This window comes from Streptomyces sp. PA03-1a, from assembly GCF_033792805.1.
Lineage (GTDB): Bacteria > Actinomycetota > Actinomycetes > Streptomycetales > Streptomycetaceae > Actinacidiphila.
This window is the reverse complement of the sequence record NZ_JARAVO010000033.1, coordinates 1-51706: the sequence shown is the minus strand read 5'-3', so window position 1 is coordinate 51706 and position 51706 is coordinate 1. Positions and strand designations below refer to the sequence as shown.

Below are 51706 nucleotides of genomic sequence, written 5' to 3'. Positions count from 1 at the left end.
CCCCACGGGGCCACAGCGCAGCAGTCCGGCACCCGCCGCCACCCGTGCCCGCGGGGTGCCGGGCACGGGTGGCGGCGGGTGCCGGACTGCTGCGCTGTGGCCCCGTGGGGAGCTGTGCCGTCGGGCTGGTCCCGGGCCCCGGGGCGGTTGAGCTGGTGGTGCTGCGCCTGCGGGGCCGCTGCGCGGCGGTGTTCGGCGCGGCGGTGGTGGCCCTTCGCGGAGGGAGACGCCTGGCTCGGCTGGGCCCGCGGGTGGAATCGGGCCGGGCCGGTCGTGCGACGCCCGTGGGGCGCCGGTCAGCTCGCGTAGGCGGTCGGCGGCACGCCCACGGTCGCAGTGAAGTCCCGCACCAGATGGGCCTGGTCGCTGTAGCCGAGCTCCGCGGCGAGGGCGGCCCAGTCGACGGACGCCTCGGACTCGGCGCGCTCCAGGGCCTCGTGGATGCGGTAGCGGAGGATGACCCACTTCGGGCTGACGCCGACGTACGCCGCGAACAGCCGCTGCAGCGAGCGGGCCGTCATGCCCTCGGCGCGGGCGAAGTCCTCGACCCGCAGGATGGACCGGTCGTGGCGGATGCGGTCGGCCAGCGCCGTCGCGAGGGCCGCCTGCGGGTCGGGGGCAGGGGAGAGGGACAGCAGGAAGGCGTCGAGGGCGGCCACGCGGGCGTCCTCGTCCTGCGGGCCGAGCACCGCGCCCGGCGCGGCCTCGTGGCCGGGCAGCGCCTCGTCCAGGAGGACGCGCCGGCCCGTCCAGTGCGACACCGGCACCGTGGGTGCGAACGGCCGGAAGCCGCCGGGCCGGAACTGGATGCCGCAGACGCGTCCGGTGGCCTCCAGCTTCTGCGTGAACAGCTCGAGCCCGATGCCCGCGACCTCGCCGAAGTCGGGGGTGGTGCCGTGGCGCTGGAAGACGATGTTGACCGAGGGATGCGGCACGACGTGCGAGGCGTACGGCTCGGCGAGGTCCCAGTCGATCAGCCAGTAGTGCTCCAGGTACGGCCGCAGTGCGGGCGCGGGCGCCCGGCGCCGGAAGCGGACGCGGGCGAAGAGTTCCGGGGCGTCGACGATGCCCCGGGTGTCGTGGCGCGGGCTGTCCGGACCTGCCATACCGGCGATCCTACGGGGCGCCCCTGTCGCATTTCTTCAAGCCGCCGGGGCCCGCCCCGCCCTAGCGTCGGCCCCATGACGACGAGGACCGGTGAACTGCTCGCCGCGGCCCGCGACCGGGCCCTGCCCCTGGTGCGTGCGCTGCCCGACGAGGCCCTGGACGCGCCCACGCCGTGCGCCGAGTACGACGTGCGGAGCCTGCTCAACCACCTCTTCCACGTGGTCGTGGGCTTCCAGGCCCTCGCGGCCCGTGGGGAGGCCGACTTCTCGGTCACCCCGGACCGTCTCTGCGCTTACGGCGAGGGCTGGCGGGCGCGCTTCGAGAAGGAGACGGAGTTGCTGGTCGAGGCCTGGGCGGCGCCGGGCGCCGACGAGGGCGTGGCCGGGTCGATGAACCTGCCGGCGCGCACCGTCGGTGCCATGGCCCTGCTCGACCTGACGGTGCACCCCTGGGACCTCGCCCGTGCCACCGGGCTGCCGTTCACGCCGCACGACGAGGGGCTGCGGGCGCTGGAGGAACTGGTGGCCGCGATGGGGCCGACCGCCCGGAAAATGGGGGTCTTCGGCGAGCCCGCGCCGGTGCCCGCCGGGGCCTCCGCCTTCGAGGCACTGCTGGCGGGGACGGGCCGCGATCCGCGCTGGAGCCGCCCGGCGGCATAGCGCCGCGCAGTGCGGCGTAGCGCGGAACACTTTTGCAACTGGTTGCATAATCGCCCTCGGGTGGTCTACAAAAGTCGCGAAGACACCGCGCGCCGCCGCCCGAGGAGACCCCGCGATGAGCCCGTACCCGCACCTGCTGAGCCCGCTCGACCTCGGCTTCACCACCCTGCCGAACCGGGTGCTCATGGGCTCGATGCACATCGGGCTTGAGGAGGCCGAGCGCGGCTTCGAGCGGATGGCCGCGTTCTACGCCGCCCGGGCCCGCGGCGGCGTCGGCCTCATCGTGACCGGCGGCATCGCCCCCAACGACCGGGGCCGTCCCTATCCGGGCGGGGCCCGGATGACCACCGAGGCCGAGGCGGCGCAGCACGCCGTCGTCACCGACGCCGTGCACCGCGCGGGCGGCCGCATCGCGATGCAGATCCTGCACTTCGGCCGGTACGCGTACCACCCCGACCTGGTCGCCCCGAGCGCACTGCAGGCACCGATCAGCCCCTACGTCCCGCACGCCCTCACCGACGAGGAGGTCGAGGAGACCGTCGAGGACTTCGTGCGGGCGGCCGCGCTCGCGCAACGGGCGGGGTACGACGGCGTCGAGATCATGGGCTCCGAGGGCTACCTGATCAACGAGTTCATCGCCTCCGCCACCAACCACCGCGACGACCGCTGGGGCGGCTCCTACGAGAACCGGACCCGCTTCCCGCTGGAGATCGTCCGCCGCACCCGTGAGCGGGTCGGACCCGACTTCATCATCGTCTACCGGTTGTCCATGCTGGACCTGGTGCCCGGCGGGTCCACCCTGGAGGAGGTCGTCTCCCTCGCCAAGGAGATCGAGGCGGCCGGCGCGACGATCATCAACACCGGCATCGGCTGGCACGAGGCCCGCATCCCCACCATCGCCACCTCCGTCCCGCGCGGCGCGTACACCTGGGTGACGAAGAAGCTGATGGGCGCGGTATCGGTGCCGCTGGTCACCAGCAACCGCATCAACACCCCCGAGGTGGCGGAGCGGTTGCTCGCCGAGGGCGCCGCCGACATGGTGTCGATGGCCCGCCCGATGCTCGCCGACCCGGACTTCGTCGCGAAGGCCCGCGAGGACCGCGCGGACGCCATCAACACGTGCATCGGCTGCAACCAGGCGTGCCTGGACCACACCTTCAGCGGCAAGCTCACCTCCTGCCTGGTCAACCCCCGGGCCTGCCACGAGACCGAACTCGTCCTCCTCCCCACCCGCCTGCGCAAGAACGTCGCCGTCGTCGGCGCCGGGCCCGCCGGGCTCGCCTGCGCCGTCGCGGCGGCCGAACGCGGCCACGCCGTCACCCTCTTCGACGCCGCCGACCGGATCGGCGGACAGCTCAACATCGCCCGCAAGGTGCCGGGCAAGGAGGAGTTCGACGAGACGCTGCGGTACTTCCGCACCCGGCTCGCCGAGGAGGACGTGCAGCTGCGTCTGGGCACCCACGTCACGGCGGAGTCCCTGGCGGACCAGGGCTTCGACGAGATCGTCCTGGCCACCGGCGTCACCCCGCGCACCCCGGAGATCCCCGGCGTCGACCACCCGAGCGTGCTGAGCTACCTCGACGTGCTGCGCGACGGCGCCCCGGTCGGCGAGCGGGTCGCCGTCGTCGGCGCGGGCGGCATCGGCTTCGACGTCTCGGAGTTCCTCACCGACGGCGGCGAGGGCGCGAGCCGGGACCCGGAGACGTACTTCCGCCAGTGGGGGGTCGACACCGACTACCGCGCGCCCGGCGGGCTGCGCGCGCCCGAGCGGCCGCGGCCGCCGCGCACCGTGCACCTGCTGCAGCGCAAGACCACCAAGGTCGGCGCGGGGCTGGGCAAGACCACCGGCTGGATCCACCGCACCGAGCTCAAGCACCGCGGCGTCACCATGGTCGCGGGCGCCGTCTACGAGCGCATCGACGACGAGGGCCTGCACATCACCGTCGACGGCGAGCGGCGGACCGTGCCGGTCGACACCGTCGTCCTGTGCGCCGGTCAGGAGCCGCGCCGCGACCTGTACGAGGCGCTGCGCGCGGCCGGGCACTCCGTGCACCTCATCGGCGGCGCCGACGTCGCGGCCGAGCTGGACGCCAAGCGCGCCATCCGCCAGGGCACCGAAGTGGCCGCGGCGCTGTGACCCCGGCCCGTCCGTAGGATGCGGGCATGTCGCTGCCGCACGCCATCCTGACCGCCCTGCTGGAGAAGCCGTCCTCGGGCCTTGAGCTGGCACGCCGCTTCGACCGCTCGATCCGCTACTTCTGGTCCGCGACGCACCAGCAGATCTACCGCGAACTGGGCCGGCTGGAGGAGGCGGGGCTGATCCGGGCCCTGCCCGCGGCGCAGCCCGCCCGCGGCCAGCGCAAGGAGTACGAAGTGCTGCCCGCGGGCCGCGCCGAACTCACCGCCTGGGTGGCGGCCACCGAGGACCCCAAACCCATCCGCGACCCGCTGCTGCTGCGGCTGCGCGCCGCGGCGGTGGTCGGGACCGACGGGCTCGCGGCCGAGTTGCGGCGCCATCTCGAGCTGCACGAGCGGCAGTTGGCGGAGTACGCCGAGATCGAGCGGCGCGACTTCCCGCCGGGGCGCGGCGCCGACGAGGACCGGCTGCGGCACCTGGTGCTGCGTGCGGGCATCGACCTGGAGACCTTCTGGTCGCGGTGGCTCGGCGAGGCGGTCGCCGAGGTCGAGCGGATGGGGCGGCCCTGATCTGCCGCCGGGTTCAGTGGTCGGCGATGTCGTTGGCCGCGACGTGGCCGAAGGTCATCGCGGGGCCGATGGTCGAGCCCGCCCCGGCGCAACTGTGCCCCGCGACGGCCGCGCTGACGTTGCCCGCGGCGTAAAGGCCCGCGATCGCCGTCCCGTCGGGAAGCAGCACAGGGGCGCGGGCGCCGGTGCGCATGCCGCCCTTGTTTCGGCAGCAGCGCGGAGTCGGTGCAGTGGTGGTCGTGGGCGCTGTCCCCCCCCGGAAGTGAAGACGCACGCGTCCGTCACCGTGTGCGGCGCACGGCCAGCAGTGCCGCGTCGTCGCCGAGGCCGCCGCCGCTCCAGGAGCGCAGATCGGCCAGCACCCGGTCGAGGAGGTCGTCCGGGTCCTGTTCCGTCATCTCCCGCACGCGGTCGGCGAGCGGGTAGAAGCGGCCCCGTCGGTCGCGGGCCTCGACCACACCGTCGGTGAAGAACAGCAGCAGGTCGCCGCGGTGGAAGGGGACCGTCCGCGGCCGGTAGCGGTCGCCGGTCAGGGCGAGGAGCCCGAGCGGCGGCGCCGCGGGCTCCGGCGTCAGCTCGGTCACCGCGCCGGCGCGCCGCAGCAGCGGCGCGGGATGGCCGCAGTTGACGAGCACGGCGGCGTCGCCGTCCTCCGGGACGGTCAGCAGCACGGCGGTGACGAAGTCCTCGCTACCGCCGCTGCGGGAGAGCGCGCCGTCCAGCCGGGCGGCCACCGCCTCCAGGTCCGGTTCGGAGCGGGCGGCCTCCCGGAAGACGCCGAGGACGTCGGCGGCGGTCTCCACAGCGGTCAGTCCCTTGCCGCGCACGTCGCCGAGCAGCACCCGCACCCCGTGGTCGGTCGGCACCACCTCGTACAGGTCCCCGCCGATACGGGCCTCCGCCTCCGCCGCCACGTACCGCACCGCGACGCGCAGCCGTCCGATCCGGGGCGGCGCGGGACGCAGCAGGGCGCTCTGCGCCGCCTCGGCGACCCCGCGGACCCGGGCCAGCTCCCGCTCCCGCCCGGTGATCAGGACGACGGCGCCGGTGCTGGTGAAGGTCACCGCGAGCACGGTGATCGCGGAGGCCACGTGGACCAGCGCCGGGACCCCGTGGTTCGCCGCCGCGAGCACGAAGACCAGGCCGATCGCGAGCGCCCCGGCCGCCAGCGGCCCGCGGGCGCGGCGGGAGTGCGCACCGGCGAGCACCGGAAGGGCCGCCAGCACGGGGGCCAGGGTGGTCTGCGGGCCGCTGGTCAGGTCCAGGACCACGCACGCGGCGATCAGCAGGTAGGCCATGACCAGGAAGCACAGCGCCCCGCGGGACAGTGCGAGCGGGGCTGCCGCGGTGTGCTGGTGCGGGCCTCGGGCCATCGGTGCCGGCCCTCCTGTCGCCGTGCGGGACCCCCTGCCTCCATCTTCGCCGCACCGGGCGGGGAGCGGCGGGAATGGACGCGACGGCCCCCGTGTTGAGGAGCACGTCCGAAGAAAATGAAAACCATTATGGAAGCCGAGGGCACCGCATGGCACGCAGCGAGCAGCGCCCGGTGGTCACGCTCCGGTCGAGCGCCGGCACCGGCACGACCTACGTGACCCGCAAGAACCGGCGCAACGACCCGGACCGCATGGTCCTGAGCAAGTACGACCCGGCCGTCGGCCGTCACGTGCCGTTCCGCGAGGAGCGCTGACACCGGCGAGGCCGACCGTCCCCCGTCCCTTCCCCAGACTGGAGCACACCGTGCAGCACACGATCCACCCCGTCTACCGTCCGGTCGTCTTCCGCGACCGCGCCGCGGACCACGCCTTCCTCACCCGCTCCACGATGACCAGCGAGAAGACCGTCGTCTGGGAGGACGGGAACACCTACCCGGTGGTCGACGTGGAGATCTCCTCCGCGAGCCACCCGTTCTACACCGGCAACGCCCGCGTCCTGGACACCGCCGGACGCGTCGAGCGGTTCGAGCGCCGGTACGGGGCCGGCGCCCGCCGGAGCTGACGACCGACGACGGCCGCGGCGCTCAGGTCTTGCGGAACGTGTAGGCGTCCTGGGCCGCCGCGGCCACGGCGTCCAGGTCGGCGCCCGCCGACGCGGTGACCACCGCGGCCACCGCGCCCTCGGCGAACGGCGCGTCGACCAGCCGGGTGCCGGGCGGCAGTTCGTCCTCGTCGGCGAGCAGCGTCTTCACCGTCAGGACCGCGCTGCCCAGGTCGGCGAGGACGGCGACGCCGTCGCCCTGGTCGACAGCGTGCGCGGCGGCGGCGATCTTCGCGGCGTCCGTGCCGAGTCCGCCGTCCGGCGCGCCGCCGGCGGCGGCCACCGGCACCCGGGCCCCGCCGCCGCTCAGGCCGGTCGCCATACGGGCGACCGACTCGGCGACCTCGGCGCTGTGCGACACCAGCACCACTGCGACCGTCATGACGCACCGCCCCGCGCGGTGCCGGCCAGGGCGCCCAGCAAGAGGGCCGAGGAGGTCGCCCCGGGATCCTGGTGGCCGATGCTGCGCTCCCCGAGGTAGCTCGCCCGCCCCTTGCGGGCCTGCAGCGGCACGGTCGCCAGCGCGCCCTCGTCCGCGGCGATCGCGGCCGCCGACAGCGCCTCCGCGAGCCCCGCACCCTTGTCGAGGGCGAACGACAGTGACTCCACGGCCGGCACCAGTGCGTCCAGCATCGTCTTGTCCCCCTGCGCCGCGCCGCCCAGCTGCGCCACGCCGTCGACCCCCTCCCGCAGCGCCTGTGCGAACTCCTCCGGCGCCACCTGGTGGGCGTCGCCCAGGGCCTTGCCCGCCTTGCGCAGCAGCGTCCCGTACAACGGCCCCGAGGCCCCGCCGACCGTACTGATCAGTTGCCGCCCGACCAGCACCAGGACACCGCCCGGGGTGTCCGGCGGCTCCTTCTCCACCGCGGTGCGCGCCGCGATGAAACCGCGCCGCATGTTCGCGCCGTGGTCGGCGTCGCCGATGGGGGAGTCCAGCTCCGTCAGCCGGTCCGCCTCGCGCTCGATCACCGAGGCCGCGGCGGTGAGCCAACGGCGGAGGAAAGCCGTGTCGATCACCTGGCCCGCTCCGGTGGACGATGCCTCGCTCATCTCTCCCGCTCTCCTTCTGCTCGCTCAGGCGCCCCAGCGCAGGCCCGGCGTGCTCACCGGCGCGTCCCACAGGCGCAGCAGCTCCTCGTCCACCTGGCACAGCGACACCGACGCGCCCGCCATGTCCAGCGACGTCACGTAGTTGCCGACCAGTGTGCGGGCCACCGTCACGCCGCGCGCCCCGAGCACGCGGTGCACCTCGGCGTTGAACCCGTACAGCTCCAGCAGCGGCGTCCCGCCCATGCCGTTCACCAGCAGCAGCACCGGACCGGTCGGGCGGAAGTCGTCCAGGACGGCGTCGACGGCGAACTCGGCGATCTCGCCCGAGGTCATCATCGCCCGCCGCTCCCGGCCAGGCTCGCCGTGGATGCCGATGCCCAGCTCCAGTTCGCCCGCCGGGAGGTCGAAGGTGGGCGCGCCCTTGGCGGGCGTGCTGACCGCGGTCAGTGCCACGCCGAAGCTCCGCGAGAGCTCGTTGACGCGCCGCGCGACCGCCTCGACGCGCTCCAGCGGCGCCCCCTCCTCGGCCAGCGCGCCCGCGATCTTCTCCACGAAGAGCGTGGCGCCGGTGCCGCGCCGTCCCGCCGTGTAGAGGCTGTCGGTCACCGCGACGTCGTCGTTGACCAGGACCTTGGCGACCACGATCCCCTCGTCCTCGGCCAGCTCGGCGGCCATGTCGAAGTTGAGCACGTCACCGGTGTAGTTCTTCACGATGAACAGCACCCCGGCCCCGCTGTCCACCGCCGCGGCGGCCCGGACCATCTGGTCCGGGACGGGGGAGGTGAACACCTCGCCCGGGCAGGCCGCGTCGAGCATCCCGCGTCCCACGAACCCGCCGTGCAGCGGTTCGTGCCCCGACCCGCCACCGGAGACCAGCCCGACCTTCCCCGCGACCGGCGCGTCCCGGCGCACGACCAACCGGTTCTCCACGTCCACGGTCAGCTCGGGATGCGCGGCCGCGAACCCCCGCAGCGCGTCGGCCACGACGGTCTCCGGGACATTGATCAGCATCTTCATCGAACGGCTCCGTCCAAAGGCTGGGTCTGGAGGTGCTGCGCTGTGACATCAGCCTACGGATCAGCCGCGCGCCGTGGGCAGTCCTGATGACGCACGAGTCTCGTGTGCACCGTGCACGAGGCTTCAGCCGCGCTGGTCCCCGCCCCCGGCCGGTCCGGAGCACCGGCGGACGAGCTGCGCCTCGGCGTCGTCGAGGTAGGACGCCAGCAGCAGTTCCGCCTTCGCGGGGTCGGCCGCCTCCAGGGCGGCGAGGATCTCCCGGTTGCCGCCCAGGTAGGGGGCGTGGAACTCGCGCGGGTCGTCCATCGCGTGGAAGGCCAGGCGCAGTTCGGCGAGCACGCCCGTCATGAGCCCGGTCAGCCGGGCGCTGCCCGCGAGGTCGACCAGCGCCTGGTGGAAGTGGATGTCGGCCGTGCCGAGCAGGCCCCACCGCTCCCCGGCCGCGGCCCGCTCGCCCTCCGTCACGGCCTCCGCCGCCCCGGTCAGGTCGTACGGCGGGGCCACGAGGCCGCGGATCACGGAGCACTCGACCAGGCGCCGCACCCGGTAGACGTCGACGACGTCCCGCACGGTCAGCACCCGGACGAAGACCCCGCGGTTGAGCTCGTGCACCAGCAGTCTCTCGTGCGTCAGCAGCCGGAAGGCCTCGCGGAGGGTGTTGCGGGAGACGCCCAGCGCCCCGGCGACGACGTCCTCGGCGAGCTTGGCGCCCGGCGGCAGGTGGCCCTCGGAGATCCGGCTGCGCAGCACGGCGGCGACGCGGTCGGCGGTGCTGGAGCGTGCCAGCAGCGCGCGGTCGCCCACGAGGACCGCCGGATCCACCTCGGCTGCCATCGTCCCCGCCCCTCTCCGCTCCGCCGCGGGCCCGCGGCGCGGGCCCAGTCAATCCGAGAGCGGGGGACAAGACAACAGGACTCTTGTGGGATTGTTCAACAAGAATCTACGGTGATCGAGCGCCGGGTACCCGTTCGCCACCGGCCCGCCGGAGACCGCAGCTCGCGTCGCCCGACCGGACGCGACCCTTCCCGAGGAGCTCGCCGCACCGATGACAGACCTCGTGATCGACCTCAACGCGGACCTGGGGGAGGGCTACGGGCGGTGGGTCCTCACCGACGACGACGCCCTGCTCTCCGTCGTGACCAGCGCCAACGTCGCCTGCGGCTTCCACGCCGGGGACCCCGGCATCATGCGCCGGGTGTGCGACACCGCGGCCGGGCGCGGGGTGCGCATCGGCGCCCAGGTCTCCTACCGCGACCTGGCGGGGTTCGGCCGGCGGGCGATGGAGGTGCCCGCCGACGAACTGGCCGACGAGATCACCTACCAGATCGGCGCGCTGGAGGTCTTCGCCCGCGCCGCCGGGGCCCAGGTGGCGTACGTGAAACCGCACGGGGCCCTCTACAACAGGGTCGTCGTCGACGACGAGCAGGCCGCCGCCGTCGCCGCGGGCACCCGGCGGGCCGACCCGGCCCTGCCGGTGCTCTGCCTGCCCGGCTCGGCCATGGAGCGCGCGGCCCGGCAGGCCGGGCTGGACGTGGTGGGGGAGGCCTTCGCCGACCGCGCCTACACCGCCGCCGGCACACTCGTCCCGCGCGGCACCTCGGGCGCGCTCCTCGCCGACCCCCACGACGTCACCCGGCAGGCGGTCGCCCTCGCCCGCGACGGCGTCACCACCGCCCTGACCGGCGAGCGGGTGACCGTACGGGCGCGGTCGCTGTGCCTGCACGGCGACTCCCCGGACGCGGTGGCCACGGCCCTGCGGGTGCGGGCCGCGCTCGAGGACGCGGGCGTGCGGCTGGAGGCGTTCGCGTGAGGGTCCTCACGGTCGGGGAGGACGCGCTCCTGATCGACCTCGCCACCGCCGAGGAGGCGCAGTCCTGGCACGCCGAGCTCCTGCGCCGCCGCGGCGATGGCAGCCTCGGGCCGGTGCGCGAGATCGTCCCCGGCGAGCGGACCGTGCTGCTGTACGGGGTGCCGGACACCGCCGCGCTCCGCGCCGAGCTGCGCGGCTGGACCGTCGCGGCCCGGGCCGCCGGGAGCGGGCCGCTCGTGGAGATCCCCGTGCGCTACGACGGGCCCGACCTGGCGGTCGTGGCCGAGCGGTGGGGCGTTGCGGAGGAGGACGTGGCCGGGCTGCACACCGGTGCCGAACACCGCGTCGCCTTCTGCGGGTTCGCCCCGGGCTTCGCCTACATGACCGGCCTCGGCGCACGGTACGGCGTGCCGCGCCGGGCCGAGCCGCGCACCTCGGTGCCCGCCGGCTCGGTGGCCGTCGCGGGCCCCTACACCGGCATCTACCCGAGGAGTTCGCCGGGCGGCTGGCAGCTGATCGGCACCACCTCCGTGCGCCTGTGGGACCTGGAACGCGAACCGGCCGCGCTGCTCGCGCCCGGCACGCGGGTGCGCTTCGTCCCCGTGCCCGCCGGGGCCGGCGCGTGAGCGGGGGCGAGCTGCGGGTCGTCAGGGCCGGCGCGCTGACCACCGTCCAGGACCTCGGGCGGTACGGCCACGCGGCCCTCGGCGTCGCCCGCTCCGGGGCCCTGGACCGTCCGGCGCACCGGCTCGCCAACCGACTGGTGGGCAACGCCGACGGCGCCGCGACCCTGGAGACCACGCTGACCGGGGTGACCGTGCGGGTCACCCGCCCCGCCGTCGTCGCGGTCACCGGAGCCCCGGCACCGGTCCTGCTCGACGGCCGTCCCGCCCCCTGGGGCACCCCCGTGCGGCTGCCGGCCGGGGCGGTGCTCGAGGTCGGGCCCGCCACGCGGGGCGTGCGCAGCTACCTCGCGGTCGGGGGCGGAGTGGCCGTGCCCGCGGTGCTCGGCAGCCGCTCCACCGACCTGCTGTCCGGGCTCGGGCCCGCCCCGCTCGGGGACGGTGACGTCCTGCCGCTGGGCCCGGGGGCCGGGCTGCCCGTCCACGCCGACCTGGCCCCGCACGCCGGTCCGCCGCGGGAGCTCGTGCTGCCGCTGCGGCTCGGTCCGCGCGACGACTGGTTCACGGCCGCGGCCGTACGGACCCTCGCGGCCGGCCGCTTCCGGGTGTCGGACCGCAGCAACCGCATCGGGCTGCGCACCACGGGGCCGGTGCTGGAGCGCGCCGTCCACCGGGAGCTGCCCAGCGAGGGCATGGTCGTGGGCGCGGTCCAAGTGCCGCCCGACGGCAGGCCGGTGGTCTTCCTCGCCGACTCGCCCACCACCGGCGGCTACCCGGTCGTCGGCGTCGTCCCCGAGCGCGGCCTGGCCGCGGCCGCGCAGGCCGTCCCGGGGCTGCCGGTGCGCTTCGTGCCCCGACGCTGAGGCCGGTCACGGCCCTTCCGGATTTCTGCAACGCGTTCTACTCTTGCGCCGTCGTCGCTCAGGGACGCGACCGGACCTCTGGAGGGGCCGTGCACCTGGACCACACCCCGGAGCAGCAGCGGCTGCGCGCCGAACTCAGGTCGTACTTCGCCGGACTGGTGCCCGACAACGCCTACGCCCGCCACTTCGACCGGGCCGCGGCCAAGCGCTTCTACCGCGACACCGTCCGCCGGCTCGGCGGCGACGGCTGGCTGGGCGTCGGCTGGCCCGAGGAGTACGGCGGCCGCGGCATGACCCCCATGGAGCAGTTCATCTTCTTCGACGAGGCCGCCCAGGCGGGCGTCCCGCTGCCGCTGATGGCGCTCAACACCGTCGGCCCCACGATCATGCAGTTCGGCACCGAGGAGCAGAAGGCCCACTTCCTGCCGCGCATCCTCGCCGGCGAGATCGACTTCGCCATCGGCTACTCGGAACCGGACGCCGGCACCGACCTGGCCGCGCTGCGCACCCGCGCCGTACGGGACGGCGACACGTATGTCGTCAACGGGCAGAAGATCTGGACCACCAACGGCGACACCGCCGACTGGATCTGGCTCGCCGTGCGCACCGACCCCGGCGCCCCGCCCCACAAGGGCATCTCGATCCTCCTGGTGCCGACCACGGATCCCGGCTACTCCTGCACGATCATCAACACCCTCGCCTCCCACGACACCACCGCCAGCTACTACGAGGACGTCCGCGTCCCCGTGGCCCGCCGCGTCGGCGAGGAGAACCAGGGCTGGCGGCTGATCACCACCCAGCTCAACCACGAGCGCGTCACCCTCGCCGCCCACGGCACGATGGCGATCCGCGCCTTCCACGACGTACGCCGCTGGGCCGCCGGCACCAAACTGGCCGACGGCCGCCGCGTCATCGACCTCGCCTGGGTCCGCGGCCGCCTCGCCCGCACCCACGCCCGCCTGGACGCCATGAAGCTGCTCAACTGGCAGATGGTCGACGCCCTCCAGCGCGGCACCCTCACCCCGCACGACGCCTCCGCCGTCAAGGTCTACGGCTCCGAGGCCCGTCGCGACGCGTACGCCTGGCTGATGGAGGTCACCGCCGCCCTCGGCCCCATGAAGGAGGGCTCCGCGGGCGCCCTCCTCCACGGCGAGCTGGAACGCGGCTACCGAAGCGCCGTCATCTTCACCTTCGGCGGCGGCAACAACGAGATCCAGCGCGAGATCATCTCCTGGATCGGGCTGGGCATGCCGCGCGTACGGCGGTGAGGCGGCCGGGCCGCGGCCAGGCCGCCGCCGGTCCTACGTCCACCGGCGCAGACGCGACGGGACCTCCGCTCGATGCCCGGCCGCCCGGAGCGGTTCTAGCGTGCGGTGCATGGAGATCCCCGAGCAGTACAAGTACGCCGTCATCCCGCACGCGTTGGTCGACGGGGCCGCCGAGGCGATCACGTTCTACGCCGCCGCGTTCGGAGCGACGGAGTCCTTCCGGCTCGAAGGCGACGACGGGCGGATCGTGCACGCCGAGATCAGGATCCACCGCTCCACCCTCATGCTCGGCGACGCCGAGGCCCCGGCCTCGCCCCCGTCCGCCGCGGCCGCGCCGTCCGTCGTCCTGCACGTCTACGTGCCGGACGTGGACGCCCTCACCGACCGGGCCGTGGCCGCCGGAGCCGAACTGCTCGCGGCCCCGGCCGACATGCCGTACGGCGCACGCCAGTCGATGCTGCGGGACCCCTTCGGCCACGTCTGGATCTTCCTGACGCCGCTGTCCTGATGACCTCAGAAGTGGGTGGCGATGCCGAAGGCCTCGCGGAGCCGGAGCATGTCGTGGCGGTCCCGGTCGGTCGGCTCGTACCCCTGGTGGAAGTACACCTGCTGCTCGGCCGACAGGCACGGGACGACGGTCCGTTCGACCTCGCCGGTGACGAAGCACGCGGCCGGGTAGACGAAGGGCCGCCCCGGCTCCGGCGACGCCTGTTGCGCGCTCCCGTCGGCGGCGAAGGACAGCGGGTGCAGGTCGATCTCACGGCCCCTGCCGTCGGTGACGACGAAGCGCACCGGCCGCCGGTCGAGGGACTGGGTGAAGCCGGCCGCGGCCAGCGCCGCGACGACGGTGTCCTCCTGCGCGTGGCGGTGCATGAGGTCCAGGTCCCGGTGGTCGCGGGTCTGCCTGCGCAGCAGGGCGTCGACGCCCCAGCCGCCGCCCACCCAGACCTCCGCGCCCGCGCTCCGCAGCAGGTGCAGGATCTCCACCACGTCCGGCCCGGTCATCATCGCCGCATCCCCCCTCGCCCGGTTCGAAGCCCCAGGGTGCCACCCCGGAGCGGATCACGGGGCCGGGCACCGCGGAGTATGGTGGAGGTGGCGGTGGTCCCTGGTGACCGCCGCGCGGCGGTGGGGCCCGCCGTAACCGAACCGCGGTGAGGATGCCGCCAACGGTCCCTACTTGTGACGGAACGCGCCCGCAGCAGGGCGCCTCACGAGTAGGAGACGCATGACCTCACCAGCCCCCTTCTCCCCGATGACCGAGCCCGTGTCCCCCGACGTCGAGCCGCAGCCGCCCCTGCCGCGATCCGCGCGGATACGGGAACAGGCGCCGGTCGTCGGCGTGGTCGCGGTCGGCGGAGCGCTGGGAGCGTGCGCGCGCTACGGCGCGGGCCTGCTGTGGCCCGGTGCGCCGGGCGCCTTCCCGTGGACCACCTTCGGTGTCAACGCGCTCGGCTGCGCCGTGATCGGCGTGTTCATGGTGGTCATCACCGAGATGTGGTCCGTGCACCGGCTCGTGCGTCCGTTCTTCGGCACCGGCGTGCTCGGGGGCTTCACCACCTTCTCCACATACGCCGTCGACATCCACGGCCTGGTGGAGGGCGGTCACGCCGGCGCCGGGCTGGCCTACCTCGCCGCCACGCCGCTGGTCGCCCTGGCCGCGGTGTGGGGCGCGGCGCACGCGACCCGTCGCCTGATCGTTCGGAGGCAGACATGACACGGCTGCACGGCACCGCGATACGGTTGACGATCCTCATCGGCGACAACGACACCTGGCACCACAAGCCGTTGTGCTCCGAGATCACCCGCCGCGCCCACGACGCCGGCCTGGCCGGCGCCAGCGTCTTCCACGGGGTGGAGGGCTTCGGCGCCTCCTCGCTGATCCACACCAGCAGGCTGCTCTCGCTGAGCGACAACCTGCCGGTGGCCGTCGTCATCGTCGACCACGAGGAGCGCGTCCGCGCGTTCCTGCCGCAGCTCGACGAGCTGGTCACCGAAGGGCTGGTCACCCTCGACGAGGTCGAGGTCATCCGTTACGTGGGACGGGGGAACCACGGGTGAACTGGGTGCTCGTCATCGCCGGGGCCGTGGTCGGGGCACCGCTGCGGTACCTCACGGACCGCGCCGTCCAGGCCCGGCACGACACCGTGTTCCCGTGGGGCACGTTCACGGTCAACGTCGTCGGCTGCCTCGTCCTGGGGCTGGTGGCAGGCGGGGTCACCTACGGGGCGGCCTCCCATTCGGTCCAGCTCCTGGTCGGCACGGGTTTCTGCGGGGCGCTGACCACCTACTCGACCTTCTCGTACGAGACCCTGCGGCTGGCGGAGACCGGGGCGCGGTTCTTCGCCGTCGCGAACGTCGTCGCCAGCGTGGTCGCCGGGATCGGCGCGGCCTTCACCGGGGCCGCCGTGGCCCAGGCGATCTGGGCCTGAACCGCGCCCGGCACCGGAAGGCCGCAGAACAGGACGTTCCCGGCGACCCGCCTAAAATGAGAGGAGTCCACACTCCGGCCCGTCGCCCGGAGCGGACGCGGGTGCGTTCCCCGCCGACAGGCGCCGCGAGGCGTGTGCCGCGTGCCGGGCGACGGGGCTCCCACCGCGGGAGGGCACCATGTCCCTGGCTCAGCGTTCCGCCACCCGGATCCAGACGGCGGGCCACACCCAGACCCCACCGGCCGACATACGCGACTCGCTGTTCACGGCACCCCTGCTGCTGATCGGCGGGTGGCTGTTCGCCGCCGGATGGGCGCTGGCGTATCCCGACACGCCCATCGGCAACAACGTGCGGATCGTCGACCTGGTCTTCTCGACCATCATCCTGCTCAACGCGATCGCACGGGCGGCCCGGACCCGGGGGCCCGGCAGCGACGTCATCACCATCGTGTGCGGTGCCTGCCTGGTCGCCTCGCCCTTCGTCTTCGGCTACTTCGACGACCCGGGCGCCGGTCTCGCGCCCCTCAACCAGATCGTGACGGGCGTGGGCCTGATCGTCCTGGGAGCGGTGAGCCTGGCCCTGATCGAGCGACGGCGCTCCCACCCGCCGGGTGACGCCGCGCCCGCCCGCTGACACGCCACCGAGGGAGGGCCGCACGGGGCAGACCCGGCGCCCCGCGCGGCCCTATGCTCGGCGCTGCGGGCACCAGGCCGGAGGCCGCCGCCCCGGTCGCGGGTGGGGCCGGCCGTGGTCGCACGGCGACAGGAGGCTGCGATGCGCGACGCCGACCCCGGGCTCTTCGGGCCCGCCTCGGTCACCTGGCAGATGCACGGCGACCCCATGATGTGGATCGCCGGCGTACGGGCGCTGTACCTGCAGGCGCTGCACCCGCGCGCGGTGCGCGGCGTCACGCAGAACTCGGACTTCCGCCGGGACGCGTGGGGCCGTCTGCTGCGCACCGCGGACTTCGTCGGCACGATCACCTACGGCACCACGCTGCAGGCCGAGCGGGCCGGGGCCAAGGTGCGCGGCATCCACCGCCGGCTGTCCGCGACGGACCCGGACAGCGGCGAGCGCTTCCCCGTCGACGATCCCGGACTGCTGCTGTGGGTGCACTGCGCCGAGATCGACTCCTACCTGGAGGTCGCGCGGCGCTCCGGCTTCCCCCTGTCCGACGCGCAGGCCGACGCCTACGTCGCCGAACAGCGCGAGGCCGCCCGGCTGGTGGGCCTGGACCCGGCGGAGGTCCCCGGCGACACCGAGTCGCTCGCCGCCTACTTCGAGAAGGTGCGGCCGGAGCTCGCCGCCACCCCCGAGGCCCTGGAGGTCTTCGCCTTCCTGCAGGGGCCGCCCGTGCCCTGGGCGCTGCTGCCCCTGCGGTTCGCCGTGTGGGGCCGGGCCACCGCACTGGCCTACGCCGCGCTGCCACCCTTCGCCCACGAGCTGTACGGGCGGCCCGCCCCGGCCGTCCCGGTCACCGGGCGGCGGCTGCGCGGCACGGGCCTGCTGCTGCGCACGGTCCCCTCCTACCTGCGCTGGCAACTGCCCCCCGGGCACATCCTCAAGGCGGTCGGACGCCTCGGCCCCGGCACGCACCCGTCCACCCACCGGCTGCGCGAACAGGCGCGTTCCCTGGGGTAACGGCGGGTCCCCAAGCGTGCCCCCCGCGGCCATACTGGGTACGGGGAGAGGCGGACGACCGGGGGCGGCGCACACCATGACGGCAGGTCGGTACGACGGGGGAACACTGCTGCGCGACCGCTACCGGCTGCGGGAGCGGATCGGGCGCGGCGGCATGGGCGAGGTCTGGAAGGCGCTGGACGAGTCGCTGGGCCGGGAGGTCGCGGTCAAGTGCCTGAAACCGACGAGCCCTTCACTGGACCCGTCCGTGCACCGGGTGCTGCGGGAGCGCTTCCGCCGCGAGGCACGGGTCGCGGCGGCGCTCCAGCACCGCGGCGTCACCGTCGTCCACGACTTCGGTGAGAGCGAGGGCGTGCTCTTCCTCGTCATGGAGCTGCTCGACGGCCGCAACCTGCGGCAGTTGCTCGGTGACAACGAGGGCCGTCCGCTGCCCGTCCCCGACGTCACCGACATCGCCGTGCAGATCGCGGCGGCCCTGGCGTACACCCACGCCCGGGGCATCGTGCACCGCGACCTGAAGCCGGCGAACGTCATGCGGCTCGCCGACGGCGACGTGAAGATCTGCGACTTCGGCATCGCCCGCCTCGGCCACGACATCGGCTTCACCTCGCGGCTGACCGGCACCGGGGTCGCCATGGGCACCCCGCACTACATGTCGCCGGAGCAGATCGGCGGCGAGGACGGGATCGACCACCGCAGCGACCTCTACTCGCTCGGCTGCGTCCTCTACGAGATCGCCACCGGCGCGCCGCCCTTCGATCTCGACGACACCTGGGCCGTCCTCGTCGGCCACCGCGACACTCCGCCCCGGCCGCCGCGCGAGCACCGGCCCGACCTGCCCGGGGAACTGGAGCAGCTCGTCCTCGACCTGCTCGCCAAGAACCCGGAGGACCGCCCGCAGAGCGCCGCCGACGTGGCCGGACGGCTCAAGACGCTCCGGGACGGCGGGCAGGGCGGGCAGGGCGGCACCCGCCCCGAGCCCGGGCTGCCCTCCTGGGCGCGCCGTCTGGAACTGCGGTCGGGGGCGCCCGGCATGCACGGCACCGCGGCCCTGGCGAGCCGGCACACCACGGCCGTCGGACTCGCCCGGCTGGGCCGCTGGTCCGAGGCCGAACGGTCGCACCGCGCCGTCGCCGAGGAGCGCGAACGGCTGCTCGGGGCCACCCATCCCGACACGCTCACCAGCCGCTACGAACTCGCCCTGTGCCTCAGCCGCGGCGGCCGCCACGCCGAGGCGCTGCGCGCGTACGAGGAAGTTGCCGCGGCCCGGGCGCAGGCCCTGGGCGCGGATCACCCCGCCGTGCTCGCCGCCCGCCAGGAGGCCGCCTACGCCCTCGGACGGCTCGGCCGCCACGAGGAGGCCCGCCAGGGGTACACCGCGGTGCTCGCCGCCCGCGAGGGGCGGCAGGGCACCGACCATCCCGACACCCTGCACTGCCGGCACAACCTCGCCGTCACCCTCGGGCTGCTCGGCCGCACGCAGGAGGCGTACGCGCTGGCGGCGCAGGTCGCGGACTCCCGCACCCGCGTCCTGGGCCCCGCCCACGCCGACACGCTCACCACCCGCTGCGAGGTCGGCCATCTGCTCGGGCTCCTCGACCGCTGGCCGGAGGCCCGCGCCACCTACGCCCACGTCGCCGCGACCCGGGCCGCACTGCTGGGGGCCGACCATCCCGACACCCTGGCCACCCGCCACGAACTGGGCATCTGCCTGGGGCGGATGGGCCTCGGCGCCGAGGCCCACGAGCTCTACACCGACCTCGTCGCCCTCCGCACCCGCCTGTCGGGCCCCGCCCACCCCGACACCCTCCGCGCCCGGCACGGCCTCGGGGTCAGCCTCGGCCGTCTCGGCCGCTGGAGCGACGCCCTCGCCGAGGCCCGCGACGTCGCGGCGGTCCGCACCCGCGCGCTCGGCACGGACCACCCCGACACGCTCGTCAGCCGCCGCGAGATCGCCGTCGCCCTGGGCTGGCTGGGGGACTGGCGCGAGGCCCTGGCTCTCCACGAGGCCGTGGCGGAGGCCCGCGAGCGGACCCTCGGCCCGGAGCACCCCGACACGGTGGCCAGCCACGAGGACCGGGCCCGCTGCCGCGAACAACTGGGCCTGCCCTGCTGACCGGACGATCGGATGACCCGTGCGACTCCGGGGACGGAGGCGGCCGTCCGGGCGCGCGTTCCGTGTCCGGAGGCGGCCGATGAGGAGCCGCCGCGGAGCTCGCCGGGCCTGTCGAGGGCCGCTTCGGCGGTGGTCGCCGCACCGCCGCCGTCGAAGCGGCGTGCCGAGCAGTCGGTCGCGGCTTCCGGCTGCGGGTCCGGAGTCGCGGAGGACGGGTTCTGCCGGGCCTGCCTCCGACGAGCCCGCGTAGGCCGTGTTCCCGGCGCCGTGGCCCTGGCGCGCCGAGTACCCGGTTGCGGCGGTCGGCCGCGGGTTCCGGGTTCAGGGGCGGCCGGTGGGAACCCGGCGCGGCGGACGCCGTGGCGCAGTCCGTCGTGCCTGTCGAGGTGGCTTCGGCGGTGGCGGCCGCACAACTTCGGCGGAAGCGCCTGCGGGCCCGCACGGGGCTGCGCTCCTGGCGCGCCCGGAACCCCGCGCGCGAGGTTCCGCGTTCAGGGGCGGCTGGTCAGGCGGGACTGCGCTGCCTTGCGGAAGGCCGCCACGAGGCGGTTGCCGTCGCCGGCGCGGGTCGCCAGGACGACGTGGCTCGGCTCGACGTCTTCGAGGGGGATCGCGGTGAGGTCGGGGCGCAGGCCGCCGCGGACGCCCGCCGAGATGGTCACGGCCTGCCCGGCGGCGACCACCTCGAACTTGTCCTCGACGGCGTCGATGAGGGGGCCGTCCGGCGCCGGGCTGCCGTCGGGGCGGGGGTCGATCCGCCAGAACGCGCTCCACGACGGGTCCGACTGCCGTACCCGGGGCAGGGGTTCGCCGGCGATGTCGTCGAGCGTGACGGACTCCTTGCCCGCGAGGCGGTGGTCCAGTGGCACCACCAGCACCCGGGGTTCGTCGTACAGCACGGTCACGTGCAGCCCGCCGGTGGGGAACGGCAGCCGCGTGACGAGCGCGTCCACCCGGTGGTCCAGCAGTGCCGCGCTCGCCTCGTTCCAGGGCACGTGCTGGGTGCGCACGTCGGCGTCGGGATGACGGTGGCGCAGTTCCCGCACCGCGGGGGTGACGATGAGGCCCGCGGTGTAGCCCACGGTGATCCGGCTGGGCCGGGCGGCGGCGCGGGTCTCGGCCGCGGCACTCGCGGCGGAGCGCAGCAGCGCCCTGGCGCGGGGCAGGAAGACCTCCCCGGCCTCGGTGAGGACGGTGCCCCGCGGGGTGCGGTCCAGCAGGCGCGCGCCCAGTTGCTGCTCGAGGCGGCGGACCTGCCGGCTCAGGGACGGCTGCGTGACGTGCAGCGCCTCGGCGGCCCGGCCGAAGTGCCGGTGCTCGGCGACGGCCGTGAAGTAGCGCACGAGCCGCAGGTCGAGATCCGGCGGCGCGGAGGAGGACTCGGACATGACGCCCAGCCTAGTCCGTCCCGTCCCCTTCCACCTGGGGTGATGCCCGGAACGCATTGCGCCGTGCAGAACGGGCCTTAGACCGCGGGTGGTCCCGGCCCGCACGATGGAGACCGCCCCGGACCGCGCCGCCGGCACCGCGCGAGGGGCGGCACCACACCACCTCATCGAAGGATCGCAGCATGCGTGTATTCGTCACCGGCGCCACCGGGCACATCGGGACCGCCGTCGTCGCCGAACTCCTCGGGGCCGGGCACGAGGTCGTCGGCCTCGCCCGCTCGGACCGTTCCGCCGCCGCCCTGACGACCGTGGGGGCCGGGGTCCACCGCGGCAGCCTGGAGGACCTCGACGGCCTGCGCCGCGGCGCCACGGAGGCCGACGGCGTCATCCACCTGGCCTTCGGCCACGACTTCTCCGACTACGCGGGCGCAGTCGCCACCGACCTGCGGGCCGTCGAGGCGATGGGGGACGCGCTCGAGGGCTCGGGACGCCCCTTCGTGATCACCTCCGGCACGCTGATGCTCGCCTCCGCCGTCGCGGGCCGCCCCGGGACGGAGGACGAGGCGGCGCCCCCGGCATCTCCCCGTGGCGAGGCGGAGAACGCGGCCGTCGCGCTCGCCGCGCGCGGGGTCCGGTCGTCGGTCGTCCGCCTCGCCCCGTCCGTGCACGGCCCGTCCGACCGGCACGGCTTCGTCCCGCGGCTGATCGGCATGGCGCGCGACAAGGGCGTCTCGGCGTACGTGGGGGACGGCGCCACCCGTTGGCCCGCCGTCCACACCCTGGACGCGGCGCGCCTGTTCCGCCTGGCCCTGGAAGCGGCGCCGGCCGGCTCGCGGCTGCACGGGGCCGGTGACGAGGGCATCCCGTTCCGGGAGATCGCCGAGGCGATCGGGCGCGGCCTGGACGTCCCGGTGAAGAGCGTGCCGCGCGAGGCGGCGGAGGAGCACCTCGGCTTCCTGTCCGGCTTCGTGACGCTGGACAACCCGACGTCGAACGCGCGCACCAGGGAGCTCCTGGGGTGGCGCCCGGAGCACCCCGCGCTGCTCCAGGACCTGGCGGAGGGCCACTACTTCGACCGGTCCGACGCCTGATCCGCGACGGCGGACGGCGGATAGCCTGCGGCCATGACCGGGCAGTCGTACGACGCTTCGCGCATCACCGTCCTGGACTTCGACGCGGGGGTGCGCGCCTGGCCGGGGAGGTACTTCCGGTTCGGGCAGGGCGATCCGCGGCTGCCGACCGCCGTGCTGTCCGCCGTCGCCGGGCACGTCATGCACCCGGCGGCCGCGGTCGCCCCGTCGCATTCGCTGAGCGGGCTCGTCGAGATCACCGCTGAGCTCTCCTTCACGGTGACCCTCGACGAGCCGCACTCCTGGGAAGGGCAGGAGGCTCCCGCCCCCGGGTACTTCGGCTCGCTGCTCGGCCCCGCGTGGCTCCTGCCGGCCGCCGCCGCGGCGCTGAGCACGCGCACGGTGGTGGAGATGTGGTGCGGCGGCCGCGGTTTCCGGCAGGAGTCGACGGGGCTCAGGCCCGTCTCGGCGCCGCTCGAGCGGGCGGCGCCAGCAGGGTGCGGGAGCCGGTGGGAATTCGCCCTGGACGGCGGGTACTTCGGGCCGGGCGCCGCCCTCTCCCCGGAGCCGGGACAACTCGATCCGTGCGAGCCCGCCTGTGCGGGGCCCGCGGGGCCCGGCCGGGTGGTCGTCCGGGACCTGCGCGACGGCGGGTGGGGAGAGGTGTGCTTCCCTAAAATCTGACGCTGCATCAGAAAATCTCTTCCCCCGGCCGGTCCGCTCGGGCATCCTGCCCCCATGGAGACGGAGCTGAGCAAGAGGCTGGGCATCGAGCACGCCATCTTCGGCTTCACGCCGTTCCCCGCCGTCGCGGCCGCGATCAGCAGGGCCGGGGGCATGGGAGTCCTCGGGGCGGTGCGCTACACCGCGCCCGACGAGCTGGCCCGGGGCCTGGAGTGGATGGAGGCGCACACCGGCGGCCGGCCGTACGGGCTGGACGTCGTCATGCCGGCCAAGAAGGTCGAAGGCGTCACCGAGGCGGACGTCGAGGCGATGATCCCGGAAGGGCACCGCCAGTACGTCCGGGAGGTGCTGGCCAAGCACGGCGTGCCCGAGCTGGAGCCGGGCGACCCCACCGGCTGGCGCATCACGGGCTGGATGGAGCAGGTGGCCCGCTCGCAGCTCGACGTCGCCTTCGACTTCCCGATCGGCCTGCTCGCCAACGCGCTGGGCTCCCCGCCCGCGGACGTCGTACGGCGCGCCCACGACCGGGGCGTCCCCGTCGCAGCCCTCGCCGGCAGCGCCCGGCACGCCCGGCACCACCAGGAGGCGGGCATCGACATCGTCGTCGCGCAGGGCTACGAGGCCGGCGGCCACACCGGCGAGATCGCCGGCATGGTGCTGGTGCCGGAGGTCGTCGGTGCCGTGGACCCGCTGCCCGTGCTCGCCGCCGGAGGCATCGGCACCGGTGAGCAGGTCGCCGCGGGACTGGCGCTGGGCGCCCAGGGCGTGTGGCTGGGCTCGGTGTGGCTGACCACCACGGAGGCAGAACTCCCCTCCTCCGCCCTGGTCCGCAAGCTCCTCGCGGCCGGCTCGGGGGACACCGTCCGCTCGCGCGCCCTGACCGGCAAACCGGCCCGCCAGCTGCGCACCGAGTGGACCGACGCCTGGGACGGCCCGGCCGGGCCCGGAGCGCTGCCGATGCCCCTGCAGGGCCTGCTGGTCGCCGACGCGATCACCCGGATCCAGAAGTACGAGGTGGCGCCGCTGCTCGGCACGCCGGTCGGCCAGATCGTGGGACAGATGCGTGAAGTACGCAGCGTCCAGGCGGTCTTCGACGACCTGACCCGCGGCTTCGAGCGGGCCGTCGACCGCATCAACCGCATCGCCGGACGCACCTGAGGAGGCGGCACCCATGACACCGACCACGGCGAACGCCCCCAACGGGTTCTGGGCCCAGGCCGCCGCCGACCCGGAACGGGTCGTGCTCACCTCTCCCGACGGCGACCGGTGGAGCGCCCGGCGGCTGCACGAGGAGTCCAACCGCCTCGTCCACGGACTGCGCGCCGCCGGCCTGCGGACCGGCGACGCCTTCGCGGTCGTGCTGCCGAACGGCGCCGAGTTCCTCACGGCGTACCTCGCCGCCTTCCAGGCCGGGTTCTACCTCGTCCCGGTCAACCACCACCTGGTGGGGCCCGAGATCGCCTGGATCGTCGCCGACTCCGGCGCGAAGGTGCTCGTCGCCCACGAGCGCTTCGGTGACCAGGCACGCGCCGCCGCCGACGAGGCGGGACTGCCCGGGACACGCCGGTACGCCGTCGGCGCCACGGGCATCGACGGCTTCCGCCCGTACGCGGACCTGCAGGCCGGCATGCCCGGCACCCCGCCGAGGGAGCGCACCACCGGCTGGGTCATGAACTACACCTCCGGCACCACCGGCCGCCCCCGCGGCATCCGGCGCGCCCTGTCCGGCAGGCCTCCCGAGGAGACCCACCTCGGCGGCTTCCTCGGCATCTTCGGCATCCGCCCCTTCGACGGGAACGTCCACCTCGTCTGTTCGCCGCTGTACCACACGGCGGTGCTGCAGTTCGCCGGCGCCGCGCTGCACATCGGCCACCCGGTCGTCCTGATGGACAAGTGGACGCCCGAGGAGATGCTGCGGCTGATCGACGTCCACCGCTGCACGCACACCCACATGGTGCCGACGCAGTTCCACCGGCTGCTGGCCCTCCCGGAAGAGGTCAGGAGCCGCCACGACGTCTCCTCGATGCGGCACGCCATCCACGGCGCCGCGCCCTGCCCCGAGCACATCAAGCGGGCCATGCTGGAGTGGTGGGGGCCGTGCGTCGAGGAGTACTACGCGGCCAGCGAGGGCGGCGGCACCTTCGCCTCCGCCGCCGAGTGGCTGAAGAAGCCCGGCACGGTCGGCAGGGCGTGGCCGATCAGCGAGATCGCCGTCCACGACGACGACGGCAACCGGCTGCCGCCCGGTGAACTCGGCACCGTCTACATCAGGATGAACACCCCCGGCTTCCGCTACCACAAGGACGAGGCCAAGACCCGGGCGAGCCGCATCGGCGACTTCTTCACCGTCGGGGACCTGGGCTACCTGGACGAGGACGGCTACCTCTACCTCCGCGACCGCAAGATCGACATGATCATCTCCGGTGGCGTCAACGTCTACCCCGCCGAGATCGAGGCCGCGCTCCTCAGCCACCCCGCGGTCGCCGACGCGGCCGCCTTCGGCATCCCCCACGACGACTGGGGCGAGCAGGTCAAGGCCGTCGTCGAGCCCGCCCCCGGCCACGAGCCCGGGCCGGAGCTGGCCGCCTCCGTCCTGGCCCACTGCGAGGAGCGCCTGGCGGGCTACAAGCGCCCCCGGTCGGTGGACTTCGTCGCCGAGATGCCGCGTGACCCCAACGGCAAGCTCTACAAGCGCCGGCTCCGCGACCCGTACTGGGAGGGCCGCGCACGGCCGCTGTGACCGCCCGGCCGCCCGGCCCCCGGACGGCCGGACGGCCGTGTCCGCCGGGGCGCCGGGCGGGGCGGCGGCGCCTACTGTGGAGGCGAGGGAGGCACATCCGATGACCCGACCCGTCACCGTGGGCCTGGACGGCTCGCCGGAAAGCCACGCCGCCATGCACTGGGCGGCGGGGGAGGCGCTGCGGAGATCGGTGCCGCTGCGCCTGGTGCACGCCGGGGGACACCCGTACGGCGACGCGGTGGTGCGCGAGGCCGCACAGGAGCTCGCCGAGCGCTATCCGGGGCTGCCCGTGACGACGGACGTGGCCGACGGCCCGCCGGCGGAGCTGCTGGTCGCGGAGGCGGGCCGCAGCGAGTTGCTCGCGCTCGGCTCGCAGGGGCTGAGCGGGCTCAGCGGCTTCCTCCTCGGGTCCGTGGGGCAGGCGACGCTGGCCCGCGCCGAGGGCCCCGTCGTGGTCGTCCGCACCGGCCAGGACGAGGGAGCCGGGGACGACCGGCGGCCCGTGGTGCTGGGCTTCAGCCTGCGGCAGGGCGCGGACGACGTGATCGCCTTCGCGGTGGAGCACGCGCGGCGGCGCGGGGTGCAGCTGCGGGTGGTCCACGCGTGGTCGTACCCGCCGACGTACGGATACGTCCCCGCGGCCATGGACCCCACCTGCGGCGCGGAGATCTCGGCGGCGGAGCGGCACGCGGTGCAGGCCTCCCTCGCGCCGTGGCGGGAGAAGGCGCCCGGTGTGGAGATCACGGAGGAGGTCGCCGCGGGCAACGCCGCGCAGCCCCTGGTGGACGCGGCGGCCGGCGCCTCGCTGCTGGTCGTCGGACGGTGCCGGAACCGGCACGGAGGCGCGGGCCCGCACCTGGGCCCCGTGGCGGCCGCGGTGCTGCACCACGCGGCCTGCCCGGTGGCCGTCGTCCCGCACTGACGCCCGCGGGAGCGGGCCTGTTCGCGGTGGGCGGACCGGAACGGGTGACGCCCGGACGAGTGACGTCTCCGGTCGGCGGGTAGCGTCGCCCGGGTGAGCGATCTCCACACCGTGCAGGTGAACGGCATCCGGATGGCCTACCGCAGCTGGGGCGAGGCGGACGCGCCGCCGCTCGTCCTGCTCCACGGACGCGGCTTGGACGGCGCCGACTGGCAGCCGGTCGCGCCCGCGCTGGCCTCGGCCCACCGGGTGTACGCGCCCGACCTGCGCGGCCACGGCGCCAGCGACTGGCCGGGCGAGTACGCCTTCGAGGCCATGCGCGACGACGTCGTGGCCTTCCTGGACACCCTCGGCCCGGAGCGGGTGGTGCTGGCCGGGCACTCGATGGGCGCGGTCGTCGCCTACCTGGTGGCGGCGAAGGTGTCGACCCGGCTGGCGGCCCTCGTCCTGGAGGAGCCCGTGCCGCCGGACCCGGAGGTGCCGCCGCGGGCCGTGCCGTCCGGCCCCGAGGGGGACGAGACGTGCGACTGGCGGGTCATCGCGGCCGTCAACCGCTGGCGCAACGCCCCCGACCCGGGCTGGTGGGACCTGCTGGCGACGATCGACTGCCCCACCCTGGTCCTCGCCGGCGGGGCGGCCAGCCACGTCCCCCAGGACGGCATCGCGGCCGTCGCGGCCCGGGTGCCGGGGGCGCGGCTGGTGACGGTGGAGGCGGGGCACCTGGTCCACCAGGAGCGCCCGGCGGACTTCCTCGCCGAGGTCAGGGGGCTCCTTCCGGCGCCCCGCCCTTGACCGGCAGCCCGGCCCGCAGCCACGCCTGGAAACCGCCCTCGAGGTCGGTGGCCCGGGTCAGGCCGACGTCCAGCAGCGAGGCCGCCGCCAGGCTGGAGGTGTAGCCCTCGGAGCACGCCACGATCCAGCGCACGTCGGGGCCGGTGGCCTCGGGGACGCGGGCGTCGCTCAGCGGGTCCAGCCGCCATTCGAGGACGTTGCGCTCGATCACCAGGGCGTCCGGGAACTCACCCTCCAGGGCCCGCTGCGCGGCCGGGCGGATGTCGACCAGCAGTGCCTCACCCGCGGCGATCTCGGCCGCCGCGTCGTCGGGCCCGACCCGGTCCAGCCGGGCCCGGGCGCGGTCGAGCATCCGGTCGATGCCGGACCTGACGGTGGCGGACGGGTTCATCGGGCGGCCTCCGGAGCGGTCGTGGACGCGGACGCGGTCACGGCCAGGGCGCGTGACAGGGGGACGGCGCGGGGCACCGCGGAGGGCTCCGGCTCGTCCGTCAGCACGGTACGCGTGCGCCGCAGCGAGCGCGCGGCGTCGACCGCGTAGTACGACATCGCCGTCAGGGGCGGCGAGTAGGCGTGCACGCTCACCGCGGGCGCGGCGGAGACGTTGACGACGTCGTGGACGTGCCCGAGCGGGAAGGCCGCGCCGCCGCCCGCGGCGAGTTCGCGGGTCGCGATGCTGCCGTGGCCCCGCTCGTCGTGGAGCCAGCGGTGCTCGGTGAGCGTGCCGCCGACGACGGTCAGGGCACCGAGCGAGCCCGCGTGGTCGTGCAGTTCGGTGGACGTGTCGCACGGCCACGTGATCAGCCAGACGTCCACGTAGGGGTCCTGGTGCAGCCGGGTGTACCAGCGGCGGTCGGGCAGGTGGACGGGCAGGTGCACACCGGCCTCGACGGCGGCGGCGTAGCCGCGGACGAGCGCGCGCAGTTGGGGGAGGACGAGCGGGGTGGGACCGCTCGCCCGGTGGTGCAGGGCCATGGGAAGGGCTCCAGAGCGGGAACACGACGTGCCCCGCCTGGGCGGGGGGGCAGGTCATGGGGTGGTCGGGGCTACGGAGGTCAGCCCCGGCGACAGCTCTGGTCGAAGTGGTGCGCACGGCGTCCCGGCCACAGGGGGCCGAGGTTCCAGATGTTCGTGCGCATGGACCCATGCAAACACACGGACCGCCGGTCTGTCCCCTCCGGAGTCGGGTACGTCACACAGGTGACACATGGGCCGCGACGGCCCGCGCGCACTCCATGGACTCCATGCGTGTCGTGTCCACTTCGATGTCGTAGACGACTCCCCGGTGGACCGCCTCCGCCTGCGCCGCCGCCATGCCCGGTACCCGGTCGCCCCGGGCGATCTCCCGGCCCGCCGCCACCTCGGGGGCGCAGCGCACGCCGACCCACAGCACCTCCAGGCCGTCCAGGGCCCGCCGCCAGCGGTCCTGCGAGGCGGGGCCGCCGAGGAACACCTCGTCGACGACGACCCGGGCACCGGCCCGCGCCATGGCAGCGATACCGGCCGTCCAGGCCTCGTCCAGGGCCCGGAAGGCGGCGCCGACCGACACGCTCCCGTCGGCACCGAAGCCGATGCCCGCCCCGGCCCCGGAGCCCCGCAGCCCGGCGGGCAGGCCGTCGACGAGCGTGTCGGAGCCGAACGTCAGCCACGGGTCCGGCAGGAGCACCGCCTGCAGGCAGCGCGCGATGCCCGACTTGCCGGAGCTGGAGCCGCCGTTGAGCACGATCACCTGGTGGGCCATCGGGCCAGGCTAGGGGCGGTGCCGGAGGGTCCGCGAGTCAATTGACCTCCGGCGAGCGGCGGGCGAAGCGCCGGAGCCTTTGTTCCTCGGCGGGCAGCAGATTGGGGTTGGCGAGGCGCGCGGCGATCGCCTCGGCCATCCTCGGCGCCGGGTCGGCGGGGGCGGCGTGGAGGAATCCGGCGATGAAGACGCGCAGGCCGACGTCCCGGACGGGGCCCAGGCCGACGCCGCGCAGGATGGCGACGGTCAGCGCGGTGTCGGCGGCGGGGTCGCCCGCCGCGGCGTTGCTCCAGTCGATCAGCACCGGTCCCTCCGGGGTGAGGATCACGTTCTCCGGGTGCAGGTCCAGGTGGAGGACGCGGTCCCGGGCGGGATCCCCGGAGGTGAAGCGGCGGCCGAGCCAGCGGGGCGCCGGGACGGCATGGAGGGACGCCTGCAGCCCGGCCAGCAACCGTCCGTGGGCGTACGCCCGCCAGGGCCTGCGGGCCAGGTCCCGGGCCATGGTGGGGCCCGTCAGGCGGTCCATGACGAGGTCGGTGCCGTCCGCGTCGTGCACCCGGGGCACCGCGAACCCCACGCCGGCGAGGTGGGCCATCAGGCGGGCCTCCTCGTGGGCCGAACCGCCGTGCCGGTAGCGGCGCAGGACCCGCGTGCCGTCCAGGGCGTAGACGTCGGCGTCGCGGCCCGCGCCGATCAGCTCCACAGGGCCTTCGCCAGCTCCCCCGCCGGGGCCACGGTCCCGAAGCGCGGGAGGGCCAGCGTCACGGCGGCCTCGTGCTCCGCCGCGCTCAGCGCGGTCATCGCGTCCTCGGCGAAGTGGAGTGCGTACCCGTGGTCGGCCGCCGCGCGGGCCGTGGACTCGACGCCCATGTTCGTCGCGATGCCGGCGATCACGAGCGTGCCGACGCCGCGCTCCCGCAACTCCTCGTCCAGGCCGGTCCCGTGGAAGGCGCCCACGGTCCGCTTGACGATCACGAGGTCGCCCTCCCGCTCCAGCCCTTCGACGAGCTCGCTCCCCGGCGGCTGCTCGTCGACCCCGGGGCGCTCCACGCGCACCAGGACGACCGGCGCCCCCGCCTCCCGGAAGGCCGTCGCGAGTCCCAGCGACGCCAGCACGACCTCCTCGCCGGACCGCGGAGCCAACGGCAGCTCCACGATGCGTTCCATCAGGTCGATCAGGACAAGTGCGGTGCGTTGGGGCTCGAGACGCGTCATGGGCACACCTTAAGTACCCCCGCCGCGCGTGCGCAGGGGCTCGCGGCCATCGGGTGCCCCCGCGCTCGGCTCACCTCGGTGTTCAGCCGCAGGCAGCTCCCTGCGCGGCCGTCTCGCGGGCCCACCGGTAGTCGGCCTTGCCGCTGGGGGAGCGCTGGATGAGGGGGGTGATGACGAGGCTGCGCGGCACCTTGTAGCCGGCGAGACGGGCCCGGCAGTGGGTCTGGATCTCCTCCAGGGAGGGCGCCGGGGCGCCTTCGCGCAGCTGGACGACGGCCGAGACGTGGTGGCCCCACTTCGGGTCGGGGACACCGGCCACCAGGGCGTCGTACACGTCGGGGTGGGCCTTCAGCGCCTCCTCGACCTCCTCCGGGTAGACCTTCTCGCCGCCGGTGTTGATGCACTGCGAGCCGCGTCCGAGCACGGTGACGATGCCCTCGTCGTCGACGGTGGCCATGTCGCCGAGCAGCACCCAGCGCTCGCCGTCGCGCTCGAAGAAGGTCTGGGCGGTCTTGCCGGGGTCGTTGTAGTAGCCGAGCGGCACGTGGCCGCGCAGCGCGATGCGCCCCGGTTCACCTGGGGCCACGGGCCCCAGGGAGGCGGGGTCGACGACGGCGATGTGCGTGCTGACGCGCAGCCGGAAGCCCCTGCGCGGACCGGCGTCGTCCGTGGCGGTGCCGTTGAAGCCGGACTCGGACGAGCCGAAGTTGTTGAGGATCATGCAGTTCGGGGCGAGCGCCTGGAACTGCGCGCGCACGGTCTCGGAGAGGATCGCGCCGGAACTGGAGAGGCTGAACAGCGAGGAGACGTCGGTGTCCTTGAGCGGTCCGGCCAGGGCGTCGGCGAGGGGACGCAGCATGGCGTCGCCGACCAGCGAGACGCTGGTGACCTTCTCGCGCTCGATCGTGCGCAGCACCTCCACGGGTGCGTACTTGCTGTGGACGACGACCTTCTGGCCGTAGTGGAAGCCGATGAAGGCGGTCAGCGTGGAGGTGCCGTGCATGAGCGGCGCGGTGGGGAAGAAGACCAGGCCCTCACCGCCGGCCGCGACCCGTTCGGCGAGTTCCTCGGGGCGGGAGACGGGGACGCCGGTGGGGGCGCCGCCGCCCATGCCGGAGAAGAAGAGGTCCTCGTGGCGCCACATGACGCCCTTGGGCATGCCGGTCGTGCCGCCGGTGTAGATGATGAAGCGGTCGTCGGCGGAGCGGGCGGGGAAGTCGCGGGCGGGCGATCCGGAGGCCTCGGCGTCGGCGAAGCCGACCGGTGCGACGGCGGGTTCGGGCGCGTCCGGTGGCGCGTCGCCGACCCGTACCAGGTGGCGCAGCCGTTCGGTACGGGGCAGGGCCGCCGCGACGCGGCCGGTGAACCCGGCGTCGAAGACGAGCGCCGTGAGGTCGGCGTCGCGGTAGAGGTAGACGAGCTCGTCCGCCACGTAGCGGTAGTTGACGTTGACCGGGACGGCGCGGATCTTCATGCAGGCCAGCGCCGTCTGCAGGTACTCGACGCCGTTGAGGAGGTGCAGGCCCACGTGTTCGCCGGGGGCGACGCCGTGGTCCGCCAGGTGGTGCGCCAGGCGGTTGGCCGCCGCGTCGAGCTGCGCGTAGGTGAGCCGGCGCTCGGCCCCCGTGCCGGGGTGGTCGAGATGCACCAGTGCCTCGCGGCCGGGCACGGTGTCGGCGACCGACTCGAAGAGGTCGGCAAGGTTGTACTCCACGGCTCCTCCTCACCGGGGCCGGGGGACCGGGTGCGCGTCCGGCTCCCAGCCGGTCATCAGAGCACCCCGCAGGGGGGCTGTGAAGGGGTCCCGCGGCAAGAATCTGACTGACAGTCAGAAAAGTATTGAACTCGACCTGCACCTACTGCAACCTGTTCTAGGTCCGGTACCAGAGGCGGGAGGACGCGATGGGCGGCACCGAACACCTCACGGTGGAGCGCGTCGGCGCGACACTCGTACTGACCCTCAACCGGCCGGAGGCGCGCAACGCGCTCTCCCTGCCGATGCTCGTGGGCCTCCACGACGGCTGGCTGGAGGCCGACCAGGACGACGCGATCCGCTCCGTGGTCCTCACCGGCGCCGGCGGAGCCTTCTGCTCCGGCATGGACCTCAAGGCGCTCGCCGCGAACGGAGGCATGGCGGGGCAGCAGTACCGGGAGCGCCTCACCGCCGACCCCGACCTGCACTGGAAGGCGATGCTGCGCCACCACCGCCCCCGCAAGCCGGTGATCGCCGCCGTCGAGGGGCCCTGCGTGGCCGGCGGGACCGAGATCCTCCAGGGCACCGACATCCGCGTCGCGGGCGAGAGCGCGGTCTTCGGCCTGTTCGAGGTGCGCCGCGGCCTCTTCCCCATCGGCGGCTCCACCGTCCGCCTCGCCCGCCAGATACCACGTACGCACGCCCTGGAGATGCTGCTCACCGGCCGCCCCTACACCGCCGCCGAGGCCGAGCGGATCGGGCTGATCGGCCACGTGGTCCCCGACGGCACCGCCCTGGACGAGGCGCTGGAGATCGCCGCACTGGTCAACGCCAACGGCCCGCTGGCCGTCGAGGCCGTCAAGGCCTCGGTCTACGAGACCGCGGAGATGACCGAGGCCGAGGGACTGAGGTCCGAACTGGAGCGCGGCGGGCCAGTCTTCGCCACCGCCGACGCCAAGGAGGGCGCCAGGGCCTTCGGCGAGAAGCGCCCGCCCGTCTACCGCCGCGCCTGACACGGGAGGTCATCACCGCCATGCCCGAACCGCTCACCGCGCCCCTCGTCGTCGAGTTCCCCTTCACCCGCTCCCTCAGCCCGGTGCAGAGCGCCTTCCTCACCGGGTTGCGCGAGCGGACCGTCCTCGGCGTGCGCACCGGGGACGGGCGGGTGCTCGTGCCGCCCGTCGAGTACGACCCGGTCACCGCCGAGGAACTGCGCGACCTCGTCGAGGTCGGCACCACCGGCACGGTCACGACCTGGGCCTGGAACCCGTCGCCGCGGCCGCAGCAGCCGCTGACCACCCCCTTCGCCTGGGTCCTGGTCCGCCTCGACGGCGCCGACACCGCGCTGCTGCACGTCCTGGACGCACCCGGCCCGGAGGCGGTGCGCACCGGCATGCGCGTCCGCGTCCGCTGGGCCGGACGGCGCACCGGCGCCGTCACCGACATCGCGTGCTTCGAACCCGCCGCGGACGACGACGCCGCCGGGGCGGCCGCGGCGACCGCGCACACCGGCGCGTTCGCCGAACCCGTCACCGGCATCACCGTGCCCGCCCGGCTGGAGTACACCTACGCCCCGGGCCGGGCCCAGAGCCGCTACCTCGCCGCCCTCGCCGGGCACCGCACTGTCGGCGAGCGGTGCCCTTCCTGCCGCAAGGTCTACGTCCCGCCCCGGGGCGCGTGCCCCACCTGCGGCGTCGCCACCGACGAACAGGTCGAGGTCGGCCCGCGCGGCACGGTCACCACCTTCTGCATCGTCAACATCAAGGCCAAGGGCGTCGCCATCGAGGTGCCCTACGTCTACGCCCACATCGCCCTCGACGGCGCCGGCCTCGCCCTGCACGGACGCATCGGCGGCATCCCGTACGACCAGGTGCGCATGGGCCTGCGCGTGGAGCCCGTATGGACCGGCGACGGACGCTACCCCGACCACTACCGGCCCACCGGCGAGCCCGACGCCGACTACGACACCTACAAGGAGCTGCTGTGACCACGGCGACCACTGCGCAGGCGCGCCGGGACGTGGCCATCGTGGCCTTCGCCCAGACCCGGCACGTGCGCGACAGCGCGACCCTCTCCGAGGTCGAGATGCTGATGCCGGTGCTGCACGAGGTGCTGGGCCGGGTAGGCCTCACCGCGGGCGAGATCGGCTTCACCTGCTCGGGCTCCTGCGACTACCTGGCGGGGCGTGCCTTTTCCTTCACCATGGCGCTCGACGGGGTCGGGGCCTGGCCGCCGATCTCCGAGTCGCACGTGGAGACCGACGGGGCCTGGGCGCTGTACGAGGCCTGGGTCAAGCTCCTCACCGGCGAGGCCGACACCGCCCTGGTCTACTCCTACGGCAAGTCCTCGCCGGGGCGGCTGCGGGACGTGCTGACCCGCCAGCTCGACCCCTACTACCTGGCACCGCTGTGGCCCGACTCCGTCGCCCTGGCCGCGCTCCAGGCCCAGGCGCTGATCGACGCGGGCGACACGGACGAAGGCGCGCTCGCCGCCGTCGCCGGCCGCAGCCGGACCGCCGCCGGGAGCAATCCGTACGCCCAGGAGTCCGGCGACCGGCCGCAGGGCGAGTACGTGGTGCGGCCGCTGCGCCGGGGCGACTGCCCGCCGGTCGGCGACGGCGCGGCCGCGGTGGTGCTGGCCGCCGGGGACACCGCCCGGCGGCTGTGCGAGCGCCCCGCCTGGATCCGCGGCATGGACCACCGCATCGAGGCCCATGCGCTCGGCGTCCGAGACCTCACCGACTCACCCTCCGCCCGGCTGGCCGCGCAACGCGCCGGGGCCTTCGACGCACCCGTCGACACCGCGGAACTGCACGCCCCCTTCACCTCCCAGGAAGTTGTGCTCCGCAAGGCACTCGGCCTGGGGGACGACGTCACGGTCAACCCCTCGGGCGGCCCGCTCGCCGCGAACCCCGTGATGGCCGCCGGCCTGATCCGGCTCGGCGAGGCCGCCGCCCGCATCCATCGCGGCGAGTCCCGCCGCGCGCTCGCCCACGCCACGTCCGGGCCCTGCCTGCAGCAGAACCTGGTCGCCGTCCTGGAAGGAGAGGACCGATGAGCGCGGTGACCGGCAAGGAACCCGTCGCGGTCGTCGGCGTCGGCCAGACCCACCACACCTCGGCGCGGCGCGACGTGTCCATCGCGGGACTCGTCCGCGAGGCGGCGCAGCGTGCCCTGGTGGACGCGTCGATGACCTGGGCGGACGTGGACGCGGTCGTCATCGGCAAGGCCCCGGACTTCTTCGAGGGCGTGATGATGCCCGAGCTGTACCTCGCCGACGCCCTCGGCGCGGTCGGCAAGCCCATGATGCGGGTGCACACCGCGGGCTCCGTGGGCGGCTCCACCGCGCTCGTCGCGACCAGCCTGGTCGCCGCGCGGGTGCACCGCACCGTCCTGACGCTCGCCTTCGAGAAGCAGTCCGAGTCCAACGCGATGTGGGGGCTGTCGCTGCCCGTCCCCTTCCAGCAGCCCCTGCTGGCCGGGGCGGGCGGGTTCTTCGCGCCGCACGTGCGCGCCTACATGCGGCGCACCGGCGCGCCCGACACCGTCGGCGTCCTCGTCGCGTACAAGGACCGGCGCAACGCGCTGAGGAACCCGTACGCCCATCTGCACGAACAGGACATCACCCTGGAGAAGGTGCGTTCCTCGCCCATGCTCTGGGACCCGATCCGCTACTCCGAGACGTGCCCGTCCTCCGACGGCGCCTGCGCGATGGTGCTCACCGACGGGGCCGGCGGGCGCCGCGCCCCCGGACCGGTGGCGTGGGTGCACGGCGGGGCGATGCGCAGCGAGCCCACGATGTTCGCGGGCAAGGACTTCGTCAGCCCCCGGGCCGGACGCGACTGCGCGGCCGACGTCTACCGGCAGGCGGGCATCACCGATCCGCGGCGGCAGATCGACGCCGTGGAGATGTACGTGCCCTTCTCCTGGTACGAGCCGATGTGGCTGGAGAACCTCGGCTTCGCCCAGGAGGGCGAGGGCTGGAAGCTGACCGAGTCGGGGGTGACGGAGCTCGACGGCGACCTGCCCGTCAACCCTTCGGGTGGTGTGCTGTCCACCAACCCGATCGGTGCCTCGGGGATGATCCGCTTCGCCGAGGCGGCCCTCCAGGTGCGCGGCACGGCGGGCGGCCACCAGGTGGACGGCGCACGCCTGGCGCTGGGTCACGCGTACGGCGGGGGTTCGCAGTTCTTCGCCATGTGGGTGGTCGGATCCGGGCACCCCGGAGAGTGAAGCGGGCATGAACCGGTACCGGGTCCGGGCAGGTTCTTCCATGACCTGTCCGGGCCCCGGCACGGTCGCTAGGCTGGCCCGGACGACGGAGTCGGGAGGAGAGCGGACGTGGCCGAGAGCACGATCGGATCGCCGTTGGCCAACGGGAAGAAGCCGCAGCTTGATCTGGCCAACGCAACATGGCAGTCGAGCAGCCAGGGCACAGGAGACGTCCAGATCGCCTTCGTCGAGGGCTACATCGCCATGAGGGACGGCCGGAGCCCCGAGGGGCCCTCGCTGATCTTCACCCCGGCGGAATGGCGGGCCTTCGTCCTCGGGGCCCGCGACGGCGAGTTCGACCTCACCTGACGGAAGCTCACGGGCGCGCCGGGCAGCCCGCCCCGTCCACGACGACGGGCTGCCGGCGCACCCGGCCGGGCGCGCCCCGGAGGCCTTGGTGCCCCCGGTTCCCGCGCCCGCGGCGTCCCCGGGGAAGCACCTGACAGGCCGTCGTACCACTGCCGTTCCGGCATGTGCCGGGGGCATCACGGTGATGCGTTCCCGCACGTGGGCGCACCTGATCGAGCACGGTCGATCATTCCGCGGACGATTGTGAACAGCCGTCACCACTTCACATTTATGTACTCACGCAGGGTCCCTGGTGGCGTACGCTGAGGTGCCACCGGACAGGCGTCCGAGCATCACCGGCGCGCCCCGGCGCGCGCCGGATCAGGGGCAGGGGGTGCACTATGGCGCGGCGCACACCGAAGTCCCGGCGACCGCTCCTCGAACGCGAGGCCGAGCTCGTGGCCGTCGACGAGGCGCTGGCCGAACTCACGGGCATACGGGCCGAGGGGGACCACCCCCGCGCCGGCACACGGCGCGGCGGCGTGCTCGCCTTCGCGGCCCCCGCGGGCCTCGGCAAGACGACCCTGCTCGCGGAGACCCGGCGCCGGGCCTCCGCCCTCGGCTGCACCGTCCTGTACGCCCGCGGCGGCGACCAGGAACAGGGCGTCGCCTTCCACGTCGCACGCCAGCTGCTCCAGCCCCAGCTCGCCGGAGCCGGTGACGGGGTGCTCCGCACCACCCTCGGCAGCTGGTACGGCATCGTCGGCCCCGCCCTGGGGCTGTGCACCGACGGCGAGGGCGCGCCCCCGGACCCGCAGGGCCTCGCGGACGGACTCGACTGGGTCCTCACCCACATCGCCGTCCGGCGTGCCCCCGTGGTCCTCGTGCTCGACGACGCCCACTGGGCCGACCCCGAGTCCCTGGGCTGGCTGGCCGCCTTCGCACCGCGTGCCGAGGAACTCCCCATGCTCGTCGTCGTGGCCTACCGCCCCGACGAACTCCCCGCCCACGCCGAGGCGTTCCGCGGCCTCCCCGACCGCTCCGGCACCCGCCCGCTCGGTCTGGAACCGCTCAGCGCCGCCGCCATCGGCCGGCTCATCCGCGACGCCGTGGGCGACCACGCCGACGACGCGTTCTGCCGCGAGGCCTGGGCCGTCACCGCCGGCAACCCCTTCGAGGCCGTGGAGCTCACCGCCAAGGTCCTCGACCGGGCGCTGCGCCCCGACGAGTCCAGCGCGCACCTCCTGCGCGACCTCGCCGCCGCCGCCAAGGGCAGCGGACTCATCGCCCGCCTGGAACGCCTGGGCACCTCCACCGTCCGCATGGCGTGGGCCGCGGCCGTCCTCGGCACGTCCATCTCGCCGGCGATCGCCGCGAGCGTGGCGGGCCTGGGCGGCGAGGAGGCCGCCGACGCCGCTGACCGGCTCCGCAAGGCCCGCATCCTCACCGGCAGCGACGTCCTGGAGTTCGTCCACCCCCTCATCGCCACCGCCGTGTACCGGGCCATCCCCGACGCCGTCCGGGTCGCCCTGCACGGCCAGGCCGCCTGGTCCGTCGTGGACGCCGGGCTCGGCCCCTCCGCCGCCGCCCGCCACCTGCTGGAGACCCACCCCGAGGGCGACCCCTGGGTCGTCGGCCAGCTGCGCCAGGCCGCCCGGGACACCGCCCGGGCCGGCGCCCCCGACGCGGCCCGCCGCTACCTGGCGCGGGCCCTGCGCGAGCCGCCCCCGTTCGAGGACCGGGCGGCCGTGCTGTTCGAGCTCGGCTGCTCCTCCCTGCTCACCGAGCCGGCGACCACCGTCAACCACCTGCGCGCCGCGCTCGAGGAGCCCGTCGTCGACCCGGCGCTGCGCGACGCGATCACCTACCGGCTCTCCCAGGCGCTGGCCCACTCCGACCGGCTCGGCGAGGCCGCGGACACCGTCGGACAGGCCGCCCGGACCGCCACCAACGCGCGGGCCCGGCTGCGGATGCAGGAAGAGCAGTTCATGTGGGACGCCTTCCGCTCCGACGAACCCGACTCCCCGGCCCGTTCCCGCCGGCTGGCCCGCCTGGCCGACCGGCTGACCGGACGCGACCTGACCGAGCGCTACATCATCGGCCTGCGCGCCTGGGACGCCACCCTGCGCGGCGAGCCCGCCGAGACCGCGCTGCGGCACTCCGACCGCGCCCTGGACGGCGGACTGCCCTGGGCCAGCGAGGACTTCGGCTTCGAGGTCCCGGTCCTCGTCGCGATGACGTACATGTACGCCGACCGGCCCGGCCGCGCCGAGGAGCTCTTCGCCGCCGGCATCGGCGACTACGAGCGCCAGGGATGGCGCGGCGCCCACCTCGCCTTCGGCTACTCCCTGCTCGGGTACGTGCGTTACCGCCGCGGGCGCCTCGCCGAGGCCGAGGACTTCGCCCGCGACGGCCTGCGGCTCGCCGACCGCGTCGGCCGCGGCACCCCGGTCGTCTGGTACACCGTGGCGATCCTCGTCGAGATCCTGCTCGCCCGGGGCCGGCTGCGCGAGGCCGCGGCCCTCGCCGACGAGTACGACTTCTGCGAGCCCTTCCCGGCGGCCGTCACCTTCCCCGACGCCCAGACCGTCTACGGCGAACTGCTGCTCGCCCGGGGCATGGTCAACGAGGCCATCGCCCAGCTCGAGGCGTGCGGCCGCCGGCTCGACCCCCGGGGCATGCGCAATCCCGCCTGGTCCCCGTGGAAGCTCCACCTCGCGCTCGCCGAGGCCCGGGACACCCCGGAGCGGGCCCGTGCCACCGCCGCCGACGCCGTCGAACGCGCCCGCCAGTACGGCACCGCGTCCTCGATCGGCCAGGCGCTGCGGGTCTGCGCCGAGGTGGCCGCGGAACCCGACCGGCTCAAGCTGCTGCAGGAGGCGGTCACGCACCTGGAGCGCTCACCGGCCGGCTACGAGCTGGCCCGGGCCCTGGTCGACCACGGTGCCGCCCTGCGCCGCGAGGCCCGGCTCCACGAGGCGGCCGAGCAGCTCTACCGGGGTCTGGAGACCGCCGTCCACTGCGGTGCCGACCAACTGGCCGAGCGCGCCCGCGACGAACTCGCCGCCGCCGGACTGCGCCCGCGCAGGCTCCGTACGACGGAGACCGACGCCCTCACCGCCCAGGAACGGGCGGCCGCCTCGCGGGCCGCCCGGGGTGAGGACGACGAGCAGATCGCCGCAGGTCTGGACACCGACGTGGAGGGCGTCACCCGTCTGCTCTCCGCCGTCTACCGCAAGATCGGCACCGACCGGGCGGGCCTGTCCCGGGCGCTCGCCCCGTAGCGACGCGACCCCGGGCACACGGGCGGCCCGGGGACCGTACGATGGGCGCATGTCGTTCCTCCGCCGCCGCAGCGCCGCAACGCCCACAGGGCCGGAATTCGACGTCCTGGCCATGGACCCGGGCGACTGGCCGGGCGAACTCGGCGCCGGGCTGCTGCCCGGGGAGGACGGCAGTTGCCAGGGCATCTTCCTGCGCTACGACCTCTTCGGCGGGCGCGGTCCCGCCATGCTGATCGGCAACCTCCCCGAGGGCTCGCCCGCCCGCGACCTCGAAGAGGGCCAGATCCCCTTCGAGGTCGCCCAGCTGCTGCTGGCCCTCGGCAACGACGAGCCGGTCGAGGTCGTCGGCACCGAGGACACCCCGGTCATGCACGGTGACAACCTGCTGATCGTGCGCAAGGTGAAGCTCTCCGAGGGGCGCATCGCCTGCACGCAGTTCGATCGCAGCGACGGCGTCCTGGTCACCATCGCGACCTGGGACCGCCCGATCACCGACGACCTCTACCAGTTGCTCAAGCCCCTCCCCGCGGAGATGTTCCAGCAGGGCTGAGCGGGGCCCAGGAGGGCCGCAGGGTCACGTCCTCGGCCTTGACCCAGGCCACCCGGTGGCCGAACTGGATCTCGTAGTAGAGCTGCTCCCCCCGCACCACCACGTGCTGGGAGGCGTCGAAGGTGACCGCCCGGTAGTACTCGCCGTGCGTCGCCTGGCCCACCGCGTAGCTCTGGCCCGCGAGGAGCCGGTACGGCAGCGGGGCCTCCGGCTGCACCGGGACCCCCGCCGGGTAGGCGGACGCCTCCGGGTAGGCGCGCCCGTACACCGGGACCTCGCCGCGGCCCTCCTTCGGGCTGACCAGCAGGCCCGTGGCCGGCAGGGCGGTGCGGTGCCCCCTGGGGTCGTGGAACCAGGCCTTCTGGCCCAGGTACCAGATCGCCGTCCAGTCCCCGCGTCGCTCGGCCACCGCGAACTGCTGGCCGGTCGAGGCACGGGCGCCGGTGTCGTTCACCCCGGTCGTGGAGGGGGCCTCCCCGTGCAGACCGACGTCCTTGACGAGCGGGGCGTCCTCGCGTGGCTCGGTGTACAGCCGGACGGCCGTGGAACCGCGGGACGGGCAGGTGTCACCGGCGCTCGCGCACCCGGTGTAGACGGGCCGGTTGGAGCCGTAGTCCGGGTCGATCGTCACCAGGGCGCTGCCCGGCCCGGCGGTCTGCCGGAAGGGCGCTCCCAGGAGCTGGAAGTAGTGCGCCCAGTCCCAGTACGGGCCGGGGTCGGTGTGCATCCCCGGGATGTTCGCGGGGGTCGGTCCCGGGACGTTGTCGTGGCCCAGGACGTGCTGCCGGTCCAGCGGGATGCCGTAACGCCCGGCCAGGTAGCGGACCAGCCGGGCCGACGCCCGGTACATGGCCTCGGTGTACCAGGCGCCGGGATCGGTGAGGAAGCCCTCGTGCTCGATGCCGACGGACTTGGCGTTGACGTACCAGTTGCCCGCGTGCCAGCCGACGTCCTTGGTCCTCACGTGCTGGTCGACGTGGCCGTCCGCGGAGCGGATCGAGTAGTGCCACGCGAGGTAGTCCGGCTTCTGCACCAGCTGGAGGGTGGTGTCCCAGGTGGCCTCGGTGTCGTGGACGACGATGTAGTCGATCTTCTGGTCGTGCGGGCGGTCGGCGAGGTCGTGGTTGCCGTAGTCGCCCGTGCCGTACTCCTCGTACGGCGCCGGGAGCCATTCGCACGCGATCGTGCGCGGGCACTCCGTCCCGTCCGCGGCAACCGTGCGCAGACCCAGGGAGCGGAGCTGGGCGGTCTCCGGCGCGAGCCCGGGGTGCGCGGCGAGGGTGAGGCTCTCCCCGTCGTCCGTGGTGCGCGTGACTCCCTCACGGATGACCTGGAAGACGTCGTCGGCGAAGACCGACGCCGTGGCGGTGTCGTCGGCGCCCGAGTAGCGCGCCACCGCGCCGTACCAGCGGGCCGGGTCCGAACTCAGCGGTGTGCCCAGCGACTTCTGGGCCCGGGCCAGCAGCGCCGCGCCCCCCTCGACGTTGGCCGCCGGGTCCTCGCGCAGCTCCTCGGCGCTCAGCCCGGTCAGCCCGGCGGCGCGGTCCAGCGTGGTGAGGGTCGAGGGCAGCGCGCGGGTGTCCACGGCGGGCAGCCCCACGTCGGCCAGGGGACGGCCCGCGTCTCCGCGCGGGTCGTCACCGCCATCTCCCCGTCGGGGCTTGTCGGTGAGCGCCGTCCGGGCGTCCGTGAGGTGCATGGGGCCGTATCCGGCGGTGACACTGGGCAGTCCGCGGTGGGTGTCCCAGCGCGACTCCAGGTAGGCCACGCCCATCAGCACGCTCTCCGGGACGTGATGACGTTCCGCGGCGTCCTGGAAGGCCTGCCGGAGAGGTGCGTCCCGCTCCTGCGGGGTCACGCCGGCCGCGGGCAGCGGCGGCAGGGCGGAGAGCAGGGCGCCGACGGCCACGGTGACCGTTGCGGCGGTGACGACCTTGCGCGGGCGTCTCGCGTTGTGGGGGGTTCCTCGCACTGCAGCCTCCTGTGGTGACGCACGGGGCCGATCGGCACCACAGAGGTATCCGTTGGTCGACGATCCGTCAACTAGGCGCTGTGAAAGCTGTTTACGCATGTCAGCGCCCGTGCCGGGAGCTTTCCCCACACGGGTGCCATGGCCTGCGGTGCGTCAGTGGACTGGACCACCGGCGGTGCCGTCCCGGCCGTGAGGCCGCCCGGGCGGCACCGCGACGGCACCGGAGGACCCTCCCCTGGCCCCCGGGTCCGCGACCGCGGTGCTCCGCCGTCCACTACGCACCGGTTCCTCCTCTTCCGTCCGGGGACCGGCCGGAAGGTCACCTCGTGCCGACGGCGGCCCTGACGGCCCGCCGGGCGAGGCCCGCGTCGTCGTGCAGACGGCGCAGCAGCAGGCGCTGCTCCTCGCCGGCCTCGGCCGCGCCCGGACCCACCGGGACGGTGCTGCGCATCGTGCGCTGCACGGCCGTCTCGTAGGTGCGGATCTCGCGGGTGACCACCAGCATCAGGTTGACCAGGAAGGCGTCACGCGCGATCGGTCCGGCGGCCTGCGCCATCTGGCTGATCTGCCGCCGGGTGACCGGGTCGTCGCCCAGGATCATCCAGAGCACCGCCAGGTCGTAGCCGGGCAGGTACCAGCCGGCGTGCTCCCAGTCGACCAGCACCGGGCCGGCCGGGGAGAGCAGGATGTTGGAGAGCAGGGCGTCGCCGTGGTTGAACTGGCCCTGTGCGTGCGCCAGTCCGTGCAGCAGCTTCTGCAGGTCGCCCATGTCCCGGTCGGTGAGCAGTCCCAGCTCGTGATAACGGGACAGCCGTGACGCGTAGTCGACGGGGGCGTCGAAGATCCCGGCCGGCGGACGCCACATGTTGACCCGGGAGATCGCGCTGAGCGCCATCCGCACGTCGGCCCGCGGCGGAGCCTCCGAGGGGTGCCGCTGCAGGGCCGCGACCCGTCCGGGCATGCGCTCCAGCACGAGCGTGCAGCTCTCGGGGTCGGCGGCGATCAGCCGCGGCGCCCTGACCGGAGGCCGGTGCCGTACGAAGGCCCGGTACGCGCCGATCTCGTGCCGGTACCGCTCCACCCAGGCGGGGGAGTGGTCCAGCAGGCACTTGGCGACCGCGGGGGCACGGCCGGAGGTGCCGACCAGCAGCACCGAGCGGCCGCTGCGCCGCAGCATCTGGACCGGCGTGAACTCGGGGCAGATGCGCTGCACCGAGGCGATGGCCGAGCGCAACTGCGCGCCTTGGGGACCGGTCAAGTCGAGCCTCCCGCTGAGCGGGTGGGAGGTTCCCGGCGCGCCCCTGCGCGGAGCGGGCAGCACCGGACGAGGCCGTAGGGCGGTCCCTGTCCCGGTGAAGCCCGGGAGCTGGGTCGGCCGGGGCGGTGCGGACACGGAGGACGATGCTGAATACATATGGGGAGACAGATCCCTTCGTGTGCCAACGAGCTCTTGACGAGGTGGCGGGGCCGGCGCGTGGACGGATCCGGAGCCGGAGTCGGCGTCCGGTCCCGCACCCTGGGGAATGCGGGTCCGGGCCGGCGGTCCGAACTGTCCACGCGCCGTACGCCCCTCGCGTACCAGTACGCACATGTCTCTCGAGTTGTTCAACGCTGATCGGCGTTTTTCGAAAGTTGTTCATATGCGACCGTTCGCGAGCCGGCGGTTGCCGGGCCGGGTGGCGCGTTCCTACCTGACCACCGCATGCGGGTGGCAGACCATCTGGCGCACCCTGGCGAACCATGGCGAATGCTCGCGGCGGCGCTGACCGGCCGTTAGTGTCAACAGTGCCGAGGAACCTGGGGGCTTGGATGGACAAGGAAGCCAACTCACGGCTAGCGGACCTGTTCGCACTCACCGGATGGTCCAAAGGAGAGCTCGCGAGACTCGTCAACCGGCAGGCGGCGGCCATGGGCCACCCGCAGCTGGCGACGGACACCTCGCGGGTGCGCCGCTGGATCGAGACCGGGGAATCCCCCCGCGAACCCGTCCCCACCGTGCTGGCCGCCCTGTTCACCGAGCGTCTCGGCCGTGTCGTAACCATCGAGGATCTCGGGTTCGGCCGGCATCGGCGTACGGGAAGGAAGCAGTCCGTCAGCGCCGACGGACTGCCCTGGCCACCGGAGCGAACAGCCGCGGTCCTCACCGAATTCACGGGAATGGACCTCATGCTCAACCGACGCGGTCTGGTGGGCGCGGGAGCCGCGCTTGCCGCGGGTTCCGCACTCAGCAGCGCCATGTACGACTGGCTGCGCACCGATCCGGCGCTCGCGGCCGACGCCCCCACCACCAACGACCCCTTCGACGCCGACGCCGTCTCCTACGACCGCTACGAGGCGGCCCCGGTCGGCTCCCATGAGATCGAGGCGCTGGAGCGCTCGGTCGAGGTGTTCCGCGCCTGGGACGCCTCCCGCGGCGGCGGACTGCAGCGCAAGGCGGTCGTCGGACAGCTCAACGAGGTGGGCGGCATGCTCGCCTACCACCACCCCGACCACCTCAAGCGCAGGCTCTGGGGCGTGGCCGCCAACCTCGCCGTCCTGGCGGGCTGGATGTCCCACGACGTGGGCCTGGAGCCCACCGCCCAGAAGTACTTCGTCATCGCGGCGCACGCCGCGCGTGAGGGCGGGGACCGGCCCAGGGCCGGCGAGGCGCTCTCCCGCGCCGCCCGGCAGATGGTCCACCTGGGACGGCCGGACGACGCACTGGACCTGATGAAACTGGCGCAGTCCGGCTCCGGGCAGGAGACCCTGCCGCGCACCCGCGCCATGCTGTGCACCATCGAGGCCTGGGCACAGGCCTCCATGGGCCACGGCCAGGCGATGCGCCGCACCCTGGGCAAGGCCGAGGACCTCTTCGCCACCGACCGCGGCGACGTCCCGCCGCCGAGCTGGATGCAGATGTTCGACGAGGCCGATCTGCACGGGATGCAGGCGCTGGCGTACCGCACCCTCGCCGAGTACGAGCCGCTGGCGGCGCGGACGGCGCAGCAGCACGCCAAGCACGCGCTGGAGCTGCGCGGCAAGGGCCGCGACCGGTCCAACATCTTCGACTACATCTCGCTGGCCTCGGCCTGCTTCATCGCCGACGACCCCGAGCAGGCGGACCGCTACGCGCGACTGGCGCTGCTGACCATAAGGCAGAACTCGTCGCTGCGGACCTGGGACCGGCTGCGGGAGATGTACCGGCTGACGGCCCGCTACTCCGACTTCACCAGGATCCAGGACCTGCGTGAGGAGATCGAGATCGCGCTGCCGAGCGGCCCCAAGCGCAGGGGCCCCGCGATCTGAGCGGAGACCCACGCGGAGGACGTGGACATCGATGAGCGGGACCAGCCGACTCGACGCCGAATGAGCCGGCTCTCCCGGATGCCGTCCTGATGTCGACACATCGACATGGGAACACGTCGACCGTGGACCGACAGGGCCGTGGACCAGTGCGCCCGTGGACCTCAGTGGAACTTGGCGATGAGCACGCAGGCGTCGTCCTCGCGCTCGGGGGCGCCGAGTTCCTCCACCACGATGCGCACGCACTCCTGCGGGGTACGGGCCTGGGCGAACCTCGGGCCGAGCTCCAGCAGGCGTCGCACGGCGGTGGCCGAGTCCGAGGCCGCCATGGAACCGGAGCGGCGCGGCAGCAGGCCGTCGGTGTGCAGCACCAGCAGGTCGCCGGGGAGCAACCGCTCGGTGGCCTGGCCGTACTGGGCGCCCGAGGTGGCGCCCAGCAGTACGCCCTCGGGTGCGTCGAGCGGTCGCCCCGTCCCGTCGCGGAACAACAGCGGGGCGGGGTGTCCGGCCTGCGCCCAGACCAAAGAGCGGTCCTCGGGGCGGTAGCGGCAGCACAGGGCGCTGCCCAGGGCGGGCTGCGCGGAGCTGTCCAGCAACTGGTTGAGCCCGCCCAGCAGCGGGGCCGGGTCCAGCCCCGTCATCGCCATGCCGCGCAGCGCGCCGAGCAGCATGGCCATGCCGGAGGTGGCGGAGACCCCGTGCCCGGTGAGGTCGCCCACGGTGAGCAGCGCGGAGCCGTCGGGCAGGTGCAGCGCGTCGTACCAGTCGCCGCCGACGAACGCGCCGGTGGAGGACGGGAGGTAGTGGGCGGCGAGGTCGACCGTGGTGGGGCCGCCGTCCTGCGGGAACCGCAGGGAGCCGCGCCACGGCGGCAGTACGGCCTCCTGCAGCTCGACCGCCAGCCGGCGCTCGGTCTGCGCGATCTGCTGCTCGCGCTGCAACGAGTCACGGGTCTCGCGCAGCGTCCGCTGGCTGCGGCGCAGTTCGCTGACGTCGCGGAGCACCGCCCACATGGAGGCGGTGGCGCCGGCGGCGTCGAGCACCGGCTCGCCCACCATGTGCACCGTACGCACGGCACCGTCCGGGCGGACGATGCGGAACTCGCAGTCGATCGGCCGGGTGTCCACCAGGCAGCCGGTCACGGCCGCGGTGAGGGTCTGCTGGTCCTCGGCGAACAGCCAGGAGGGCAGCTCGTCCAGGGTCAGCGGCCCGTCCTCGCGGGTGCGCCCGAAGATGCGGTAGAGCTCCTCCGACCACTGGACACCGTCCGTGAGCAGGTCCCACTCCGCGCTACCGGCCCGCCCCAGGGCCTGCACGGCGCCGGCGACCGGCGCGGGGACCGGGACCTCCCGGGCGGACCGGCCCGCGTAGGCGGCGCCGCCGGGCTCGGTGCCCGTCTCCGGGTCGCCGAGGGCGGGGATGCCGTCCCGCAGTTGCCCGAGGTGCGCACCCAGGTCGTCGAGCTGGTGGACGGCGAGGTCGCACAGCGCGCGCTGCCAGCGCAGCTGCGGGTCCTCCTCGTCCTCGGCGGCGGCGTCACGACGAACGGCGTCGACCTTGCCGCGCAGCTGGCGGGTCTGGGAGATGAGCGCGTCCACGGTGCCGGGCTCAGGCTTCGCGGTGGCGCGGTCCTCATGCAAATGGGGCGGCATGACGCTCTCCGAACATGTCTCCGAACCGGGCGCCGGCCTCAACGGGGCCGTACGGATGGGCCAGTCACGACTCTTGCACAAGGAGTGATGGCCCGTAAGGGTTTCTGCAATACCCGATCCGGTGGTGCTACCGGCATATGTCAGGAGCCTGGAGGGCCGCCACGCTCGGAGAACTCGGCGGAATGCCTCGGTCCGGGTAAGCTGCGGGACTCCGGCCGCGAGCGTGCCCGCGAGCCGCCCGGGTGCCGCGCAAAGGGTTTGAACCCGGGACGATCTGCGAAGATACCTCGCAGCCGGTAACGGGAAATCCCGTTGCCAACCAACTCCCCGCACCGGATGCTGACCTCATGTTCGACCCCGACATAGCGCCCAGCGGTACCCTTCTCGGCCTCCTCCAGAGAGGACGCGGAGACGGGACCCTGCACGCCCTCGCAGCGCAGCGAGCCGACGCGCTCGCGGCGCTGGAGCAGTGCGTCCTGCGCGACCCCCGCCACGACTGGCGCGTGGAGTCCCGCTCCCTCTATTACGCGCGCCTCTACTCGGAGCTCGAGGGCTCGCTCGACGGGATCGAACAGCACCTCTTCCACCCCGACGACATCATCAGCCCCGACGAGCACCGCTGCGGCCTGGCGCTGTCCGTCCTCGGTCACCTCGCCGGTTACGGCCGCCGGGACGCCGCCCTGCTGCTGCGCCGCTACGCCGCCACCGGCGGCAACTGGGAGTGGGCCCTGGACGAGCTCGCCGTACGTGACGAGGACGACGCGCTGCGTGCCCTCGGCCCGGCCGTGCTCGCCCGCTTCCCGCTCACCACGGAGGGTGACGCCCAGCTCGCCACCGCGCTCCGCGAGGCGTACGAGCCGCGGCCCTGGCGGTTGTGGGCCGAGGATCCGGACCCCGCCGTCTCCGAACGGGTGCGCAAGGCAGCGGAACAGACCGCCTTCGACCGCTGGCAGCGCCAGATGCGGCCCGCCGGGCCGACCCCGGGCTGGAGCGTGGGCGCCGTCCTCGAATGGGCCCAGGAAGGCCTGGCCGCCCACCCACCGCAGCACCGCGACGCCCCCGCCGCCCGCTGCCTCGCCGCCGTCGCCGGCCCCGAGGACCGCGAGGAGCTCGTCCGGGCGGCCCGCGGCGGTCCCGAGGCGGCCCGCGCGGCCGCACTCCGCCACCTCTCCGACCGCCAGGACCGCGAGGCCCTCGACCTCATCGAGGCCGCCGCCCTCAGCGAGTCCGAGCTCGTCGCCCGCGCCGCCGTCGAGTCCTTCGAGCGGATGCGCAGCATCGCCGCCCTCGCCCGGGCCCGCGCCTGGTCACGCCGTGAGGACGTGCTCGGCGCGACCGCCGCCCGCATGCTCGCCTGCCGCGGCGGCGAACAGGACGCCGACCGCGTCCTCGGCGCCCTGCGCCGCCTCGTCCAGCGCGAGGGCGCCGACGCCGAGGGCCTCGCCGTGCTCGTGGAAGGGGCCGGCCGGCTCTCCATCGAGTGCGCCGCCCCCGTCCTGCGCCACGTCTACCGCGAGACGAGCTCCTCACAGCTGCGCGGCGTCGCCGCCCACGCCCTCGCCCGCACCGACCCCTGCTTCGGCGCCGGCCTCGCCGTCGAGTGCCTGTGGGACTGCGAGGAGACCACCCGCGAACTCGCCGCCCGCACGGCCACCACCTCGGACGTCCGGGTCCTGGCCCGCCTGCGCAGCCTCGCCGCCGATCCCGCGGAGGAGGCCGAGGTCCAGACCGCGGTCCGCGGCCGCCTCAGCTCCGGCGATCCCGCGCGGTAGGCCCCGGCCCCCCGGCCGCGGGTGGGGCCGGACCGGATGGACGGGTGCGACCTGCCGCTGCCGAGTCCGGCCTTCGCCCACGGCATCCCGCCGCGGGCAATCCCGGAGCGGATGGGCGTGGACGGCCGTCCGGCCCTGCTCGGCCAGGACGAACTCGCCGGCGCGTTCGGCGACCTGCTGTACGCCGACGGCGGGTGCGTCGACGGCGCCGGCCGCTCCGGGGAGTGGGCCCGGGCCTGGGAGCACGGCAGTTGGAGCTGCGTCGAGGGCGAGCGGCTGGTCCTCGACGTACCGGCGGGGACGCGGGCGCTGGTGCTGCACGCCGACGACATCAACATGCTGCCGGGCCTCCACCCGGACCACTGCCCCGGCCGCGATCCCCATCGGTTCACCCCCGGACCACGGCCCCCTGGGTCCGCGCGGCCTGTTCCACCGCCTCGCCGAAGGACTCGGCGTCGGCCTCCCGCACGCCGACCCGACCGCCCGCCGGTCCCGTGCTCGTCGCCGAACCCCTGCCCGGACCGGCGACCGGCGCCCGATGCCTCCCGGCGCGGCGTCCGGGGGAGACCGAGGGGCGCCGGCGCGGCCGGAAGGCCCGATCCGGAGCCAACGCTCACGGCACGTTCCCCAAGGTGAAAGATCCACGTGACCCGGACAACGCCCGGGGAGCCGACAACGTCCGTATGCGAGTAGCCATCGTCACAGAGTCCTTCCCACCCGACGTCAACGGAGTGGCCCACTGCGCGCTGCGCACGGCCGAACATCTGGTCCGCAGGGGCCACGAGCCGCTGGTGATCGCGCCGGCCGGCCCGCAGGAGTCCGCGCCGGGGGACGAACCGTGCCCCGTCGTGCGTGTGCCGTCGCTGCCGCTGCCCGGCTACCCGCAGGTCAGGGTGGCGCTCCCCGGCCGCAGGACCGCGGCGACGATCGCCGCGCACCGCGCCGAACTCGTCCACCTGGCCAGCCCGTTCATCCTCGGGGTGCGCGGCATGGCCGCGGCCACCCGCCAGCACATCCCCGCGGTCGCCGTGTACCAGACCGACCTCGCGGGGTACGCCCGCACCTACCTGAGCCGTGGCGAGAGCACCGCGTGGCGCCGCATCCGCGCCGTGCACACGGCCGCCGACCGCACGCTCGCCCCGTCCAGCGCCTCCCAGCGCGACCTGGAGGCGCACGGCGTCCCGCGCGTGCACCTGTGGCCGCGCGGCGTGGACTCCGTGCGCTTCGACGCGGCCCACCGCGACGAGGCGCTGCGCCGTGAACTCGCCCCGAACGGTGAGGTCCTGGTGGGCTACATCGGCCGCCTCGCTCCGGAGAAGCACGTGGAGCTGCTGGCCGGCGCGGGCCGGCTGTCCGGGGTGAAGGTGGTCGTCGTCGGGGACGGCCCGAGCGCCGCCGGGCTGCGCGAGGCGCTGCCGGACGCGGTGTTCCTCGGCCGCCGCACCGGCCACGACCTGGCGCGGATCTACGCCTCCCTCGACGTCTTCGTCCACACCGGGCCGTTCGAGACGTTCTGCCAGACCGTCCAGGAGGCGATGGCCAGCGGGCTGCCCGTGGTCGCCCCCGCCGCCGGCGGTCCGCTCGACCTCGTCGACCACGGCCGCACCGGGCTGCTCGTGCCGCCCGGCGACGTGGACGCCGTCACCGGCGCCGTACGGCTGCTGGCCGGTGCCCCGGCCATGCGCGACCAATTCGGCGCCGAGGGGCGCGCCGACGTGGCCGCGCGCACCTGGGAGGCCGTCGGGGACCTGCTCCTGGAGCACTACGCGCAGGTGCTCGACGCCCGCACGGCGGTGGCGGCATGACCGGCCCGCTGCGCATCGTCAGGCTGGCGAACTTCGTCACGCCCACCTCCGGCGGCCTGCGCACCGCGCTGCGCCACCTCGGCGAGGGCTACCTCGCGGCCGGCCACGACCCGGTCCTGGTCGTCCCCGGCCCGGCCGCCAAGGACGAGACCACCTCCCAGGGCCGGGTCATCACCCTTCCCGGCCCCCTGGTCGCCGGTACCGGCGGCTACCGCGTCCTGACCGGCCGGGCCCGGCTGGAGGCGGTGCTGGACGGCCTCCGCCCCGACCGGCTGGAGGTCTCCGACCGCACGACGCTGCGCTGGACCGGGGAGTGGGCGCGCCGCCGCCGGGTGCCGTCCGTGATGGTGTCCCACGAGAGCGTCGACGGGGTGCTGCGCACCTGGGGTGTGCCCAGCGGCCTCGCCCAGGGCGCCGCCGACCGGCTCAACCGCCGCAGCGCGCACGTGTACTCGCGTATCGTCTGCACGACGGCCTGGGCGGCGGCGGAGTTCGAGCGGATCGGGGCCCGCAACGTCGTACGGGCGCCGCTCGGCGTCGACCTGGAGGCATGCCACCCGGCGCACCACGACCCGGAGTTGCGCGCCCGGTACGCCGGCAACGCCGAGGTGCTGCTGGTGATGTGCTCCCGCCTGTCGCCCGAGAAGCGGCCGGGACGCGCCCTGGAGGCCCTCGCCCACATGCGTCGCCAGGGGGTGGACGCCGTCCTCGTCGTCGCGGGGGACGGGCCGATGCGCGCCCGCCTGGAGGCCCGGGCCCGGGAGGCCCGGCTGCCGGTCACCTTCGTCGGGCACGTCCCCGTCCGTCGCGCCCTGTCCGCCCTCCAGGCCACCGCCGACGTGGTCCTGGCCCCGGGCCCGGTGGAGACGTTCGGCCTGTCCGCCCTGGAGGCCCTCGCCTGCGGTACCCCGGTCGTCGCCAGCGCGCTGTCCGCGCTGCCCGACATCCTCGGCCCGGCCGGTGCCGCCGCCACCGACGACGGCCCGGCCTTCGCCGACGCCGTCGGCCACCTGCTGGCCCGCCCGGAGCCCATGCGCCGCGCCATCGCCCGCGCCCAGGCCGAGCGCTACGGCTGGCCGACCGCCGTGAACGCCTTCCTCGCCGCCCACGACGCCGCGCCCCGGCTCACCGTCCCGGAGGTCACGCCATGACGACGGGCACGCAGACGCCCACCGTCCCCGGACGTGCCAGACCCGCGGCCCACGCGCCCACCGTCGCGGTACCCGTCCAGGCCCAGGTCACCGCCCGGATGCCCGCC

Annotated in this window: 50 protein-coding genes and 1 pseudogene; 33 read left to right on the top strand and 18 right to left on the bottom strand. The window is 74.6% G+C overall.

All coding sequences use genetic code 11. The features are described from left to right. Positions 1-296 precede the first annotated feature (296 nt). Complete coding sequence (locus PV341_RS10220) at positions 297-1106, bottom strand: DUF6597 domain-containing transcriptional factor (RefSeq protein ID WP_500324297.1); 810 nt, start codon at positions 1104-1106, stop codon at positions 297-299. A 75-nt stretch (positions 1107-1181) separates the two neighbouring features. Here PV341_RS10220 and PV341_RS10215 point away from each other — a divergent pair, with 75 nt between their 5' ends. The 3 genes from PV341_RS10215 (at position 1182) to PV341_RS10205 (ending at position 4472) form a co-directional block, all read left to right on the top strand. Continuing rightward, the gene (locus tag PV341_RS10215) at positions 1182-1766 is read left to right on the top strand and encodes a TIGR03086 family metal-binding protein (protein WP_500324296.1); all 585 of its coding nucleotides are present in this window, start codon (positions 1182-1184) and stop codon (positions 1764-1766) included. A 115-nt stretch (positions 1767-1881) separates the two neighbouring features. Further along, on the top strand, positions 1882-3903 hold the full coding sequence (locus tag PV341_RS10210) for an FAD-dependent oxidoreductase (RefSeq protein ID WP_500357415.1): 2022 nt from the start codon (positions 1882-1884) through the stop codon (positions 3901-3903). Positions 3904-3929: 26 nt separating this feature from the next. Beyond that, entirely contained in the window at positions 3930-4472 is a 543-nt protein-coding gene (locus tag PV341_RS10205) for a PadR family transcriptional regulator (protein ID WP_499510640.1), read from the top strand. Between the two features lie 13 nt (positions 4473-4485). Here PV341_RS10205 and PV341_RS10200 read toward each other — a convergent pair. Beyond that, positions 4486-4726, bottom strand: a pseudogene (locus PV341_RS10200) (FAD-binding protein); the annotation flags it as partial. Between the two features lie 27 nt (positions 4727-4753). Continuing rightward, on the bottom strand, positions 4754-5845 hold the full coding sequence (locus PV341_RS10195) for a PP2C family protein-serine/threonine phosphatase (protein ID WP_500324294.1): 1092 nt from the start codon (positions 5843-5845) through the stop codon (positions 4754-4756). Between the two features lie 149 nt (positions 5846-5994). Here PV341_RS10195 and rpmG point away from each other — a divergent pair, with 149 nt between their 5' ends. Then, positions 5995-6159, top strand: coding sequence for a 50S ribosomal protein L33 (gene rpmG / locus PV341_RS10190; RefSeq protein WP_500324293.1), 165 nt, complete (start codon positions 5995-5997; stop codon positions 6157-6159). Between the two features lie 50 nt (positions 6160-6209). Continuing rightward, the gene (locus tag PV341_RS10185; RefSeq protein ID WP_499510636.1) at positions 6210-6467 is read left to right on the top strand and encodes a 50S ribosomal protein L31; all 258 of its coding nucleotides are present in this window, start codon (positions 6210-6212) and stop codon (positions 6465-6467) included. A gap of 22 nt (positions 6468-6489) precedes the next feature. Here the strand turns inward: PV341_RS10185 and PV341_RS10180 are convergent, their stop codons facing one another. From PV341_RS10180 to PV341_RS10165, 4 genes are all read right to left on the bottom strand, one after another. Beyond that, on the bottom strand, positions 6490-6888 hold the full coding sequence (locus tag PV341_RS10180; protein WP_500324292.1) for a PTS sugar transporter subunit IIA domain-containing protein: 399 nt from the start codon (positions 6886-6888) through the stop codon (positions 6490-6492). After that, positions 6885-7556: a dihydroxyacetone kinase subunit DhaL gene (dhaL, locus tag PV341_RS10175; RefSeq protein ID WP_500324291.1), complete on the bottom strand. Its 672-nt coding sequence runs from the start codon at positions 7554-7556 to the stop codon at positions 6885-6887. The genes PV341_RS10180 and dhaL overlap by 4 nt, the downstream gene beginning before the upstream one ends. A gap of 24 nt (positions 7557-7580) precedes the next feature. Next, entirely contained in the window at positions 7581-8573 is a 993-nt protein-coding gene (gene dhaK / locus PV341_RS10170; protein WP_500324290.1) for a dihydroxyacetone kinase subunit DhaK, read from the bottom strand. Between the two features lie 123 nt (positions 8574-8696). Next, positions 8697-9407, bottom strand: coding sequence for a GntR family transcriptional regulator (locus PV341_RS10165; protein WP_500324289.1), 711 nt, complete (start codon positions 9405-9407; stop codon positions 8697-8699). Between the two features lie 211 nt (positions 9408-9618). On the opposite strand from PV341_RS10165, the gene PV341_RS10160 reads away from it, so the two are divergent. The 5 genes from PV341_RS10160 (at position 9619) to PV341_RS10140 (ending at position 13645) form a co-directional block, all read left to right on the top strand. Then, positions 9619-10383 (top strand): LamB/YcsF family protein, encoded by a 765-nt coding sequence (locus tag PV341_RS10160; protein WP_500324288.1) that lies wholly within the window; start codon positions 9619-9621, stop codon positions 10381-10383. Continuing rightward, a complete protein-coding gene (locus PV341_RS10155; protein WP_500324287.1) occupies positions 10380-11009 on the top strand; it encodes a 5-oxoprolinase subunit B family protein in 630 nt (209 codons plus the stop codon). Before PV341_RS10160 ends, PV341_RS10155 begins: the two co-directional genes overlap by 4 nt. Next, positions 11006-11869 (top strand): 5-oxoprolinase subunit C family protein, encoded by an 864-nt coding sequence (locus PV341_RS10150; protein ID WP_500357413.1) that lies wholly within the window; start codon positions 11006-11008, stop codon positions 11867-11869. The genes PV341_RS10155 and PV341_RS10150 overlap by 4 nt, the downstream gene beginning before the upstream one ends. 89 nt (positions 11870-11958) lie before the next feature. Next, entirely contained in the window at positions 11959-13137 is a 1179-nt protein-coding gene (locus tag PV341_RS10145; RefSeq protein ID WP_500324285.1) for an acyl-CoA dehydrogenase family protein, read from the top strand. Between the two features lie 109 nt (positions 13138-13246). Continuing rightward, positions 13247-13645 carry a VOC family protein gene (locus PV341_RS10140; RefSeq protein ID WP_500324284.1) on the top strand — a complete coding sequence of 133 codons (399 nt, stop codon included), beginning with the start codon at positions 13247-13249 and terminating at the stop codon, positions 13643-13645. Positions 13646-13650: 5 nt separating this feature from the next. On the opposite strand, the gene PV341_RS10135 is transcribed toward PV341_RS10140, so the two are convergent. Beyond that, positions 13651-14142, bottom strand: a complete 492-nt coding sequence (locus tag PV341_RS10135) for a nucleotidyltransferase domain-containing protein (RefSeq protein ID WP_500324485.1) — start codon at positions 14140-14142, stop codon at positions 13651-13653. Positions 14143-14365: 223 nt separating this feature from the next. Here PV341_RS10135 and PV341_RS10130 point away from each other — a divergent pair, with 223 nt between their 5' ends. The 6 genes from PV341_RS10130 (at position 14366) to PV341_RS10105 (ending at position 19327) form a co-directional block, all read left to right on the top strand. Beyond that, positions 14366-14854, top strand: coding sequence for a fluoride efflux transporter FluC (locus tag PV341_RS10130; protein WP_500324283.1), 489 nt, complete (start codon positions 14366-14368; stop codon positions 14852-14854). Next, complete coding sequence (locus PV341_RS10125; protein WP_500324282.1) at positions 14851-15198, top strand: DUF190 domain-containing protein; 348 nt, start codon at positions 14851-14853, stop codon at positions 15196-15198. The genes PV341_RS10130 and PV341_RS10125 overlap by 4 nt, the downstream gene beginning before the upstream one ends. Beyond that, positions 15195-15569: a fluoride efflux transporter CrcB gene (crcB, locus tag PV341_RS10120; protein ID WP_500324281.1), complete on the top strand. Its 375-nt coding sequence runs from the start codon at positions 15195-15197 to the stop codon at positions 15567-15569. Before PV341_RS10125 ends, crcB begins: the two co-directional genes overlap by 4 nt. Positions 15570-15747: 178 nt before the next feature. Then, entirely contained in the window at positions 15748-16203 is a 456-nt protein-coding gene (locus PV341_RS10115) for an SPW repeat domain-containing protein (RefSeq protein ID WP_500324280.1), read from the top strand. A gap of 141 nt (positions 16204-16344) precedes the next feature. Beyond that, entirely contained in the window at positions 16345-17211 is an 867-nt protein-coding gene (locus PV341_RS10110; protein ID WP_500324279.1) for an oxygenase MpaB family protein, read from the top strand. Between the two features lie 76 nt (positions 17212-17287). After that, on the top strand, positions 17288-19327 hold the full coding sequence (locus PV341_RS10105; RefSeq protein WP_500324278.1) for a serine/threonine-protein kinase: 2040 nt from the start codon (positions 17288-17290) through the stop codon (positions 19325-19327). A gap of 491 nt (positions 19328-19818) precedes the next feature. On the opposite strand, the gene PV341_RS10100 is transcribed toward PV341_RS10105, so the two are convergent. Continuing rightward, positions 19819-20715 (bottom strand): LysR family transcriptional regulator, encoded by an 897-nt coding sequence (locus tag PV341_RS10100; protein WP_500324277.1) that lies wholly within the window; start codon positions 20713-20715, stop codon positions 19819-19821. 182 nt (positions 20716-20897) lie between these two features. Between PV341_RS10100 and PV341_RS10095 the strand changes: the two genes are divergently transcribed. The 6 genes from PV341_RS10095 to PV341_RS10070 all read left to right on the top strand — a co-directional run bounded on the left by PV341_RS10095 (position 20898) and on the right by PV341_RS10070 (position 26923). After that, positions 20898-21806 carry an SDR family oxidoreductase gene (locus PV341_RS10095; protein ID WP_500324276.1) on the top strand — a complete coding sequence of 303 codons (909 nt, stop codon included), beginning with the start codon at positions 20898-20900 and terminating at the stop codon, positions 21804-21806. 33 nt (positions 21807-21839) lie between these two features. Beyond that, entirely contained in the window at positions 21840-22469 is a 630-nt protein-coding gene (locus tag PV341_RS10090) for a hypothetical protein (RefSeq protein WP_500324275.1), read from the top strand. 54 nt (positions 22470-22523) lie between these two features. Continuing rightward, positions 22524-23627 (top strand): NAD(P)H-dependent flavin oxidoreductase, encoded by a 1104-nt coding sequence (locus tag PV341_RS10085; protein WP_500324274.1) that lies wholly within the window; start codon positions 22524-22526, stop codon positions 23625-23627. A 13-nt stretch (positions 23628-23640) separates the two neighbouring features. Continuing rightward, entirely contained in the window at positions 23641-25209 is a 1569-nt protein-coding gene (locus PV341_RS10080) for an acyl-CoA synthetase (RefSeq protein ID WP_500324273.1), read from the top strand. Positions 25210-25309: 100 nt separating this feature from the next. Further along, on the top strand, positions 25310-26131 hold the full coding sequence (locus PV341_RS10075; protein ID WP_500357411.1) for a universal stress protein: 822 nt from the start codon (positions 25310-25312) through the stop codon (positions 26129-26131). A 93-nt stretch (positions 26132-26224) separates the two neighbouring features. Then, on the top strand, positions 26225-26923 hold the full coding sequence (locus PV341_RS10070) for an alpha/beta fold hydrolase (RefSeq protein WP_500324271.1): 699 nt from the start codon (positions 26225-26227) through the stop codon (positions 26921-26923). Here the strand turns inward: PV341_RS10070 and PV341_RS10065 are convergent. From PV341_RS10065 to PV341_RS10040, 6 genes are all read right to left on the bottom strand, one after another. Further along, positions 26892-27314 carry a rhodanese-like domain-containing protein gene (locus PV341_RS10065; protein ID WP_500324270.1) on the bottom strand — a complete coding sequence of 141 codons (423 nt, stop codon included), beginning with the start codon at positions 27312-27314 and terminating at the stop codon, positions 26892-26894. The genes PV341_RS10070 and PV341_RS10065 overlap by 32 nt on opposite strands. Next, entirely contained in the window at positions 27311-27898 is a 588-nt protein-coding gene (locus tag PV341_RS10060) for a cysteine dioxygenase (RefSeq protein WP_500357409.1), read from the bottom strand. The genes PV341_RS10065 and PV341_RS10060 overlap by 4 nt, the downstream gene beginning before the upstream one ends. 217 nt (positions 27899-28115) lie before the next feature. Beyond that, complete coding sequence (cpt, locus tag PV341_RS10055; protein ID WP_500357407.1) at positions 28116-28664, bottom strand: chloramphenicol phosphotransferase CPT; 549 nt, start codon at positions 28662-28664, stop codon at positions 28116-28118. Between the two features lie 37 nt (positions 28665-28701). Next, positions 28702-29367 (bottom strand): phosphotransferase, encoded by a 666-nt coding sequence (locus PV341_RS10050; RefSeq protein WP_500357405.1) that lies wholly within the window; start codon positions 29365-29367, stop codon positions 28702-28704. Next, a complete protein-coding gene (locus tag PV341_RS10045) occupies positions 29358-29879 on the bottom strand; it encodes an isochorismatase family protein (protein ID WP_500324266.1) in 522 nt (173 codons plus the stop codon). Before PV341_RS10045 ends, PV341_RS10050 begins: the two co-directional genes overlap by 10 nt. A gap of 82 nt (positions 29880-29961) precedes the next feature. Then, positions 29962-31593 carry an acyl-CoA synthetase gene (locus PV341_RS10040; protein WP_500324265.1) on the bottom strand — a complete coding sequence of 544 codons (1632 nt, stop codon included), beginning with the start codon at positions 31591-31593 and terminating at the stop codon, positions 29962-29964. A 188-nt stretch (positions 31594-31781) separates the two neighbouring features. Between PV341_RS10040 and PV341_RS10035 the strand changes: the two genes are divergently transcribed. From PV341_RS10035 to PV341_RS10005, 7 genes are all read left to right on the top strand, one after another. After that, positions 31782-32585, top strand: coding sequence for a crotonase/enoyl-CoA hydratase family protein (locus PV341_RS10035; RefSeq protein ID WP_500324264.1), 804 nt, complete (start codon positions 31782-31784; stop codon positions 32583-32585). A gap of 20 nt (positions 32586-32605) precedes the next feature. Then, positions 32606-33559, top strand: a complete 954-nt coding sequence (locus PV341_RS10030; RefSeq protein WP_500324263.1) for an OB-fold nucleic acid binding domain-containing protein — start codon at positions 32606-32608, stop codon at positions 33557-33559. Next, positions 33556-34629 (top strand): thiolase family protein, encoded by a 1074-nt coding sequence (locus tag PV341_RS10025; RefSeq protein ID WP_500324262.1) that lies wholly within the window; start codon positions 33556-33558, stop codon positions 34627-34629. The genes PV341_RS10030 and PV341_RS10025 overlap by 4 nt, the downstream gene beginning before the upstream one ends. Next, the gene (locus PV341_RS10020; RefSeq protein WP_500324261.1) at positions 34626-35804 is read left to right on the top strand and encodes a thiolase family protein; all 1179 of its coding nucleotides are present in this window, start codon (positions 34626-34628) and stop codon (positions 35802-35804) included. The genes PV341_RS10025 and PV341_RS10020 overlap by 4 nt, the downstream gene beginning before the upstream one ends. Before the next feature lie 108 nt (positions 35805-35912). Then, a complete protein-coding gene (locus tag PV341_RS10015; RefSeq protein WP_018561140.1) occupies positions 35913-36152 on the top strand; it encodes a DUF397 domain-containing protein in 240 nt (79 codons plus the stop codon). Between the two features lie 380 nt (positions 36153-36532). Beyond that, positions 36533-39415: an ATP-binding protein gene (locus tag PV341_RS10010; protein ID WP_500324260.1), complete on the top strand. Its 2883-nt coding sequence runs from the start codon at positions 36533-36535 to the stop codon at positions 39413-39415. Between the two features lie 49 nt (positions 39416-39464). Then, on the top strand, positions 39465-39965 hold the full coding sequence (locus PV341_RS10005; protein WP_361791587.1) for a hypothetical protein: 501 nt from the start codon (positions 39465-39467) through the stop codon (positions 39963-39965). On the opposite strand, the gene PV341_RS10000 is transcribed toward PV341_RS10005, so the two are convergent. After that, on the bottom strand, positions 39928-41937 hold the full coding sequence (locus PV341_RS10000) for an N-acetylmuramoyl-L-alanine amidase (RefSeq protein ID WP_500357403.1): 2010 nt from the start codon (positions 41935-41937) through the stop codon (positions 39928-39930). The two genes, PV341_RS10005 and PV341_RS10000, sit on opposite strands and share 38 nt — an antisense overlap. A 319-nt stretch (positions 41938-42256) precedes the next feature. Then, complete coding sequence (locus tag PV341_RS09995) at positions 42257-43351, bottom strand: aminoglycoside phosphotransferase family protein (RefSeq protein ID WP_500324259.1); 1095 nt, start codon at positions 43349-43351, stop codon at positions 42257-42259. A 395-nt stretch (positions 43352-43746) separates the two neighbouring features. On the opposite strand from PV341_RS09995, the gene PV341_RS09990 reads away from it, so the two are divergent. Continuing rightward, positions 43747-45222, top strand: coding sequence for a DNA-binding protein NsdB (locus PV341_RS09990; protein ID WP_500324258.1), 1476 nt, complete (start codon positions 43747-43749; stop codon positions 45220-45222). A 161-nt stretch (positions 45223-45383) separates the two neighbouring features. Here the strand turns inward: PV341_RS09990 and PV341_RS09985 are convergent, their stop codons facing one another. Next, entirely contained in the window at positions 45384-46871 is a 1488-nt protein-coding gene (locus PV341_RS09985; RefSeq protein WP_500324257.1) for a PP2C family protein-serine/threonine phosphatase, read from the bottom strand. 347 nt (positions 46872-47218) lie between these two features. On the opposite strand from PV341_RS09985, the gene PV341_RS09980 reads away from it, so the two are divergent. The 3 genes from PV341_RS09980 (at position 47219) to PV341_RS09970 (ending at position 51599) form a co-directional block, all read left to right on the top strand. Continuing rightward, complete coding sequence (locus tag PV341_RS09980; protein ID WP_500357401.1) at positions 47219-48643, top strand: HEAT repeat domain-containing protein; 1425 nt, start codon at positions 47219-47221, stop codon at positions 48641-48643. Positions 48644-49326: 683 nt separating this feature from the next. Further along, on the top strand, positions 49327-50448 hold the full coding sequence (locus PV341_RS09975; RefSeq protein WP_500324255.1) for a glycosyltransferase family 4 protein: 1122 nt from the start codon (positions 49327-49329) through the stop codon (positions 50446-50448). After that, a complete protein-coding gene (locus tag PV341_RS09970; protein WP_500324254.1) occupies positions 50445-51599 on the top strand; it encodes a glycosyltransferase in 1155 nt (384 codons plus the stop codon). Before PV341_RS09975 ends, PV341_RS09970 begins: the two co-directional genes overlap by 4 nt. Positions 51600-51706: the final 107 nt, after the last annotated feature.

Coding starts and splice junctions, on each gene's coding strand:
- PV341_RS10140 (WP_500324284.1), top strand. CDS start 13,247: ATGGAGATCCCCGAGCAGTACAAGTACGCCGTCATCCCGCACGCGTTG.
- PV341_RS10045 (WP_500324266.1), bottom strand. CDS start 29,879: ATGACGCGTCTCGAGCCCCAACGCACCGCACTTGTCCTGATCGACCTG.
- PV341_RS10195 (WP_500324294.1), bottom strand. CDS start 5,845: ATGGCCCGAGGCCCGCACCAGCACACCGCGGCAGCCCCGCTCGCACTG.
- PV341_RS10005 (WP_361791587.1), top strand. CDS start 39,465: ATGTCGTTCCTCCGCCGCCGCAGCGCCGCAACGCCCACAGGGCCGGAA.
- PV341_RS09980 (WP_500357401.1), top strand. CDS start 47,219: ATGTTCGACCCCGACATAGCGCCCAGCGGTACCCTTCTCGGCCTCCTC.
- PV341_RS10215 (WP_500324296.1), top strand. CDS start 1,182: ATGACGACGAGGACCGGTGAACTGCTCGCCGCGGCCCGCGACCGGGCC.
- PV341_RS10130 (WP_500324283.1), top strand. CDS start 14,366: ATGACCTCACCAGCCCCCTTCTCCCCGATGACCGAGCCCGTGTCCCCC.
- PV341_RS09990 (WP_500324258.1), top strand. CDS start 43,747: ATGGACAAGGAAGCCAACTCACGGCTAGCGGACCTGTTCGCACTCACC.
- PV341_RS10160 (WP_500324288.1), top strand. CDS start 9,619: ATGACAGACCTCGTGATCGACCTCAACGCGGACCTGGGGGAGGGCTAC.
- PV341_RS09995 (WP_500324259.1), bottom strand. CDS start 43,351: ATGTATTCAGCATCGTCCTCCGTGTCCGCACCGCCCCGGCCGACCCAG.
- PV341_RS10060 (WP_500357409.1), bottom strand. CDS start 27,898: ATGGCCCTGCACCACCGGGCGAGCGGTCCCACCCCGCTCGTCCTCCCC.
- PV341_RS10110 (WP_500324279.1), top strand. CDS start 16,345: ATGCGCGACGCCGACCCCGGGCTCTTCGGGCCCGCCTCGGTCACCTGG.
- PV341_RS10135 (WP_500324485.1), bottom strand. CDS start 14,142: ATGACCGGGCCGGACGTGGTGGAGATCCTGCACCTGCTGCGGAGCGCG.
- PV341_RS10165 (WP_500324289.1), bottom strand. CDS start 9,407: ATGGCAGCCGAGGTGGATCCGGCGGTCCTCGTGGGCGACCGCGCGCTG.
- dhaK (WP_500324290.1), bottom strand. CDS start 8,573: ATGAAGATGCTGATCAATGTCCCGGAGACCGTCGTGGCCGACGCGCTG.
- PV341_RS10180 (WP_500324292.1), bottom strand. CDS start 6,888: ATGACGGTCGCAGTGGTGCTGGTGTCGCACAGCGCCGAGGTCGCCGAG.
- PV341_RS10065 (WP_500324270.1), bottom strand. CDS start 27,314: ATGAACCCGTCCGCCACCGTCAGGTCCGGCATCGACCGGATGCTCGAC.
- PV341_RS10020 (WP_500324261.1), top strand. CDS start 34,626: ATGAGCGCGGTGACCGGCAAGGAACCCGTCGCGGTCGTCGGCGTCGGC.
- PV341_RS10035 (WP_500324264.1), top strand. CDS start 31,782: ATGGGCGGCACCGAACACCTCACGGTGGAGCGCGTCGGCGCGACACTC.
- PV341_RS10090 (WP_500324275.1), top strand. CDS start 21,840: ATGACCGGGCAGTCGTACGACGCTTCGCGCATCACCGTCCTGGACTTC.
- PV341_RS10115 (WP_500324280.1), top strand. CDS start 15,748: ATGTCCCTGGCTCAGCGTTCCGCCACCCGGATCCAGACGGCGGGCCAC.
- PV341_RS10085 (WP_500324274.1), top strand. CDS start 22,524: ATGGAGACGGAGCTGAGCAAGAGGCTGGGCATCGAGCACGCCATCTTC.
- PV341_RS10205 (WP_499510640.1), top strand. CDS start 3,930: ATGTCGCTGCCGCACGCCATCCTGACCGCCCTGCTGGAGAAGCCGTCC.
- PV341_RS10075 (WP_500357411.1), top strand. CDS start 25,310: ATGACCCGACCCGTCACCGTGGGCCTGGACGGCTCGCCGGAAAGCCAC.
- PV341_RS10080 (WP_500324273.1), top strand. CDS start 23,641: ATGACACCGACCACGGCGAACGCCCCCAACGGGTTCTGGGCCCAGGCC.
- PV341_RS09975 (WP_500324255.1), top strand. CDS start 49,327: ATGCGAGTAGCCATCGTCACAGAGTCCTTCCCACCCGACGTCAACGGA.
- PV341_RS10210 (WP_500357415.1), top strand. CDS start 1,882: ATGAGCCCGTACCCGCACCTGCTGAGCCCGCTCGACCTCGGCTTCACC.
- rpmG (WP_500324293.1), top strand. CDS start 5,995: ATGGCACGCAGCGAGCAGCGCCCGGTGGTCACGCTCCGGTCGAGCGCC.
- PV341_RS10030 (WP_500324263.1), top strand. CDS start 32,606: ATGCCCGAACCGCTCACCGCGCCCCTCGTCGTCGAGTTCCCCTTCACC.
- PV341_RS10105 (WP_500324278.1), top strand. CDS start 17,288: ATGACGGCAGGTCGGTACGACGGGGGAACACTGCTGCGCGACCGCTAC.
- cpt (WP_500357407.1), bottom strand. CDS start 28,664: ATGGCCCACCAGGTGATCGTGCTCAACGGCGGCTCCAGCTCCGGCAAG.
- PV341_RS10220 (WP_500324297.1), bottom strand. CDS start 1,106: ATGGCAGGTCCGGACAGCCCGCGCCACGACACCCGGGGCATCGTCGAC.
- PV341_RS10100 (WP_500324277.1), bottom strand. CDS start 20,715: ATGTCCGAGTCCTCCTCCGCGCCGCCGGATCTCGACCTGCGGCTCGTG.
- PV341_RS09970 (WP_500324254.1), top strand. CDS start 50,445: ATGACCGGCCCGCTGCGCATCGTCAGGCTGGCGAACTTCGTCACGCCC.
- PV341_RS10010 (WP_500324260.1), top strand. CDS start 36,533: ATGGCGCGGCGCACACCGAAGTCCCGGCGACCGCTCCTCGAACGCGAG.
- PV341_RS10095 (WP_500324276.1), top strand. CDS start 20,898: ATGCGTGTATTCGTCACCGGCGCCACCGGGCACATCGGGACCGCCGTC.
- dhaL (WP_500324291.1), bottom strand. CDS start 7,556: ATGAGCGAGGCATCGTCCACCGGAGCGGGCCAGGTGATCGACACGGCT.
- PV341_RS10125 (WP_500324282.1), top strand. CDS start 14,851: ATGACACGGCTGCACGGCACCGCGATACGGTTGACGATCCTCATCGGC.
- PV341_RS09985 (WP_500324257.1), bottom strand. CDS start 46,871: ATGCCGCCCCATTTGCATGAGGACCGCGCCACCGCGAAGCCTGAGCCC.